At 59.1% G+C, this 44599-nt stretch carries 49 protein-coding genes and 1 other RNA gene (1 of these 50 running past the window's edge); 38 read left to right on the top strand and 12 right to left on the bottom strand.

Going from position 1 to position 44599, the window contains the following annotated elements:
• Positions 1-101 precede the first annotated feature (101 nt).
• Entirely contained in the window at positions 102-1232 is a 1131-nt protein-coding gene (gene rlmG, locus AACV31_RS04550; protein ID WP_075197368.1) for a 23S rRNA (guanine(1835)-N(2))-methyltransferase RlmG, read from the bottom strand.
• 85 nt (positions 1233-1317) lie between these two features.
• On the opposite strand from rlmG, the gene AACV31_RS04545 reads away from it, so the two are divergent.
• The 5 genes from AACV31_RS04545 to sstT all read left to right on the top strand — a co-directional run bounded on the left by AACV31_RS04545 (position 1318) and on the right by sstT (position 6405).
• Positions 1318-1830: a M48 metallopeptidase family protein gene (locus AACV31_RS04545; protein WP_165155659.1), complete on the top strand. Its 513-nt coding sequence runs from the start codon at positions 1318-1320 to the stop codon at positions 1828-1830.
• A gap of 69 nt (positions 1831-1899) precedes the next feature.
• On the top strand, positions 1900-2547 hold the full coding sequence (locus tag AACV31_RS04540) for a SanA/YdcF family protein (RefSeq protein ID WP_370458107.1): 648 nt from the start codon (positions 1900-1902) through the stop codon (positions 2545-2547).
• 83 nt (positions 2548-2630) lie between these two features.
• Positions 2631-3629: a Gfo/Idh/MocA family protein gene (locus tag AACV31_RS04535; protein WP_165155655.1), complete on the top strand. Its 999-nt coding sequence runs from the start codon at positions 2631-2633 to the stop codon at positions 3627-3629.
• 266 nt (positions 3630-3895) lie between these two features.
• A complete protein-coding gene (locus AACV31_RS04530; RefSeq protein WP_165155653.1) occupies positions 3896-4864 on the top strand; it encodes a TerC family protein in 969 nt (322 codons plus the stop codon).
• A 293-nt stretch (positions 4865-5157) separates the two neighbouring features.
• Complete coding sequence (gene sstT / locus AACV31_RS04525; RefSeq protein WP_165155651.1) at positions 5158-6405, top strand: serine/threonine transporter SstT; 1248 nt, start codon at positions 5158-5160, stop codon at positions 6403-6405.
• Positions 6406-6437: 32 nt separating this feature from the next.
• Here sstT and AACV31_RS04520 read toward each other — a convergent pair whose 3' ends face one another.
• The 3 genes from AACV31_RS04520 to uxaC all read right to left on the bottom strand — a co-directional run bounded on the left by AACV31_RS04520 (position 6438) and on the right by uxaC (position 9969).
• The gene (locus tag AACV31_RS04520; protein WP_165155649.1) at positions 6438-6980 is read right to left on the bottom strand and encodes a YgjV family protein; all 543 of its coding nucleotides are present in this window, start codon (positions 6978-6980) and stop codon (positions 6438-6440) included.
• 71 nt (positions 6981-7051) lie between these two features.
• Positions 7052-8539, bottom strand: a complete 1488-nt coding sequence (locus AACV31_RS04515) for a UxaA family hydrolase (RefSeq protein WP_012815066.1) — start codon at positions 8537-8539, stop codon at positions 7052-7054.
• A 17-nt stretch (positions 8540-8556) separates the two neighbouring features.
• Positions 8557-9969, bottom strand: a complete 1413-nt coding sequence (gene uxaC / locus AACV31_RS04510; protein ID WP_165155647.1) for a glucuronate isomerase — start codon at positions 9967-9969, stop codon at positions 8557-8559.
• A 471-nt stretch (positions 9970-10440) separates the two neighbouring features.
• Here uxaC and AACV31_RS04505 point away from each other — a divergent pair, with 471 nt between their 5' ends.
• The 16 genes from AACV31_RS04505 to AACV31_RS04430 all read left to right on the top strand — a co-directional run bounded on the left by AACV31_RS04505 (position 10441) and on the right by AACV31_RS04430 (position 24372).
• Positions 10441-11742 (top strand): MFS transporter, encoded by a 1302-nt coding sequence (locus AACV31_RS04505; protein ID WP_007766949.1) that lies wholly within the window; start codon positions 10441-10443, stop codon positions 11740-11742.
• 113 nt (positions 11743-11855) lie between these two features.
• Positions 11856-12635, top strand: coding sequence for a transcriptional regulator ExuR (exuR, locus tag AACV31_RS04500; protein WP_007766946.1), 780 nt, complete (start codon positions 11856-11858; stop codon positions 12633-12635).
• 315 nt (positions 12636-12950) lie between these two features.
• Positions 12951-13613, top strand: a complete 663-nt coding sequence (yqjA, locus tag AACV31_RS04495) for a DedA family general envelope maintenance protein YqjA (RefSeq protein ID WP_165155645.1) — start codon at positions 12951-12953, stop codon at positions 13611-13613.
• Positions 13614-13616: 3 nt separating this feature from the next.
• On the top strand, positions 13617-14000 hold the full coding sequence (mzrA, locus tag AACV31_RS04490; RefSeq protein WP_007766942.1) for an EnvZ/OmpR regulon moderator MzrA: 384 nt from the start codon (positions 13617-13619) through the stop codon (positions 13998-14000).
• A gap of 151 nt (positions 14001-14151) precedes the next feature.
• Positions 14152-14520: a DUF1090 domain-containing protein gene (locus AACV31_RS04485; RefSeq protein WP_007766940.1), complete on the top strand. Its 369-nt coding sequence runs from the start codon at positions 14152-14154 to the stop codon at positions 14518-14520.
• A 35-nt stretch (positions 14521-14555) separates the two neighbouring features.
• Positions 14556-14858 (top strand): DUF883 family protein, encoded by a 303-nt coding sequence (locus AACV31_RS04480; RefSeq protein WP_004385819.1) that lies wholly within the window; start codon positions 14556-14558, stop codon positions 14856-14858.
• Between the two features lie 2 nt (positions 14859-14860).
• The gene (locus AACV31_RS04475) at positions 14861-15259 is read left to right on the top strand and encodes a phage holin family protein (RefSeq protein ID WP_007766938.1); all 399 of its coding nucleotides are present in this window, start codon (positions 14861-14863) and stop codon (positions 15257-15259) included.
• Positions 15256-15552, top strand: a complete 297-nt coding sequence (locus AACV31_RS04470) for a YqjK-like family protein (RefSeq protein ID WP_007766935.1) — start codon at positions 15256-15258, stop codon at positions 15550-15552. The genes AACV31_RS04475 and AACV31_RS04470 overlap by 4 nt, the downstream gene beginning before the upstream one ends.
• A gap of 209 nt (positions 15553-15761) precedes the next feature.
• Positions 15762-16154 (top strand): DoxX family protein, encoded by a 393-nt coding sequence (locus tag AACV31_RS04465; protein ID WP_007766933.1) that lies wholly within the window; start codon positions 15762-15764, stop codon positions 16152-16154.
• 75 nt (positions 16155-16229) lie between these two features.
• The gene (locus AACV31_RS04460) at positions 16230-17216 is read left to right on the top strand and encodes a glutathione S-transferase family protein (RefSeq protein ID WP_105538305.1); all 987 of its coding nucleotides are present in this window, start codon (positions 16230-16232) and stop codon (positions 17214-17216) included.
• Positions 17217-17371: 155 nt separating this feature from the next.
• On the top strand, positions 17372-17737 hold the full coding sequence (locus tag AACV31_RS04455) for a DUF805 domain-containing protein (protein ID WP_007766930.1): 366 nt from the start codon (positions 17372-17374) through the stop codon (positions 17735-17737).
• A gap of 134 nt (positions 17738-17871) precedes the next feature.
• Complete coding sequence (locus tag AACV31_RS04450) at positions 17872-18795, top strand: aminoimidazole riboside kinase (protein WP_105538306.1); 924 nt, start codon at positions 17872-17874, stop codon at positions 18793-18795.
• A 166-nt stretch (positions 18796-18961) separates the two neighbouring features.
• Positions 18962-20479 (top strand): carbohydrate porin, encoded by a 1518-nt coding sequence (locus AACV31_RS04445; protein WP_165155643.1) that lies wholly within the window; start codon positions 18962-18964, stop codon positions 20477-20479.
• Between the two features lie 71 nt (positions 20480-20550).
• Positions 20551-21921: a sucrose-specific PTS transporter subunit IIBC gene (locus AACV31_RS04440; RefSeq protein ID WP_165155641.1), complete on the top strand. Its 1371-nt coding sequence runs from the start codon at positions 20551-20553 to the stop codon at positions 21919-21921.
• On the top strand, positions 21921-23330 hold the full coding sequence (locus AACV31_RS04435) for a sucrose-6-phosphate hydrolase (RefSeq protein WP_165155639.1): 1410 nt from the start codon (positions 21921-21923) through the stop codon (positions 23328-23330). Before AACV31_RS04440 ends, AACV31_RS04435 begins: the two co-directional genes overlap by 1 nt.
• Positions 23331-23358: 28 nt before the next feature.
• Complete coding sequence (locus AACV31_RS04430; RefSeq protein WP_165155784.1) at positions 23359-24372, top strand: substrate-binding domain-containing protein; 1014 nt, start codon at positions 23359-23361, stop codon at positions 24370-24372.
• On the opposite strand, the gene yhaJ is transcribed toward AACV31_RS04430, so the two are convergent.
• Complete coding sequence (gene yhaJ, locus AACV31_RS04425) at positions 24369-25268, bottom strand: DNA-binding transcriptional regulator YhaJ (protein ID WP_007766900.1); 900 nt, start codon at positions 25266-25268, stop codon at positions 24369-24371. The genes AACV31_RS04430 and yhaJ overlap by 4 nt on opposite strands.
• Before the next feature lie 102 nt (positions 25269-25370).
• On the opposite strand from yhaJ, the gene AACV31_RS04420 reads away from it, so the two are divergent.
• Both AACV31_RS04420 and AACV31_RS04415 read left to right on the top strand, forming a co-directional pair.
• Positions 25371-26072, top strand: coding sequence for a pirin family protein (locus AACV31_RS04420; RefSeq protein ID WP_007766898.1), 702 nt, complete (start codon positions 25371-25373; stop codon positions 26070-26072).
• A 35-nt stretch (positions 26073-26107) separates the two neighbouring features.
• Positions 26108-26284, top strand: coding sequence for a hypothetical protein (locus AACV31_RS04415; RefSeq protein WP_007766896.1), 177 nt, complete (start codon positions 26108-26110; stop codon positions 26282-26284).
• A gap of 414 nt (positions 26285-26698) precedes the next feature.
• Here the strand turns inward: AACV31_RS04415 and rnpB are convergent.
• Positions 26699-27075: RNase P RNA component class A (gene rnpB, locus AACV31_RS04410), an RNA gene on the bottom strand.
• Positions 27076-27268: 193 nt separating this feature from the next.
• Between rnpB and AACV31_RS04405 the strand changes: the two genes are divergently transcribed.
• The 7 genes from AACV31_RS04405 (at position 27269) to AACV31_RS04375 (ending at position 33689) form a co-directional block, all read left to right on the top strand.
• Positions 27269-28123 (top strand): tagatose bisphosphate family class II aldolase, encoded by an 855-nt coding sequence (locus AACV31_RS04405; protein WP_165155637.1) that lies wholly within the window; start codon positions 27269-27271, stop codon positions 28121-28123.
• 154 nt (positions 28124-28277) lie between these two features.
• Complete coding sequence (gene gatZ / locus AACV31_RS04400) at positions 28278-29549, top strand: tagatose-bisphosphate aldolase subunit GatZ (RefSeq protein WP_165155635.1); 1272 nt, start codon at positions 28278-28280, stop codon at positions 29547-29549.
• 13 nt (positions 29550-29562) lie between these two features.
• Positions 29563-30030 carry a PTS galactitol transporter subunit IIA gene (gene gatA, locus AACV31_RS04395; protein ID WP_165155633.1) on the top strand — a complete coding sequence of 156 codons (468 nt, stop codon included), beginning with the start codon at positions 29563-29565 and terminating at the stop codon, positions 30028-30030.
• Positions 30031-30056: 26 nt separating this feature from the next.
• Positions 30057-30341, top strand: coding sequence for a PTS galactitol transporter subunit IIB (gene gatB, locus AACV31_RS04390; protein WP_007766890.1), 285 nt, complete (start codon positions 30057-30059; stop codon positions 30339-30341).
• Positions 30342-30345: 4 nt separating this feature from the next.
• On the top strand, positions 30346-31719 hold the full coding sequence (locus tag AACV31_RS04385; RefSeq protein WP_007766884.1) for a galactitol-specific PTS transporter subunit IIC: 1374 nt from the start codon (positions 30346-30348) through the stop codon (positions 31717-31719).
• Positions 31720-31761: 42 nt separating this feature from the next.
• Entirely contained in the window at positions 31762-32805 is a 1044-nt protein-coding gene (gene gatD / locus AACV31_RS04380) for a galactitol-1-phosphate 5-dehydrogenase (protein WP_165155631.1), read from the top strand.
• A gap of 110 nt (positions 32806-32915) precedes the next feature.
• A complete protein-coding gene (locus tag AACV31_RS04375) occupies positions 32916-33689 on the top strand; it encodes a DeoR/GlpR family DNA-binding transcription regulator (protein WP_165155629.1) in 774 nt (257 codons plus the stop codon).
• Positions 33690-33749: 60 nt separating this feature from the next.
• Here AACV31_RS04375 and rsmI read toward each other — a convergent pair whose 3' ends face one another.
• Positions 33750-34610: a 16S rRNA (cytidine(1402)-2'-O)-methyltransferase gene (gene rsmI / locus AACV31_RS04370; RefSeq protein ID WP_041923119.1), complete on the bottom strand. Its 861-nt coding sequence runs from the start codon at positions 34608-34610 to the stop codon at positions 33750-33752.
• Positions 34611-34672: 62 nt separating this feature from the next.
• Here rsmI and AACV31_RS04365 point away from each other — a divergent pair, with 62 nt between their 5' ends.
• The 4 genes from AACV31_RS04365 to dolP are packed head-to-tail and all read left to right on the top strand — an operon-like array spanning position 34673 to position 38282.
• The gene (locus AACV31_RS04365; protein ID WP_165155627.1) at positions 34673-36727 is read left to right on the top strand and encodes a penicillin-binding protein activator; all 2055 of its coding nucleotides are present in this window, start codon (positions 34673-34675) and stop codon (positions 36725-36727) included.
• A complete protein-coding gene (locus AACV31_RS04360) occupies positions 36685-37080 on the top strand; it encodes a YraN family protein (RefSeq protein ID WP_012815042.1) in 396 nt (131 codons plus the stop codon). The genes AACV31_RS04365 and AACV31_RS04360 overlap by 43 nt, the downstream gene beginning before the upstream one ends.
• 26 nt (positions 37081-37106) lie before the next feature.
• On the top strand, positions 37107-37697 hold the full coding sequence (gene diaA, locus AACV31_RS04355) for a DnaA initiator-associating protein DiaA (RefSeq protein WP_004385040.1): 591 nt from the start codon (positions 37107-37109) through the stop codon (positions 37695-37697).
• 9 nt (positions 37698-37706) lie between these two features.
• Positions 37707-38282 carry a division/outer membrane stress-associated lipid-binding lipoprotein gene (gene dolP / locus AACV31_RS04350; RefSeq protein ID WP_007714902.1) on the top strand — a complete coding sequence of 192 codons (576 nt, stop codon included), beginning with the start codon at positions 37707-37709 and terminating at the stop codon, positions 38280-38282.
• Between the two features lie 241 nt (positions 38283-38523).
• Here the strand turns inward: dolP and AACV31_RS04345 are convergent, their stop codons facing one another.
• Complete coding sequence (locus AACV31_RS04345) at positions 38524-39567, bottom strand: permease (RefSeq protein WP_165155625.1); 1044 nt, start codon at positions 39565-39567, stop codon at positions 38524-38526.
• Between the two features lie 76 nt (positions 39568-39643).
• On the bottom strand, positions 39644-40294 hold the full coding sequence (locus AACV31_RS04340; RefSeq protein WP_165155623.1) for an NAD-dependent epimerase/dehydratase family protein: 651 nt from the start codon (positions 40292-40294) through the stop codon (positions 39644-39646).
• Positions 40295-40438: 144 nt separating this feature from the next.
• Between AACV31_RS04340 and AACV31_RS04335 the strand changes: the two genes are divergently transcribed.
• Positions 40439-40957, top strand: coding sequence for a type 1 glutamine amidotransferase domain-containing protein (locus AACV31_RS04335; RefSeq protein ID WP_146376589.1), 519 nt, complete (start codon positions 40439-40441; stop codon positions 40955-40957).
• Here the strand turns inward: AACV31_RS04335 and AACV31_RS04330 are convergent.
• The gene (locus AACV31_RS04330; RefSeq protein WP_007766848.1) at positions 40937-41371 is read right to left on the bottom strand and encodes a YhbP family protein; all 435 of its coding nucleotides are present in this window, start codon (positions 41369-41371) and stop codon (positions 40937-40939) included. The genes AACV31_RS04335 and AACV31_RS04330 overlap by 21 nt on opposite strands.
• A 65-nt stretch (positions 41372-41436) precedes the next feature.
• On the opposite strand from AACV31_RS04330, the gene AACV31_RS04325 reads away from it, so the two are divergent.
• Positions 41437-41724 (top strand): GIY-YIG nuclease family protein, encoded by a 288-nt coding sequence (locus AACV31_RS04325; protein ID WP_012815036.1) that lies wholly within the window; start codon positions 41437-41439, stop codon positions 41722-41724.
• A 2-nt stretch (positions 41725-41726) separates the two neighbouring features.
• Here the strand turns inward: AACV31_RS04325 and AACV31_RS04320 are convergent, their stop codons facing one another.
• The gene (locus AACV31_RS04320; protein ID WP_075197342.1) at positions 41727-42230 is read right to left on the bottom strand and encodes a GNAT family N-acetyltransferase; all 504 of its coding nucleotides are present in this window, start codon (positions 42228-42230) and stop codon (positions 41727-41729) included.
• The gene (gene ubiT / locus AACV31_RS04315; protein WP_075197341.1) at positions 42224-42748 is read right to left on the bottom strand and encodes a ubiquinone anaerobic biosynthesis accessory factor UbiT; all 525 of its coding nucleotides are present in this window, start codon (positions 42746-42748) and stop codon (positions 42224-42226) included. Before ubiT ends, AACV31_RS04320 begins: the two co-directional genes overlap by 7 nt.
• A gap of 248 nt (positions 42749-42996) precedes the next feature.
• Here ubiT and ubiU point away from each other — a divergent pair, with 248 nt between their 5' ends.
• Complete coding sequence (gene ubiU, locus AACV31_RS04310; RefSeq protein ID WP_075197340.1) at positions 42997-43992, top strand: ubiquinone anaerobic biosynthesis protein UbiU; 996 nt, start codon at positions 42997-42999, stop codon at positions 43990-43992.
• A gap of 10 nt (positions 43993-44002) precedes the next feature.
• Positions 44003-44599, top strand: partial view of a U32 family peptidase gene (locus tag AACV31_RS04305; RefSeq protein ID WP_161589595.1) — the 5' portion only. 282 nt of this gene lie beyond the right edge of the window; only the first 597 of its 879 coding nucleotides appear in the window; it begins with the start codon at positions 44003-44005; its stop codon lies off the right edge, out of view.

Here is a 44599-nt window from a genome sequence, read left to right as displayed (position 1 = left end):
ATGGCGGGTGCGCTGCGCTTACCCGCCCTACGTTCCAGGCCCATTCATATTGTGTAGGGTGGGTAAGCGCAGCGCACCCACCGTCCCACAAACCGCCCTTCTCAGCGGCTTTTGCGCAGCTTCACCGCCTTCAACACCACAAACTTATTGTTGGTCGCGACGGTCGTGCAGTTGCCGAAAATCTTCTTCAGCTTGCGGAAATAATCGAGATGACGATTGCCGACGATGCGCAGCTCGCCGCCCCACTTCAGGCAACGGCGGGCGTCCTGGAACATCTGCCAGGCGATATGATCGGTAATGGCATGTTGCTGATGGAACGGCGGGTTGCAGAGCACCGCGTGGAAGCTTTCCGGCTCAACGCCCGTCAGCGCGTTATTCACCTGAAACTCGCAGCGATCCAGCGCGTCCGGCAGATTGGTTTCAACGTTCAGACGGCTTGAAGCCACCGCCATGTAAGACTCGTCGACAAACCGCACCCGCGCCTGCGGGTTCTGCGCCAGCAGCGTCAGGCCGATCACGCCATTACCGCAGCCGAGATCCACCATCTCGCCTTCCACCGCTTCCGGCAGATGCTGCATAAAGAAGCGCGCGCCGATGTCGAGATTCGCGCGGGAAAACACGCTGGCGTGGTTATGAATCGTCCACGGCGTGCCGTCGAGCTTCCAGCTTAATGTCTCAGGCGCGTCGGCAAGCGCCGGGGCGCTGAAGGCGCAATGGATCAGGCGCGCCTTTTTCCAGGCGAGCGTCGTGGTCGTCGGCCCCAGGATTTTTTCAAACAGCGCCAGCGTCGAGGTGTGAATATCGCGCGCTTTGCCGCCCGCGATAATGCGCGTCTGCGGCGTCACCACCTGACGCAGCGCTCGCAGTTGCTGCTCCAGCAGCGCGAGCTGTTTCGGGATCTTCATCAGCACCAGCTCCGGTGCGGCGGGCAGCGGGCTCAGGCTGTCCTGCAGGGTTACCCAGGATTCGTCGATATCGTTCAGGCGTAGGTTGTGGCGCGTGGCCTGGTGGGCGATGAACGAATCGTTGACGCTGACCGGGCGAACATCCGCCAGCGCACAGGCGAGCGCGCCGAAACTGTCGTTGAAAATCAGTACCGGACCGGAGGGCTGTTCGACCTGTTGCAGCAGATATTCATCCGCCGCTTCCCAGGCCTGCAGCGGCGTCTCTTCCGGCATTGGCGGAAAACGCTGCAGCGTCAGTGTTTGATTGAGTAACTCCACCTGGCTCATCGGCCCTCCCGAATGGTAAAATCCGCGCGTTTTATCCCTTAATTACACCCCTGAGTAAACCTTTTTTTCACCCGCTGAGGCCGTGATGACCACACTGACGTATCTCCAGGGCTACCCGGAATCGCTGCTTGCTCAGGTGCGCACGCTGATTGACCAGAACCGCCTCGGCGAAGTGCTTGAGAAGCGCTATCCGCACAAGCATCTGATAACCACCGACAAAGCGCTTTATGACTATGCGCAGGGACTGAAAAACCGCTATCTGCGCAGCGCCCCGCCGCTCAATAAAGTGGCGTATGACAATAAAATCCACGTCATGAAGCACGCGCTCGGGCTGCATACCGCGATTTCCCGCGTGCAGGGCGGCAAGCTAAAGGCCAAGGCGGAGATCCGCGTCGCTACGGTGTTTCGCCAGGCGCCGGAAGATTTTCTGCGGATGATCGTGGTGCATGAGCTCGCGCATATTAAAGAAAAGGAACATAACAAAGCCTTTTATCAGCTGTGCTGCCATATGGAACCGCAGTATCATCAGCTCGAATTCGACACCCGCCTGTGGCTGACCCAGCTTGCGCTGGCGCAAAGCGGCGGGCGGACGGCTTAACCTCAGTTTGTGCAAGGACGCAACGTGAAACTTCCTACTCGCTGGAAACACGGTTTTACCCTCGCCGCCATGCTTCTCATGGCCGTTATTGCGCTGTCGGCGGTGGCCATATTCGCTGCCGACCGCGCGGTCACGCATGCCGCCTCAGGCAGGTTATATGACACGGTCGGCAACACGCCAGCCCGCAAAGTAGGACTGGTGCTGGGCGCGCGTCCTGACAACCGCTTTTTCAACCGCCGTATTGAAGCCGCCGCCGCGCTCTACCACGCCGGGAAAGTCTCGTGGCTGCTGGTGAGCGGCGATAACAGCCGTGCCGATTACGATGAGCCGACGGCGATGGCCGAAGCGCTCAACCGTCACGGCGTGCCCGCCGCCGCGATTTTTTGCGACTATGCCGGATTTTCGACCCTCGATTCCGTGGTGCGCGCCCGGCAAGTGTTTCAGGAAAACCGCATTACCATAATCTCGCAGGCGTTCCACAATCAGCGCGCTATCTACCTGGCGCAGCATTACGGCATCGACGCCATCGGGTTTAACGCCGAAGATCCGGCTTTTCGTCATACGCAATATACGCTGCTGCGCGAGCGGTTCGCCCGCGTGCGTGCGCTGCTTGATGCCCGCCTGTTGCGCCGCGAGCCGCACTTCCTCGGCCCCACCGTGGCGATAGGTCCGAAAGACGCGCCGCGCGGCTGCAATATTTACGCGGCCACACCCTAACAATCTGCGCCCGCGCGCACTGGTTTTGTCATTTTCGCGTGTTACTCTGAAAAGATATTCACTGCCGGAGAAGACACGCCCTTATGATACGTTTCGCCGTTGTTGGAACGAACTGGATCACCCGCCAGTTTGTCGATGCCGCCCACGAGACGGGCAAATTTACCCTTACCGCTATCTACTCCCGCAGCCTTGAACAGGCGCAGGCGTTCGCCAGTGATTACCCGGTGGAGCATCTCTTCACCTCGCTGGAGGCGCTGGCGCAAAGCGATGCCATCGACGCGGTCTATCTCGCCAGCCCCAATGCCCTGCACTTTTCCCAGTCCTGCCTGTTCCTGAGCCATAAAAAGCATGTGATTTGCGAAAAGCCGCTGGCCTCTAACCTGTGGGAAGTGGAAGCGGCCATCGCCTGCGCGCGCGAAAACCAGGTTGTGCTGTTTGAGGCGTTTAAAACCGCCAGCCTGCCGAATTTCATCGCGCTGCAACAGGCGCTGCCGAAAGTGGGCGCGCTTCGCAAAGTGCTGTTTAACTACTGCCAGTATTCGTCGCGCTACCCGCGTTATCTCAACGGCGAAAACCCGAATACGTTCAACCCGGCGTTTTCTAACGGCTCTATCATGGATATCGGTTTCTATACGCTCGCCAGCGCTGTCGCGCTGTGGGGCGAACCGCATGAGGTGAAAGCCACCGCCAGCCTGCTGGCAAGCGGCGTGGACGCGCACGGCGTGGTTCAGATGAACTATGGCGATTTCGACGTCACGCTGCTGCACTCCAAAGTGAGCGACTCGACGCTGCCGAGCGAAATTCAGGGCGAAGCGGGCTCGCTGGTGATTGAAAAACTCTCCGAATGCCAGCGCATCACCTTTATTCCGCGCGGCGGCAAACCGCAGGAGCTGACGCTGCCGCAGCACATCAATACGATGCTCTATGAAGCCGAAACCTTTGCGCGTCTGGTTGAGACCCACGAAGTCAATCATCCGGGTCTCGCGGTCAGCCGCACGACGGCGAAACTGCTCACTGAAATTCGCGCCCTGACGGGGGTGAAATTCCCGGCGGATGACGTGAGCGCGCCGCTCCCGGCGTAAAGCTTTGTAAAAGCGCCCCGACAAGTCATTGACCGCATAAATGCCTTGTAATAGTTTGTTACTTGCAAAGGGGAGTAACTTCATTGCCGACGGTCGTCATTACGGTGCAACGCATCCGGTCGTCGGGCAGCCAGGCTGTTATCCATGGGGGTAACGCGGCGGCTGTAAGTGAGACCTTGCCGGAAGGCGAGGTCTATGCGGTGCTCTTAAGCAAAGCGGCTGACGTCTTCTGACGTTAGCCGTTTTTGTTTTAGAGGATTTTGCTTATGAATACTGTCGGCACTCCCTTGCTGTGGGGCGGCTTCGCCGTCATCGTGGTGATTATGCTGGCTATCGACCTTCTGCTTCAGGGGCGTCGCGGCGCGCATGCTATGACCATGAAGCAGGCGGCCGTCTGGTCTGTCGTCTGGGTTTCGCTGTCCCTGCTCTTTAACGCTGCCTTCTGGTGGTATCTCACCGGCACCGCCGGGCGTGAAGTGGCGGATACCCAGGCGCTCGCCTTCCTGACCGGTTATCTCATCGAAAAAGCCCTGGCGGTGGATAACGTCTTCGTCTGGCTGATGCTCTTTAGCTACTTCGCCGTACCGCCTGCGCTCCAGCGTCGGGTGCTCATTTACGGCGTGCTGGGCGCTATCGTGCTGCGCACCATTATGATTTTCGCCGGCAGCTGGCTTATTACGCAGTTCGAATGGCTGCTCTATGTGTTCGGCGCGTTCCTGCTCTTTACCGGCGTGAAAATGGCGCTGGCGAAAGAAGATGAAGGCGGGATCGGCGACAAACCGCTGGTGCGCTGGCTGCGCGGACATCTGCGCATGACGGACAACATTGAGAACGAGCACTTTTTCGTGCGTAAAAACGGCCTGCTCTACGCCACACCGCTGCTGCTGGTGCTGATCATGGTGGAGCTGAGCGACGTGATTTTCGCGGTAGACAGCATCCCGGCGATTTTCGCGGTCACCACCGACCCGTTTATCGTGCTGACCTCTAACCTGTTCGCGATCCTCGGCCTGCGCGCCATGTACTTCCTGCTGGCGGGCGTGGCGGAGCGCTTCTCGATGCTGAAATATGGTCTGTCGATTATCCTGGTGTTTATCGGCATCAAGATGCTGATTGTCGATTTCTACCACATCCCGATCGCGATTTCGCTCGGCGTGGTGGGCAGCATTCTTGCCACAACGCTTGTGATTAACGCCTGGGTTAACCATCGCAACGACAGGAAAAAGTTGGCGGAATAAAGTTTTGCCGCCATGCCTTTGACGCCGCCCGCGCTCCTGCGGGCGGCGTTTTTTTATGGGTTGTCTATCGCCCGCGCTTTTGCAACGCGCCCGATGACGGATTTGCTGATTTTGTCACAATAACGTTAATGGATAGTTAAAAAACGGGAGCAATTCAGAAAATCCAGCACTATCCCCTTCCTCCCTGTAGCCAAATCCTTATACTCATCTGTGCAAACTTTTGTTACATCCTGATGCAACGTGGCAAAGAACACGGCGCGGGATGCAACCACATCACTTCTGAAGGAAATAGTATGACTACGCAATCTCAGGGCGGCGGCCTGCTGCACCGCCTGGCACAGGGCAGTCTGGTAAAACAGATTCTGGTGGGACTGGTGCTCGGTATTCTGCTGGCCTGGCTTTCCAAACCCGCGGCTATCGCGGTCGGTCTGCTCGGCACGCTGTTCGTCGGCGCGCTGAAAGCCGTGGCGCCGGTACTGGTGCTGATGCTGGTAATGGCGTCAATCGCCAACCATAAACACGGGCAGAAAACCAATATTCGCCCTATCCTCTGGCTCTATCTGCTGGGTACGTTTTCCGCGGCGCTGACTGCCGTGCTGTTCAGCTTTCTCTTCCCTTCCACGCTGCATCTGGTCTCCGGCGCGACGGATATCACGCCGCCGACCGGCATTGTCGGCGTGCTGCGCGATCTGCTGCTCAGCATGGTCGCGAACCCGATGGATGCGCTGCTGAAAGGCAACTATATCGGCATTCTGGTCTGGGCCGTGGGCCTTGGCTTCGCGCTGCGTCACGGCAATGAAACCACCAAAAATCTGGTGAATGATATGTCGGATGCCGTCACCTTTATGGTGAAACTGGTGATCCGCTTCGCGCCCATCGGTATTTTCGGCCTGGTCGCGTCCACGCTTGCCACCACCGGTTTCGATACCCTGTGGGGCTACGCGCAACTGCTGGTCGTGCTGGTCGGCTGTATGTTGCTGGTGGCGCTGGTCATTAACCCGCTGATTGTTTTTGCGAAAATCCGCCGTAACCCCTATCCGCTGGTGTTCGCCTGCCTGCGCGAAAGCGGCGTGACCGCGTTCTTTACCCGCAGCTCGGCGGCGAATATTCCGGTCAACATGGCGCTGTGCGAGAAGCTGAATCTGGATCGCGATACCTATTCCGTGTCGATCCCGCTGGGCGCGACCATCAACATGGCGGGCGCGGCGATTACGATTACGGTGCTGACGCTTGCGGCGGTGCATACGCTGGGTATTGCGGTGGATGTGCCGACCGCGCTGCTGCTGAGCGTGGTGGCGTCGCTGTGCGCCTGCGGCGCATCGGGCGTGGCGGGCGGTTCGCTGCTGCTGATCCCGCTGGCGTGCAACATGTTCGGCATTCCGAACGATATCGCCATGCAGGTGGTCGCGGTGGGCTTTATCATCGGCGTGTTGCAGGATTCCTGCGAAACCGCGCTGAACTCCTCCACCGACGTGCTCTTTACCGCGGCCGCGTGCCAGGCGGAAGATGCGCGCCTCGCAAGTCACGCGCTGCGTAACTGATGACATACCGGCGGTCTGCGGGCCGCCGGGTTTTACCGCTTCTGCACTATCTCTTTTTCGACCTTAAACGGATCGATCCCCCGCTTTTGCATCTGCCAGAACCGAATAATGTTAAGCCCGTTGATGATGAGAAAGCTGCCTTCAATCAGCGTGCCGCCGATCGAACCAATCCAGAAATTATGCGTGACCCAGCAGGCGGTGGAGCACCACATCACGCAGCGGGTGGTCAGCCCGGTACAGCGAAACAGCGCCCAGGTGCTGGCGACAGTGCCGATAATCGGTAACAGTTCGATGGGGTGATGCAGCTTCACCAGGCCTAGCGTCAGCGTGAGCACGATAAACAGCGTCATGATCCACAGGCTACGGGTGCGTAGCGAAATCACCGTGCGCAGCGCGTTCAGCTCCGCGCTCATCCCCGCAGGCGTCGCGCCCATCAGGAAAAAATGCGCCCCAATAACGGCGCTGTAGAGCGCCAGTTGCAGCTTGAAGCGCCGTTCGTCGCGGTTAAAAAAGGTCGTGATGCCAATCAGAAAGGCGATGACCCCAACGCCCTGGGCAAGCCAATACGCGGTCATAAAGCGTCCCTCTCAAAAAGAAACGGCGCTTCATAAATGAAACGCCGTCTGATGATTACGTCGTCCGGGGCCTACAGCGTCACGCCGCTCTTAAAGATAGCCAGTTCGCGGAAGTCGTTTTTCTCGTTGCAGGTCTGTTTGCCCGAGGCGATATCGACAATGCTGTCGACAAACTTTTCCAGCAGCTGCGGCATCGCGGTGCCGTGCAGCAACTGACCGGCGTCGAAGTCTATCCAGTGCGGTTTTTTCGCCGCCAGCTCGCTGTTGGTGGCGATTTTTACCGTCGGCACGAAACCGCCGTAGGGCGTGCCGCGCCCGGTGCTGAACAGCACCATATGACAGCCCGCGCCCGCCAGCGCGCTGGTCGCCACGGCGTCGTTGCCCGGCGCGCTTAGCAGGTTAAGGCCCGGCGTATGCAGCCGCTCGCCGTAGCGCAGTACATCCACCACCTGGCTTGCGCCGGCCTTCTGGGTGCAGCCGAGCGATTTCTCTTCAAGCGTCGTGATGCCGCCCGCTTTGTTGCCCGGCGATGGGTTTTCGTAAATCGGCTGGTTATGCGCGATGAAGTACTGTTTGAAGTCGTTCACCATGGTGACGGTTTTCTCAAACGTCGCTTCGTCGCGGCAGTGGCTCATCAGAATGCGCTCCGCGCCGAACATCTCCGGCACTTCGGTCAGTACTGTGGTGCCGCCGTTGGCGATCACGTAATCCGAGAAACGGCCAAGCATCGGGTTCGCGGTAATGCCCGAAAGCCCGTCCGAACCGCCGCACTCCAGCCCGAATTTCAGCTCGCTGAGTTTGCCCGGCTCGCGCTTGTCGTGACGCATTACGTCATAAAGCGCATGCAGGTGCTCAAGCCCCGCTTCCACTTCATCATCCTGGTGCTGGCAAACCATAAAATGCACGCGCGTCGGATCGAAATCGCCCAGCGTTTCGCGAAACGCGTCCACCTGGTTGTTCTCACAGCCCAGACCAATCACCAGCACCGCGCCGGCGTTCGGGTGGCGCACCATGTTTTGCAGCATGGTGCGGGTGTTGATGTGATCGTCGCCCAGTTGCGAACAGCCGTAGGTGTGGCTGAAGAGAAACACGCCGTCGGTACCCTCGGCGTCGTGCGTCTCTTTCAGGAAACGGTTCTGGATCTGGCGCGCGATCCCGTTGACGCAGCCGACGGTCGGCAGGATCCACAGCTCATTGCGGATCCCCACCTCGCCGCTGGCGCGACGGTAGATCTGCACCTCGCGATCGCCCATCTGATCGCCCGTGTAAGGCGCTTCGGGTTGATAGCTGTACTCATCCAGATCGCTGAGATTGGTGCGGGTATTATGGGAGTGAATATGTTCGCCCGGCGCGATATCCGCCAGCGCATGGCCAATCGGCAGGCCATATTTTACAACGTTCTCTCCCTGTGCGATGGGCAGCAGCGCGAACTTATGGCCGCGCGTCACCGGCTGCAACAGCATGACGGATAACCCGTCAATGGCGATAACCGAGCCTTCGGGCAGATCCGCCAGCGCTACCGCAACGTTATCCTGCGAATGGATCCTGATGTATTGCATATCAACCTCAAAGGGCCTTAGTTGAGTTCAATGGCGAAGTAGTCGCGGGCGTTGTTGAAGCAGATGTTTTTCACCATCTCGCCCAACAGGTCGATATCCGCCGGCGCCTCGCCTGCTTCCACCCAGCGGCCAATCATCTGGCACAGAATGCGGCGGAAGTATTCATGACGGGTATAGGAGAGGAAGCTGCGGCTGTCGGTCAGCATGCCCACGAAGCGGCTCAGCAGGCCGAGCTGCGCGAGCTGGGTCATCTGACGCTCCATGCCATCTTTCTGATCGTTAAACCACCAGCCGGAGCCGAACTGCATCTTGCCTGGCATCCCTTCGCCCTGGAAGTTGCCGATCATGGTGCCCAGCACTTCGTTATCACGCGGGTTCAGGCAGTAGAGAATGGTTTTCGGCAGCAGATTCTCTTCGTTCTGTTTGCTCAGGAGTTTTGACAGCTCTTCGGCGAGCGGACGGTCGTTGATGGAGTCAAAGCCGACATCCGGCCCCAGCAGTTTGAACTGACGCTGGTTGTTATTACGCAGCGCGCCGATGTGGTACTGCTGCACCCAGCCGCGGCGGGCATATTCCGCGCCAAGCCAGACCAGCACCGCAGTTTTGAACTGCGCCACTTCGTGCTCGCTGAGCGTCCCGCCCGCCAGACGGCGCGCCAGGATGCTGTCGAGTTCGCTTTCGCTGGCGTCGGCAAACAGCACCACGTCCAGCGCGTGGTCAGACACTTTACAGCCGTGGGCCGCGAAGTGATCCAGACGTTTCGCCAGCGCGGTTTGCAGATCGCTGAAGCGGCGGATATCGGTATCGGAGACTTCCGCGAGCTTCGCCATGTAATCGGTGAAGGTCGCCTGTTCAATGTTAAATGCTTTGTCCGGGCGCCAGCTCGGCAGCACTTTAACGCTGAAGCTGCTGTCTTTGGCGACGGTCGCGTGATGCTCCAGCGAGTCGATCGGATCGTCCGTGGTGCCGACCATTTTCACGTTCATCTGCTGCATGATGCCGCGGGCGCTGAACGCGTCCTGAGCCAGCAGATCGTTGCACTGGTTCCAGATCTCGTCGGCGGTTTTCGGCGACAGCAGCTTACCGGTGATGCCAAACGGACGGCGCAGTTCCAGATGCGTCCAGTGATACAGCGGATTGCCGATGGTGTGCGGCACGGTGGCGGCCCATGCGTCAAATTTTTCGCGATCGCTCGCATCGCCGGTACACAGGCGTTCCGGCACGCCGTTGGTACGCATCGCGCGCCATTTGTAGTGGTCGCCTTTCAGCCAGATGTCATACAGGTTTTTAAAACGGTAATTTTCGGCAATCTGCTGCGGCGGAAGGTGGCAGTGATAGTCGAAAATCGGCTGTTCTTTAGCGTAGTCATGGTACAGACGACGGGCGAATTCGGTGTCGAGCAGGAAATCTTCGGTCATGAACGGGGTCATTTTATGCTTCCTCTGAGCCAGTATTTCAGATGCGTTAGCATGATGCTGACAAAGTTATCACACCAATTTCTAGTGACCGAAGCTATTTTCGTGAGTCAGATCAATAAAAGCACACAAATAATCACCCCTCTCCAAAGTAAACACCGCCCCAGCCCGCGCCACGTCTGGCTTTGCGCCACGCCTGACGTAACCTTACAAAGAAAGATGCTTTTGTGATGGCTCTCAACTTTTAAAGCTGTATGACAAGTTATCGTTCTGCCGTCGCAACATATAAACCCACGGAATGTTTTAAGGGGTGAGATTCACTCCATTAGCCGGAACGGATACCGGCCTGGCTCCATAAATACTGTATGGCAAGGCGTGGGCGGCACCGATAACACTTCCGGCGCGCCTCCCGTTACTGAATGAGTACCGCGTAAGCCTGGCAACCTGCCGGCCTGCGCGGCGAACGATTAAACGATGAGGTTTCCAATGCGTAAAATTAAAGGGTTACGATGGTACATGATTGCGCTGGTGACGCTGGGCACCGTGCTGGGCTATCTGACCCGTAACACCGTGGCGGCCGCAGCGCCTACCCTGATGGAAGAGCTGCATATCTCCACGCAGCAATACTCTTATATTATCGCGGCCTATTCCGCGGCTTATACCATCATGCAGCCGGTAGCAGGCTATGTGCTGGATATTCTCGGCACGAAAGTCGGCTACGCCTTCTTCGCCGTGACCTGGGCGGTGTTCTGCGGCGCAACCGCGCTGGCAGGCAGCTGGGGCGGTCTGGCGCTGGCGCGTGGCGCGGTAGGTGCTGCAGAAGCGGCGATGATCCCGGCGGGCCTGAAAGCCAGCTCCGAGTGGTTTCCGGCGAAAGAGCGTTCTATCGCGGTGGGCTATTTCAACGTGGGCTCGTCTATTGGTGCCATGATTGCCCCGCCGCTGGTGGTATGGGCTATCGTGATGCATAGCTGGGAACTGGCGTTCATTATTTCCGGTGTGCTGAGCTTCGCCTGGGCCATGGCCTGGCTGATTTTCTACAAACACCCGCGTGACCAGAAAAAACTGACCGAAGAAGAACGTGACTACATCATTGGCGGTCAGGAAGCGCAGCATCAGACCAACAACGGTAAAAAAATGTCGCCGTGGCAGATTGTCCGCACCCGTCAGTTCTGGGGCATCGCGCTGCCGCGCTTCCTGGCGGAACCGGCATGGGGCACGTTCAACGCCTGGATCCCGCTGTTTATGTTCAAAGTGTACGGCTTTAACCTGAAAGAGATCGCGATGTTCGCCTGGATGCCGATGCTGTTTGCGGATCTCGGCTGTATCGTCGGCGGCTATCTGCCTCCGCTGTTCCAGCGCTGGTTCGGTGTGAACCTGATCGTCTCCCGTAAAATGGTGGTGACGATGGGCGCGGTGCTGATGATTGGCCCAGGCATGATCGGCCTGTTCACCAGCCCGTATGTGGCGATTGCCCTGCTGTGCATCGGCGGGTTCGCGCATCAGTCGCTCTCCGGCGCGCTGATTACGCTCTCCTCTGACGTGTTTGGGCGTAATGAAGTGGCGACCGCCAACGGCCTGACCGGTATGGCCGCGTGGACCGCGAGCACGCTGTTTGCGCTGGTGGTCGGCGCGCTGGCCGATACCATTGGCTTCAGCCCGCTGTTCGCCGTACTGGCCGTGTTCGACCTAATGGGCGCGCTGGTTATCTGGACGGTGCTGAAAAACAAACCGGCCAGTGAGCTGGAACGAGAGACGCGAAGTGGCGCTCCCGTCACACAACACTGATCAATCCTCTGGAAAGCCGCCTGCGGGCGGCTTTTTCATGGGCGTCGAGTGGAGGGCAAACCCGAAAAGTGGTATAACAAATCTAAGCAGTATCGTGTTCACTGGAGTCGCACATGGAAATCGCAGAACCGCGTCGTCTGTATCAACAACTGGCCGCCGAGCTTAAGCAACGCATTGAAGAAGGCGTTTATCAGGTAGGTGAGAAACTCCCTGCCGAGCGATTTATCGCCGACGAAAAAAACGTCAGCCGCACGGTCGTGCGCGAAGCCATCATCATGCTGGAAGTCGAAGGCTATGTTGAAGTACGCAAAGGCTCGGGCATTCATGTGATCGCCAACCAGGGGAAATATCGCGCCCCGGCGCCTGAGCAGGAGTATGAATTCGCCAGCTATGGCCCGTTCGAGCTGTTGCAGGCCCGCCAGCTCATTGAAAGTAATATCGCCGAGTTCGCCGCCACCCAGGTCACCAAACAAGACATCATTAAGCTGATGGAGATCCAGGAAAAAGCGCGTAACGAGAAGTTCTTCCGCGATTCCGAATGGGATCTTCAGTTTCACGTTCAGGTAGCGCTCGCCACGCAGAATACCGCCCTTGCCGCCATCGTTGAAAAAATGTGGACTCAGCGCGTTCACAACCCGTACTGGAAAAAACTGCACGAACATATCGATTTACGCACGGTCGATAACTGGTGCGACGATCACGATAACATTCTTAAAGCCCTGATTCGTAAAGACCCGCACGGCGCGAAGCTCGCCATGTGGCAGCATCTGGAGAACACTAAACAGATGCTCTTTAACGAAACCAGCGACGACTTTGAATTCAACGCCGACCGCTACCTTTTTGCCGAAAATCCAGTGGTCCACCTCGACGCGGCGGCAAACAGCGAAAAGTAATCCTCTTCTTACCGCGAGGGTAAGCAAACCATATATAGTGTCAGCCTGTGTAAATACCCTCGCCAGCCTTACGCCCGGAAAGCAAAATCATTCCTCAACAAAGCACGATTTCTGTGACGCATCAGGCAGAGCTTTGTTACAATTAGACGCATTTCCTGGTGAAAAGTTAGCGCTTGCTTACTTCACTCATCGCACATGGAGCCGTGCCGGCGCCAGGAACGCACAGAGCGCTGTTGACGTCCTTCATACCTCAGAAATGTCGCAATGCTATCTGTTCTACCCCATTGGCTTTAACCGATGTGCCAGGATCACTGAATGGAACTTTTGACACAATTACTCACCGCGCTCTGGAGCCAGGACTTCGAAACGCTGGCCAACCCCGGCATGATCGGCATGCTCTACTTTGTGCTGTTTATGATCCTGTTTCTGGAAAACGGTCTGCTGCCCGCCGCGTTTCTGCCGGGCGACAGCCTGCTGGTGCTGGTGGGCGTGCTGATTGCCAAAGGCCCGCTGGGGTATCCGCAAACGGTGCTGCTGTTAACCGCCGCCGCCAGCCTCGGCTGCTGGGTGAGCTATATCCAGGGGCGCTGGCTCGGCAATACGCGCATCGTACAGAACTGGCTTTCACATCTGCCCGCGCATTATCACCAGCGGGCGCATCACCTGTTTCATAAACACGGGCTGTCAGCGCTGCTGCTCGGCCGTTTTATCGCCTTTGTCCGCACGCTGCTGCCGACTATTGCCGGGCTCTCTGGTCTCAATAACGCCCGTTTCCAGTTCTTTAACTGGATGAGCGGCCTGCTGTGGGTGGTTATCCTCACCTCTCTTGGCTATCTGCTCGGCAAAACGCCGGTGTTCCTTAAATATGAAGACGCCCTGATGTCCTGCCTGATGCTGTTGCCGGTCGTGTTGCTGGTTATCGGCCTGGTCGGATCGCTGGTGGTGTTATGGAAGAAAAAACATGGAAACCGGAGCTAAAGGATGGCCTTCACACGCGCGCTTTCTCGTCGTCTTACGCTAACGCTTGCGGCAGGCGCGCTAATGGCCGCGGTGCTGCTTAGCTGGGCCGCGCTGCAAAAACATGAAACCACGCTTGAGATCCGCGCGGTGTCGCAGGGTGCGACGATCCCGGACGGCTTTTCCGTCTGGCACCATCTGGACGCCAACGGCATCCGCTTTAAAAGCATTACGCCGCAGGATGACATTCTGCTGATTAAATTCGACAACAGCGATCAGAGCGAAGCCGCGCGCAAAGTGCTCTATCGCTCCCTGCCGCGCGGTTTTGTTATCGCCCAGCAGGAAGAAAAAAGCCTCACTCCCGCCTGGCTCTCTCGCCTGCGTCACGATATTCAGCGCCTGGGTTAACCCTTCCAGGAATCTGAATCTTTTCACGGACTTTGGGGTTTGCGCCATTACTTACTATGCTTGAGTAAGCGCAACCCATTGTTCTGTCCGCGCAACACATCGGAATCGCGTTTGGCCGCAAGCCTTACGCAACACAATGGAAGGTTTAATCATGAATTACCGCATAGTACTGGCCTTAGCCCTTTTTTCCTGGAATGCCGCAGCGCTTGCCGCCTCCCCCTGCGAAGAAAAAGCGCAGGAAATTGAAAAGGAGATCCGCTACGCCGAACAGCACCAGAACCAGGGACGCATCGACGGGCTGAAAAAAGCGCTAAGTCAGGTACGCGCCAACTGCCGCGACGGCGATGTTATCGCCGAGCACCGGCAGAAAGTGGCGCAGAAACAGGCGGAAGTGGCTGAACGCCGCGCCGAATTGCATGAAGCGTCGCAAAAAGGCGATGCGGATAAAATTGCCAAACGTCGCCACAAGCTCGCTGAAGCCGAGCAAGAGCTTAAGGCGTTGAAAGCTCAAGATTACTGAGCTTATGGATAACCCTCACTTATCAGGAGAGCATTATGTCAAAAGAAAATACCGACCACCTGCGCGCTGAGTTGAAATCGCTTGCCGATACGCTGGAAGAGGTGCTGACCGCCTCCGGGGACAAATCGAAGGAAGAGATGAGCAAACTGCGCAATAAAGCAGAGCGTGCGCTGAAAGACACCCGTTATCACTTAACCGAAACCGGTGACGTGATCGCCAAACAGACCCGCGAAGCGGCGGCGCGTGCGGAAGATTACGTGCGTGAAAATCCGTGGACCGGCGTGGGTATCGGTGCGGCCATCGGCGTCGTACTGGGCGTGCTCCTGACGCGGCGCTGATTATGACGGAGCCTCGTCACGCGCAAGGGCCGGGTAAAAGCGTTCTCGGCATCGGACAACGTATCGTCACCGTGCTTGTGGAGATGGTGGAAACCCGTTTACGGCTCGCCGTGGTGGAGCTGGAAGAGGAGAAAGCGAATCTCTTTCAGCTGCTGCTGATGACTGGCCTGACGATGCTGTTTGCCGCCTTTGGACTGATGAGTCTGATGGTGCTGCTTATCTGGGCAGTGGATCCGCAGTATCGCCTTAACGTCATGATAGGCACGACCGTCGCGCTGTTTGTGCTGGCGCTGATTGGCGGCATCTGGACGCTTAAGAAATCGCGCCAGTCGACGCTTCTGCGCCACACGCGTCATGAGCTCGCTAACGACCGCCAGTTGCTGGAGGACGATAAGTCATGAGCATGAGCAAAGCCGAGCGCGAAAAGCGCAAAGCGCTGCTGCTCAGTCAAATCCAGCAGCAGCGGCTGGATATGGCCGCGGGTCGTCGCGAATGGCTTGCCGTCACCGGCTCTTACGATCGTAGCTGGAACACGCTGCTCAGCCTGCGCTCCTGGGCGCTGGTCGGCAGTAGTGCGATGGCTATCTGGAGCATCAGGAATCCTAACTTCCTGCTGCGCTGGGCCAAGCGCGGTTTCGCCGCGTGGAGCACCTGGCGGTTGATTAAAACCACCATGAAACATCCGCTCCCCTGACACTGACGCCTCTCCCCGGAGAGGCGTTTTTTTATCCCCCTCTTTCTTCATTATTTTTGAATAAGTTTGCCAGTTTTCCTTGCTTACATTCCCATCACGCCCGCCCTATGATGCTTTCCATCAACGGCGGAACGCGGATAAACCCGCGCAAAGCAAACCTTTAATGATAATTAACCTTTCGTGATGAAGCGGGTTTCCTGGAGAGTAAAATGAAAAAATTCGAAGATGCTGGCGTACTGGTGGCACGTATTCTGATGCCGATTCTGTTTATCGTCTCCGGCTGGGGCAAAATTACCGGTTATGCGGGGACCCAGCAGTATATGGAAGCGATGGGCGTGCCGGGCTTTATTCTGCCGCTGGTGGTCCTGCTTGAGTTTGGCGGCGGCCTGGCTATCGTCTTCGGGTTCCTGACCCGCACCACGGCGCTGATCACCGCTGTCTTTACGCTGCTGACGGCGTTCCTGTTCCACAGCAACTTCGCGGAAGGCGTTAACTCGATTATGTTTATGAAGAACTTTTCTATCGCAGGCGGCTATCTTCTGCTGGCGCTGATGGGTCCTGGCGCCTACAGCCTGGATCGCCTGCTGAAAAAGAACTGGTAACTGACTTCACGGCAGGCGGCCCTCACCGCCTGCCTTTTTGCCATACTGAGGGGATACCTCTGACAGGAGAGCATCATGGGACAACTGATCGACGGCGTCTGGCACGACACCTGGTATGACACGAAATCCACCGGCGGCCGCTTTAAACGCACCTCGGCGGCGTATCGCAACTGGGTGACCCCTGACGGCGAACCGGGCCCGACGGGCGAAGGCGGCTTTGCGGCGCAAAAAGACCGTTACCATCTCTATGTCTCGCTCGCCTGCCCCTGGGCGCATCGCACGCTCATCCTGCGCGCGCTGAAAGGCCTGGAGTCGTTTATCTCCGTTTCGGTCGTGCATCCGCTGATGCTGGAAAACGGCTGGACCTTCGATGATGATTTCCCGGCGGCGACCGGCGACACGCTCTACCAGCACGATTTTCTCTATCAGCTCTACCTCCAGGCCGATCCGCACTACTCCGGTCGCGTCACCGTCCCGGTGCTGTGGGATAAAGAGCGCCAGACCATCGTCAGCAACGAATCCGCCGATATCATTCGCATGCTCAACAGCGCTTTCGACGCGGTGGGCGCCCGCGCGGGCGATTACTATCCTCAGGCGCTGCGTGCGGAAATCGACGAACTGAACGGCTGGATCTACGACACGGTGAACAACGGCGTCTATAAAGCGGGTTTTGCCACCAGCCAGCAGGCCTATGACGAAGCGGTGGAGCAGGTTTTCGCCTCGCTGTCGCGGCTTGAGCAGATCCTCGGCCAGCAGCGTTATCTCGCAGGCGACCAGCTCACCGAGGCCGATATTCGTCTGTGGACGACGCTGGTGCGTTTCGACCCGGTCTACGTCACGCACTTTAAATGCGATAAACATCGCATCAGCGATTACCTGAACCTGCATGGCTTCCTGCGCGAGATTTACCAGATGCCGGGCATCGCAGACACCGTGGATTTCGGGCATATCCGCCACCACTATTTTTGCAGCCACAAAACCATTAACCCGACCGGTATTATCTCCATCGGCCCCTGGCAGGATCTCGATGAGCCGCACGGGCGCGACGAGCGTTTCCGCTAATCCGCTTCGCCCTAAGCCTCTTCTGAAAAATGCGCCGTTCCGACGGCGCTCACACTTTGCGTTTTCCCCCAGGCCGTTTCCCCTGCCGACAGCTAGCATTTAGTTAAGCGATCGCTTTAAAAACAAGTGATTGATGGCAAGGGAGGCGAGAACAGATGTACTGGTACATTAAAGCGTTTAAAAATTACCTCGGTTTTACCGGCAGGTCGCGTCGTAAAGAGTACTGGATGTTCACCCTGGTAAATCTCATCCTCGCGGGCGTGATGGTGGCGCTCGATACAATGCTCGGGCTGCGCATTATCGGTGAACAAGGGCTGCTCACGCTCATTTACGGGCTTGTGGTACTGCTGCCCGCGCTGGCGGTACAGTTCCGCCGTCTGCATGACACCGATCGTACCGCCCGGTGGCTGTTTGTCCTGTTGATTCCGGTTATCGGCTGGCTGATGATCCTCGCGTTCAACACGCAGGAAGGCACCCACGGCGAAAACCGCTTCGGCCCCGATCCGAAACATCATCACTGATCCTCTGGCCGCGTTCCGGCGCGGCACGTTTCAGCCCTCCTTTCACTTTGCAGCACCATAAGCGCACAAAGTCTGTTGATTAGCTAAACCGGTTTAACTATTGTTTAGCGCAGGATGAATCGAAGGAGATACGCATGTCAGCAAAAGTATGGGCCCTTGGGGATGCCGTGGTGGATCTGCTGCCCGACGGCCATGGCCGGTTACTGCAATGCCCGGGCGGCGCGCCTGCCAACGTGGCGGTCGGCGTGGCGCGACTCGGCGGCGCGAGCGGGTTTATCGGCCGGGTCGGGCGCGATCCGTTCGGGGCGTTTATGACGCAGACGCTGAAAGATGAAAACGTCGATACCCGCGCCATGCATCAGGACCCGGCGCACCGCACCTCGACGGTCGTGGTGGCGCTGGATGACCGCGGCGAACGCTCGTTTACCTTCATGGTGCGCCCGTCCGCCGATCTGTTTCTCACCGCCGACGACTTACCGCCGTTCGGCGCAGGCGAGTGGCTGCATGTCTGCTCGATTGCGCTCTGCGCCCAGCCCTCGCGGGATACCGCCTTTGAGGCGATGGCGCGAATCAAGCGCGCGGGCGGTTTTGTCAGCTTCGACCCAAATATTCGTGAAGATCTCTGGCCGGATACCGCACAGCTGCGGCAGTGCGTGGAACGCGCGCTGGCGCAGGCGGATGTGGTGAAACTCTCGCTGGAAGAGCTGGCGTTTATTGCCGGAAGCGATGATAAAGAGCACGCCCTGGCGCTGGCGCGCCGCCACGCGATCCCGCTGCTGCTGATCACCCGTGGCGCAGAAGGCGTCGATGCCTGCTTTAACGACGCGCTGCATCACTACCCGGCGGTGCCGGTCGAGTGCGTCGATACTACCGGCGCGGGCGACGCTTTCGTTGCCGGGCTGCTCTGGAGCCTTGCGGCGCATGGCCTGCCGGAGGAGGCCGCACAGCTTGCGCCTGTACTCGCCGCAGCCCAGGCGTGCGGCGCGCTGGCCACCACCGCCAAAGGCGCGATGACCGCGCTGCCCCGCCTTGACGATCTTCAACCGTACCTCGCCTGATCCTGTGAGCCGCCGCCGCGGCTCGTTTTGCGAACCGCATCACAATCACTAAACCGGTTTAGCTAATTTAATTGCCAGTAAAAATAAGGCGTGATTATGATTGCCGCCTAAACCGGTTTAGCAAGTCTGCATAATGATGATAACGCCTTCTCAGGGATGCCATACCATGATTAAAAAAAGTACGCTTGCCCTTACCCTTGGCTTAATGGCCGGCGCTCCCGCCGCCTTTGCCGACAGCAATATGACCAGCATTGAGGCGCGCCTCGCGGCGCTGGAACAGCGTCTTCAGGCCGCGGAACAGCGCGCCAGCGCGGCGGAAACCCGTGCTGAAGCCGCCGAACGCCAGGCGCAGGCGCTTGCCGCGCAGCAAAAAGCGCAGCCGCCGGTTCAGCCCGTCGCCGCGCAATCCGCGCCGCAACCCGCCGCGCAAACGGCCGACAATAGCGGATTTGAATTCCACGGCTACGCCCGCTCGGGCCTGCTGATGAACGATTCCGCCGCCAAAACGCAGGGCGGCCCGTCCTTCACGCCTGCGGGTGAAACCGGCGGCCACGTCGGGCGTCTGGGCAATGAGCCAGACACTTACCTTGAGATGAATCTTGAGCACAAACAGACGCTGGCGAACGGCGCCACCACGCGCTTTAAAGTGATGGTGGCTGACGGTCAGCGCAGCTATAACGACTGGACCGCCTCCACCAGCGATCTTAACGTGCGCCAGGCGTTTACCGAACTAGGCCACCTGCCGACGTTCACCGGCGCGTTTAAAGATTCCACCGTCTGGGCCGGTAAACGCTTCGATCGTGATAACTTCGATATCCACTGGATTGACTCCGACGTGGTCTTCCTCGCCGGTACGGGTGCGGGTATCTACGACATGCGCTGGAGCGATAACGCCCGCAGCAACTTCTCGCTGTATGGCCGCACCTTCGGCGATATTGAAAACAGCGAAAACACCGCGCAGAACTATATCCTGACGCTCAACAACTACGTCGGGCCGGTACAGCTGATGGTGAGCGGGATGCGCGCCAAAGATAACGAAGACCGCGTGGATATCGACGGTAACCGCGTGAAGAAAGACGCGGCGGAAGATGGCGTGCATGCGCTGCTCGGCCTGCATAACGACAGCTTCTACGGCCTGCGTGAAGGCTCCTCGAAAACCGCGCTGCTGTATGGTCACGGTCTTGGCGCGGAAGTGAAATCCATCGGCTCCGATGGCGCGTTACTGCCGCAGGCGGATACCTGGCGTCTGGCGACCTACGGCATGACCCCGCTCGACGGCGGCTGGCATATCGCGCCTGCGGTGCTGGCGCAAAGCAGTAAAGATCGCTACGTCAAAGGCGACAGCTACCAGTGGGCGACCGCCAACCTGCGAGTGATCCAGGAGATTAACCAGAACTTTGAGCTGCAATATGAAGGCAGCTACCAGTACATGGATCTGCGCCCGGAAGGCTACAACGCCCGCAACGCGGTCAGCGGCAACTTCTATAAGCTGACCTTCGCGCCGACGCTGAAAGCAGGCGACGTGGGCGAATTCCTCAAGCGTCCGGAGCTGCGTCTCTTCGCCACCTGGATGGACTGGGATCATCGCCTGGACAACTACGCCAGTAGTGATGCCTTCGGCAGCAGCGGCTTTACCGCCGGCGGCGAATGGAACTTCGGCGTACAGATGGAAACCTGGTTCTGATAATAACGGCCCCTGCCACGCGGGGGCCTGCGTATTACTGACAACACAAAAACCACGAGACTGAGGTTGTTATGGATTTTGAACAGATTGCCCGCTCGCTTCTGCCGCTGCTCGGCGGCAAAGAGAATATCGCCAGCGCCGCCCACTGCGCCACGCGCCTGCGGCTGGTGCTGGTGGATGACGCCAAAGCCGACACCGCCGCCATCGGCAATGTCGAGGGCGTGAAAGGCTGTTTTCGCAACGCAGGCCAGCTGCAAATTATCTTCGGCACCGGCGTGGTGAATAAAGTCTATGCCGCGTTTATCGCCGCCGCCGGGATCAGCGAATCGAGCAAATCGGAAGCCGCAAGCGTGGCGGCCCGCAAACTGAACCCGTTCCAGCGCATCGCCCGTCTGCTCTCTAATATCTTTGTGCCGATCATTCCGGCGATTGTGGCGTCCGGCCTGCTGATGGGCCTGCTCGGCATGGTGAAAACCTACGGCTGGGTAAGCCCGGATAACGCGCTCTATATCATGCTGGATATGTGCAGTTCGGCGGCGTTTATCATTCTGCCTATCCTGATCGGCTTTACCGCCGCGCGGGAATTTGGCGGCAACCCGTATCTGGGCGCGACGCTTGGCGGCATTCTCACCCACCCGGCGCTCACCAACGCCTGGGGCGTCGCGGCGGGCTTCCACACCATGAACTTCTTCGGGATTGAGGTCGCGATGATTGGCTACCAGGGCACCGTTTTTCCGGTCCTGCTGGCGGTGTGGTTCATGAGTATTCTTGAAAAACAGCTGCGCCGGATTATCCCGGACGCGCTGGATCTCATCCTGACGCCCTTCTTTACCGTGATTATTTCCGGCTTCGTGGCGCTGCTGGTGATTGGCCCGGCGGGCCGCGCGCTCGGCGACGGCATCTCGCTGGTGTTAAGCACGCTGATTGCCCACGCAGGCTGGCTCGCGGGGCTGCTGTTCGGCGGGCTCTATTCGGTGATTGTGATTACCGGCGTGCATCACAGCTTCCATGCGATTGAAGCGGGGCTGCTCGGCAACCCGTCCATTGGCGTTAACTTCCTGCTGCCTATCTGGGCGATGTCTAACGTGGCGCAGGGCGGCGCGTGTCTGGCGGTGTGGTTCAAAACCAAAGACGCCAAAGTGAAGGCGATTACGCTGCCGTCGGGGTTTTCGGCGCTGCTCGGCATTACCGAAGCGGCCATTTTCGGGGTCAACCTGCGCTTCGTGAAACCGTTTATCTCCGGGCTTATCGGCGGCGCGGCGGGCGGCGCGTGGGTGGTCTCGACGCATGTCGGCATGACGGCGGTCGGTCTGACCGGTATTCCGGGCATAGCGATTGTTCAGGCCAGCTCGCTGCTTAACTACGCCATCGGTATGCTTATCGCCTTCTGCATCGCCTTTGCGGTCTCTTACCTGTGGAAATACAAAACGGACGCTGAATAATGACCACCCGCACGCTGCTGCCAGCTATTTTACAGGCCGTGATGAAAGGCCAGCCGGTCGCGCTTGGCGATCGCTACTACCCGCGCTGGCATCTGGCGCCGGTCACGGGCCTGATGAACGATCCGAACGGTTTTATCCATTTTCAGGGGCGTTACCACCTGTTTTATCAGTGGAACGCGCTGGGTTGCCAGCATCAGCATAAGTGCTGGGGACACTGGAGCTCGGCGGATCTGACGCACTGGCGACACGAGCCGCTGGCGCTGATGCCGGATGAAGAGTATGACCGCAGCGGCTGTTATTCAGGCAGCGCGGTGGATGACAACGGACGTCTGACGCTCTGCTATACCGGCAACGTGAAATTTGACGACGGCAGCCGCACCGCCTGGCAATGTCTGGCGGTGCAGAACGCCGACGGCGGTTTCGACAAGCTCGGCCCGGTGATGCCGCTGCCCGGCGGCTATACCGGCCACGTGCGCGACCCGAAAGTCTGGCGTCACGGCGAGCACTGGTACATGGTGCTGGGCGCGCAGGATCTGGCATTGCAGGGCAAAGTATTGCTGCTGCGCTCCGACAACCTGTGGAACTGGGAAAATCTGGGCGAGCTCGCCGGCAGCACGCTCGGCGGGCTCGGCGAGGCGGGTTATATGTGGGAGTGCCCGGATCTCTTCATGCTGGACGGCAAAGCGATTCTGATCTGCTGTCCGCAGGGCGTTACGCGCGAAGAAAAACGCTATCTCAACACCTACCCGAGCGCGTACCTGTGCGGCGATCTGGACTACGACAAGCCGGAATTTCGTCACGGCCCGCTGGTAGAGCTGGACGCCGGTTTTGAGTTTTACGCGCCGCAAACCACGCTGGCCGACGATGGCCGCCGGTTACTCATCGGCTGGATGGGCGTGCCGGACGGCGAAGAGATGTTGCAGCCAACGGTGGCGCAGGGCTGGATCCACCAGATGACCTGCCCGCGCGAACTGACGCTGCGCGACGGCAAACTCTGCCAGCAGCCGGCGCGCGAGCTCGCTGTCCTGCGCGGCGAGGAGCAGCGCCTGGAGGGCGTGGCCGCCACGCTCCCCTCGCTCGCGGCGGAAAGCCTGGAACTGATTTTGGAAGCGCAGGGCGAGGTGACGCTCGATTTCGCCGATACCCTGCGCCTGGAATGGTCGCGCGACGGCCTGCGTCTGGCGCGCCGGAGCCTGGCCTGCGGCGAGTGGATGCATCGTTACTGGCAGGGCGACGCCCGTCGGCTGCACATTTTGTGCGACTGCTCCAGCGTCGAGATTTTCATTAATGACGGCGAAGGCGTGATGAGCAGCCGCTATTTTCCGGCGGCCGACGCGACGCTTGGCTTTGAGGGCGACGCGCAACTCCGGCTACGCTACTGGTCGTTACGCGCCTGCATGGTAGAATGAGGGTTTGACCACTCACCGAACCGAAGCCGTGCGAAAAACCAAACGCGTTACCATCAGTGATATCGCCGCCCTGGCGGGGGTTTCCAAAGCCACCGCCAGCCTGGTGCTCAATGGACGAGGCAAAGAGCTGCGCGTGGCGCAGGAGACGCGCGAGCGCGTTCTGGCTATCGCCCAACAGCATCACTATCAGCCGAGCATCCACGCCCGCCTGCTGCGCGACAACCGCAGCCATACGCTGGGCCTGGTGGTGCCGGAGATAACCAACTACGGTTTCGCGGTGTTTTCTTACGAGCTGGAGACCCTGTGCCGCGAGGCGGGGCTCCAGTTGCTTATCTCCTGTACCGATGAAAATCCGGGCCAGGAGACCGTGGTGGTCAATAACCTGGTGTCGCGCCAGGTCGACGGGCTTATCGTCGCCTCCAGCATGTTGAGCGACAGCGATTATGTGAAGCTCAGCGAGCAGCTCCCGGTGGTGCTGTTCGACCGCCATATGAACGACACGCAGTTGCCGCTGGTCATCACCGATTCCATTACGCCGACCGCCGAGCTGGTGGCGCGCATCGCCCGCCAGCATCCGGATGAGTTCTATTTTCTTGGCGGCCAGCCGCGTCTGTCGCCGACCCGCGACCGCCTGGACGGTTTTAAGCAGGGGCTGGCACGGGCAGGCGTTGAGCTACGCCCGGAGTGGATCATTCACGGCAATTATCATCCGAGCAGCGGCTATGAGATGTTCGCCGCCCTGTGCGCCCGTCTGGGACGCCCACCAAAGGCGCTGTTTACCGCCGCCTGCGGCCTGCTGGAAGGGGTGCTGCGCTACATGAGCCAGCATCGTCTGCTGGAAAGCGATATCCATCTGGCGAGCTTTGACGATCACTATCTGTATGATTCGCTGTCGGTACGCATCGATACCGTGCAGCAGGATTGCCGTCAGCTGGCGCTGGATTGCTTTGAGATGATCACCCAACTGGTGGATGACAAGGAACCGACGCCGCTGCAGCGCTACCTTCCGGCCACGCTGCAATGGCGTCATCCGGCGGATTAACGCTTCACGTTAAAGAGTTTGGGGATTTCGCGCAGGCACCAGGCTTTCGCCTCGCCCATGCTGTCGCGCCGCCAGGCCATGATGATGTCCACTTCGCTGGTGGACTCCGGGCTGACGACGCGCAGCCGTCCTTCGGCGATGTCCTTTTCCACCAGCGGGTACGGCATCGTCGCCACGCCAAGCCCGGCGAGCAGCGCCTGGCGCTTATCTTCGATGGACGTCACCGTCAGCCTCGGCTGTTTATCGAGTAATTGCACCGTTAATACCGGGCGTTCGCGCGCGGTATCCGCCACCGCCACGCCGCGATACTTCACGCGCGTCACCTCTGACAGCGGCTCCGGCTCGTCGTGAATCGGGTGATCCGGCGCGGCCACATAGACATTCAACAGCGTATATAGCTTGCGGGAGTTAATTTCCGATGACGAGCGAAAGTGCATGTCCGGCGCGATGACAATATCGGCGCGCCCCTGCTCCAGCCGCTCCCACGCGCCCGCCAGCACTTCGGTAATGAAAGAGAGCTGCGTGTTGGCTTTGGCGGCGAGTTTATCCACCAGCGGGAACAAACACGGCGTGGGCACCAGCGCCTCGGCGACGATAGTCAGATGGGTTTCCCAGCCGCGCGCCAGCGCCTCGGCATCCGTGGTGAGCTTATCGGCCGCCTCAAGCAGCACGCGCCCGCGCTCCAGCAGCATGCGCCCGACATTCGTGAACTTGGTGCGGTGCCCGGAGCGGTCAAACAGCACCACGTCCAGCTCCTCTTCCAGCTTCTGCATGGTATAGCTCAGCGCAGACGGCACGCGCCCCAGCTCGTCGGCCGCGGCGGCGAAACTGCCGCGCCGGTCGATAGCGTCCATCACGCGCAGCGCCTCAAGCGTCAATGCCCTTTCTTTAGCCATCAGGTTCTCATTCAGGAAATTTGAATATACCCAGCAGATTAACTGGCTAACAATGCAGCGTCCACACCCTTAACATAAAAGCCTGTCAAGAGAGGTAAAATTATGATTATTACGAGAACAGCCAAACAGTGTGGGCAAGCTGACTATGGATGGCTGCAGGCTCGCTATACCTTTTCCTTTGGCCACTATTTCGATCCGAAACTGCTGGGCTACGCCTCGCTGCGCGTACTGAACCAGGAAGTGCTGGCGCCCGGCGCCGCGTTCCAGCCGCGTACCTACCCGAAAGTCGATATCCTCAACCTGATCCTCGACGGCGAAGCGGAATACCGCGACAGCGAAGGCAACCACCTGCGCGCGAAAGCGGGCGAGGCGCTGCTACTCTCCACCCAGCCGGGCGTAAGCTACAGCGAACTTAACCTGAGTAAAGACCATTCGCTGACGCGGATGCAGCTCTGGCTCGACGCCTGCCCGGAGCGCGAAAACCGGACGGTGCAGAAAATCGCGGTCGGCCCGCAGGCGCGCCAGCTTCTCGCCTCGCCGGACGGCGCGGAAGGCAGCCTGCAACTGCGCCAGCAGGTGTGGCTGTGGCACATCGCGCTGAATGAAGGGGAATCGGTGAGTATGCCCCTGAACGGGCCGCGCGCCTATTTACAGTCGATCCACGGTACGGTCCATGTAAAGACCGAAACGGAAGACAAAGAAGCATTAACCTGCGGAGACGGCGCCTTTATTCGTGATGAGGCTAACATAACCCTTATTGCGGATTCGCCGCTGCGCGCTTTACTGGTAGATTTGCCGGTGTAACAGAAGATGCAGAAAGCTGCATCAGGAGTCATAAAATGAGTACTATCACACAGCAAAAGAAAGTCACGAAGTTGACTGTAACACCCGCCCCGCAGGAAGCGCATACACGCGCCGGAGCGCAACCAGACTTTACCTACGATTGCATGCTCAGCGAGCTGGAAGCCATTATCGCTGAAGCCGAAGTACGCCTGGCCGAGGAAGAAGCCGCCTGACGTACGCTCCCCGGGCGGGCCAGATGGCTCGCCTGTCTCTGAGTCTGATATTCCCTTCCACGTTTACCTTTTCACGCTCCCTGCGGATACCAAACGTTAAGCCGCACTATTTTCACAGAACGCCTCGTGGACAATCATTCATCTTTGCCCCGCCCCAAAAGCAAAAACCCCGCCGAAGCGGGGTTTTCTAAAGTGTGAAGCTGACCGGTAAGCCGGGTTCTTTTCATAGAGAGCGTCGTGGACAGTCATTCATCTTTGCCCCGCCCCAAAAGCAAAAACCCCGCCGAAGCGGGGTTTTCTAAAGTGTGAAGCTGACCGGTAAGCCGCATTCTTTTCACAGAGAGCGTCGTGGACAGTCATTCATCTTGCCCTGCCCCATAAAGCAAAAACCCCGCCGAAGCGGGGTTTTCTAAAGTGTGAAGCTGACCGGTAAGCCGGGTTCTGTCGTGGACAGTCATTCATCTAGGCCAGCAATCGCTCACTGGCTCAAGCAGCCTACCCGGGTTCAGTACGGGCCGTACCTTATGAACCCCTATTTGGCCTTGCTCCGGGTGGAGTTTACCGTGCCGCGAACTGTTGCCAGCCGCGCGGTGCGCTCTTACCGCACCCTTTCACCCTTACCTGATCCCACTTGCGTGGGCCATCGGCGGTTTGCTCTCTGTTGCACTGGTCGTAGGCTTGCGCCTCCCAGGCGTTACCTGGCACCCTGCCCTATGGAGCCCGGACTTTCCTCCCCTCCGCCCGTCTCCCCGAAAGGACGACGACGAAGCGGCGACTGTCTGGTCAGCTTCGGCGCGGAGTATAGAGGGTTTATGCGCATCTGTCACGCATAGCACACATTCTTAGAACGTCTCTCGCAACTTTTCCTTCGAACACTTTCGATACCCTTCGAAAACTCCCTTTTGCGATCGAAATCACAACCGAAACTTTCGATAATATATACATTCCTTTCAATCAAAACATTCCGAAAGAAAGGAGTAATCAATGTTTATTATTTCCAGTAACAACCAGCTCCTTAAAGCGCAACGCGAAGGCTATGCGGTGCCGGCTTTTAATATTCATAACCTTGAAACGCTGCAAGTGGTGGTAGAAACGGCCAGCGACATGCGCGCGCCGCTGATTGTCGCAGGTACGCCGGGCACCTTCGCCAGCGCCGGGACGGACAACCTGCTCGCGCTCGCCGCCGGTATGGCGCGCCACTATAACCATCCGCTGGCGGTTCACCTCGACCACCATGAAACGCTGCCGGATATCCAGAATAAAATCATGGCGGGCGCGCGATCCGCCATGATTGACGGCTCCCATCTCCCCTTTGAGGAAAACGTGGCGCTGGTTAAAAGCGTAACAGCGTTTTGTCATCGCTATGACGCCAGTGTCGAAGCAGAGCTGGGGCGGCTCGGCGGCCAGGAAGACGACAAGGTCGTCGGGGATAACGACGCGCTGTACACCGACCCGGCGCAGGCTCGCGCTTTCGTCGAGCAGACCGGTATCGACGCCCTTGCCGTCGCAATAGGTACCGCACACGGTTTTTATCACGCCGAGCCGAGGCTCGATTTTGCAAGACTCGCCGCCATCCGGGCTGCGGTTGAGGTTCCGCTGGTGCTGCATGGCGCCTCCGGGTTATCCGCTGCCGATATACAGAAAGCCATCTCGCTTGGCATTTGCAAAGTTAACATTGCAACCGAGCTAAAAGTGGCCTTTTCCACCGGGCTTAAACGCTATTTTCACGACCATCCCGACGCCTGCGATCCCCGCCATTATATGCAGCCCGCGAAAGCCGCCATGAAAGAGGTCGTGCGTCAGGTCATTCATCGTTGCGGCTGCGAAGGCAAGCTTTGAGACAGCGCGCAGGCGGTTCAGGGCTGACCATTCCCTCCTGCCTTAAGCGCTTTCTGACAATTTTCGAAAATTTTACGAGGCCGCTCGCGAAAGCGAAATGAGCCCTTTGTTAGTCAAACAACAGTTTATGAAATTAAATGAAAATGGAGGGAATATGCAGGATTTGATAGCCCGACACAAAGCCGGAGAGCCTATTGGAATATGCTCCGTCTGCTCCGCCCACCCGCTGGTGATAGAAGCGGCGCTGCGTTTCGATCTTCACACCGACAGAAAGGTGTTGATTGAAGCCACCTCAAACCAGGTCAATCAGTCTGGCGGCTACACCGGTATGCAGCCCCATCAGTTTCGCGATTTCGTCTGGCAGATAGCAGACCGGATCGGCTTCCCCCACCAGCGCATTATTCTGGGCGGCGATCACCTTGGCCCCAACTGCTGGCAAAACGAGAGCGCGGAAGCGGCAATGGAAAAAGCCGTCGCGCTGGTCGCCGCGTATGTGGCGGCGGGCTTTAGCAAAATTCATCTTGATGCCTCAATGTCCTGCGAAGGCGATCCCGTACCGCTTGCACCGCATACGGTGGCCGAGCGGGCAGCCCGGCTTTGCGAGGCGGCGGAGCGCGCCGCCACCGCGGAGCAACGGCAACGGCTGACCTATGTCATCGGGACGGAAGTGCCCGTGCCGGGTGGCGAGGCCACGACGATTGGCAGCGTACACGTCACGCGCGTGGAAGATGCCTCGCTGACGCTTGAAACCCACCGCGAGGCGTTTTACCGGCTGGGGCTGGAGGAGGCATTTGAACGCGTCATCGCGATGGTGGTGCAGCCCGGCGTGGAGTTCGACCATACCCAGATCATTCACTATCAGCCACAGCACGCGCAGGCGCTTTCCGCATGGATTAACCAGACGCCGCTGGTGTACGAGGCCCACTCAACGGATTACCAGTCACGCCAGGCGTACCGGGCGCTGGTCCATGACCATTTCGCCATTCTGAAAGTGGGGCCTGCGCTGACCTTCGCGCTGCGCGAAGCCCTCTTTGGGCTGGCCTGGATGGAAGAGGCGCTGATCCCGCCGGAACGCCGCAGCCACGTGCGGGACGTCATTGACGAAGTGATGCTGAACGAGCCGGCGTACTGGAAAAAGTATTACCGCCCCACCTGGAGCCAGGCGATGGTCGATATTCACTTCAGCCTCTCCGATCGCATCCGCTACTACTGGCCGCACCCGCGCATCAGCCAGAGCGTGGGCAAGCTTATCGCCAATCTGGAAGAGATATCGCTCCCTCCCGGCCTTATCAGCCAGTTTCTGCCGGGGCAGTTTGAGAGCGTGAACGACGGGACGCTGAAAGCCACGCCGTACGACCTGATTATCGACAAAATCCAGGACGTGCTGCGCGCCTACCGTTACGGCTGCGCCCCTGACGCCGACTAACAAAGAGGAACCCATGAGCCAATTATTCGTACGTACCGGCATCGCTTTTTCCGGCTGTCAGCATGCGCTGGCGCACATTGGCGAAACCATGCTGGCCAAAGGGGTGGTGCGTGACACCTACCCCGCCGCGCTGCTGGAGCGGGAGGCGGCCTTCCCGACGGGCATTGCGCTTGAGCGGCATGCGGTCGCTATCCCGCACTGCGAGGCGATACATGCCGTGTCGCCAGCCATTTACCTGATCCGCCCGGATTCCCCGGTGTACTTCCAGCGCGCCGACGATGACGGCGAGGTAGCCGTCTCTCTCATTATCGCGCTGATAGTCGACAACCCGGCGGCGCAACTGACGCTGCTGCGCCGTTTATTCGGCAAGTTGCAAGACCCTGACGTGCTGGACGCGCTGCTGCAGGCGCCCGACGCGGAGCTGGCCACGCGGTTTGAACAGACCATCCTTGAGCCTGAACCCTGCGCCCGGGCTTCATAATCTACTGATAATAAAAGGAGTACCCTATGAAACGAAAAATCATCGTGGCCTGCGGCGGCGCGGTCGCCACATCGACCATGGCGGCAGAAGAGATTAAAGAGCTGTGCGAAGCGCACCATATTGAACTGGATCTGGTGCAGTGCAGGGTGAACGAGATTGAAACCTATATGGATGGCGCCGATCTTATCTGCACCACGGCAAAAGTCGAACGCACGTTTGGCGATATTCCGGTGGTGCACGGCATGCCCTTCGTCTCTGGCGTCGGCATTGAGGCGCTCCAGCAAAAAATCCTGACAATCCTGATGGGGTGACGCCATGTTTAGCGAAATCATGCGTTACATACTCGACCTCGGCCCCACGGTCATGCTGCCGGTGGTCATTATCATCTTCTCAAAGCTGCTCGGCATGAAAGCGGGCGAATGCTTCCGGTCTGGCCTGCATATTGGCATCGGGTTTGTGGGTATCGGGCTCGTCATCGGCCTGATGCTGGATTCGATTGGCCCGGCGGCGAAGGCGATGGCGGAACATTTCGAAATAAACCTTCATGTGGTGGACGTGGGCTGGCCGGGATCTTCACCCATGACGTGGGCGTCGCAAATCGCGCTGGTGGCAATCCCCATCGCGATTATCGTCAACATCGCCATGCTGGTGACCCGCATGACGCGCGTGGTGAATGTCGATATCTGGAATATCTGGCATATGACGTTTACCGGCGCCATGTTGCATCTCGCCACGGGCTCTTACTGGATTGGCATTGTGGGCGTGGCGGCCCATGCCGCTTTTGTCTACAAGCTTGGCGACTGGTTTGCCAAAGATACCCGCGACTATTTTGGTCTGGAAGGCATGGCAATCCCTCACGGTACGTCCGCCTATCTCGGCCCCATCGCGGTACTGGTAGATACCCTTATTGATAAAATTCCGGGGCTTAATCGCATCCATTTCAGCGCCGACGACGTGCAGAAGCGGTTCGGCCCTTTTGGCGAGCCGGTCACCGTGGGCTTTGTCATGGGGCTCGTCATCGGTCTGCTGGCAGGTTATGACGTCAAAGGCGTACTGCAACTGGCGGTAAAAACCGCGGCGGTAATGCTCCTGATGCCGCGCGTCATTAAACCGATTATGGATGGCCTGACGCCTATCGCGAAGCAGGCGCGTAAGCGGCTGCAGGCGAAATTCGGCAGCCAGGAGTTCCTGATTGGTCTCGATCCGGCCCTGCTGCTGGGCCACACCTCGGTGGTGTCCGCCAGCCTGATTTTTATTCCTTTAACCATTCTGATTGCGGTTGTCGTGCCGGGCAATCAGGTGCTGCCGTTTGGCGATCTGGCCACCATCGGGTTCTTTGTGGCAATGGCGGTCGCGGTGCACCAGGGGAACCTTTTCCGCACCCTGATCTCCGGCGTCATCATCATGAGCATGACGCTCTGGATAGCGACACAGACTATCGGCCTGCATACCCAGCTTGCCGCCAATGCGGGCGCGCTTAAAGCGGGTGGGCTGGTGGCTTCGATGGATCAGGGCGGCTCGCCGGTGACCTGGCTGCTGATCCAGCTCTGCACCTGGCAGAACGTGACGGGGTTTGTCGTTATCGGCGTCATTTATCTTACTGGCGTGCTGCTTACCTGGCGTCGCGCGCGGGCGTTCGTCGCGGTGGAAAAAGCCGCCGTCAACGAGGCAGGCCCGAGCGTTTCATGACCATGGGGGAGCGCCGCTCCCCCTGCAATTTCTGGAGGAACAATGAAATCAGTGGTAATTCATGCTGAGGGCAGCGTACGCGTTGAAGAACGCCCTGTGCCCACTATCAATGCGGACGACGACGTCCTGGTGAAAGTCGTTTGTTCGGGTTTATGCGGCTCCGATATCCCCCGCATTTTCGCCCACGGCGCGCACTACTATCCCATTACGCTGGGCCATGAGTTTAGCGGCTATGTGGAGCGCTGCGGCAGCGCGGTAAGCGATCTTTCACCCGGCGATGCGGTGGCCTGCGTGCCGCTACAGCCCTGTTTTGTCTGTGAAGAATGCGCGCGCGGTTACTTTTCCCTGTGCCGACACTACCAGTTTGTCGGCTCCCGCAGCGAAGGTGGCCACGCCGAGTATATTGTGGTCAGGCGCGCCAGCCTCTTTCTATTACCGCCAGAGATGTCGGTTGAAGATGGCGCGTTTCTCGAACCTGTTACCGTCGGGCTACATGCTTTTCACCAGGCCCAGGGGTGTGAAGGCAAAAACGTCGTGATCGTCGGCGCCGGCACTATCGGTCTGCTGGCGATGCAGTGCGCACAGGCGCTGGGCGCGAATAGCGTGACGGCCATTGATATTAATCCCGAAAAGCTCCGACTGGCGCACGCGCTCGGCGCCGATCGCGTGCTGAACAGCCGTGAAATGTCCGCGCAGGCCATTTCCGCCGCGCTGGAGGCGCAGCGCTTCGATCAACTGGTGCTGGAAACCGCGGGCACGCCGCAGACGGTATCACTGGCCATCGACATCGCCGGGCCGCGCGCGCAGGTCGCGCTGGTGGGAACGCTGCATCATGACCTTACGCTCTGCGCCGCGGTTTTTGGCAAAATTTTGCGTAATGAACTGACGCTGCTCGGCAGCTGGATGAACTATTCGGCGCCCTGGCCGGGTGAAGAGTGGCGAACCGCCGCGCGGCTGCTTGCCGAAAAGCGGCTGTCGCTTGAGCCACTGATTGCGCATCAGGGCGATGAGGAAAGCTTCGTCAGCGCCGTCCGGGCGCTGAACGGCGCGCCGATGCAGGGCAAAATTCTGCTGCGCTTCGCCTGACACAATGAGCCAGCAACCTGAGCTGGCTCACATTTGCTTTCGAAATACGGCGTTCATCTTTCACATTGCTTCATTTACACTGGCAGGAGTCAATTATCAGGCAAACCGATATGAACTCTTTTGAGCGAAGGAACAAAATTCTCGATCTGGTGAATACGCAAGGTAGCGTGATGGTACTGGATCTTTCGAACGCTTTTGACATTTCTGAGGTCACCATCCGCGCCGACCTGCGCTTTCTGGAAGAAAAAGGGCTGGTGACGCGCTTTCACGGCGGCGCCGGGAAGCCCGGCAGCAACCTTGCGGAAAGCGACAATCAGGAGGTGAAGCTGGAAGAACGCTACCAGCTGGCGAGCGATCCTAAAAAACGCATCGCCCAGGCCGCCGCCGCGATGATCAACGAAGGAATGACGCTCATTCTCGATAGCGGCAGCACGACCCTGCTCATTGCGCACGAGCTGGCCAGGATGGCGAATATTACGGTCATCACCAACAGCCTGCCCGCCGCCTGCGCGCTCGCGAATAATAAAGATATTACGCTGGTGGTTTGCGGCGGCACGGTGCGGCATAAAACGCTTTCCATGCATGGCACGATTGCGGAGCACTCATTGCAGGGCATCAGCGCCGACCTGATGTTTGTCGGCGCCGACGGCATTGACGCCACTAACGGCATTACCACCTTTAACGAAGGCTATTCTGTCAGCGGCGCGATGGCGGCGGCGGCCCATAAGGTTATCGCCGTCCTGGACGCGACCAAATTTAACCGTCGCGGATTTAACCAGGTGTTGCCGATGGCCGAGCTAGACTGTGTCATCACTGACGAAGGCATCAGCGAAAAAGACAAAACGTCGCTTAAGAAAACGGGCGTTGAACTGAAAATCGTGTGATTCAGGGCGTTTATGGCCGTCGCGCTGACAGTCGCGACGGCGAACGGGCGCAAAGCAGGTTTACGCCTGCTGCTCCAGCGCGTACTTATAGAGCGCATTCTTCTTTACGCCGTGGATTTCCGCCGCCAGCGCCGCGGCTTTTTTCAGCGGCAGCTCGGCCTGCAGCAGCGCGAGCGTGCGCAGCGCGTCAGGCGGCAGCGCGTCTTCCTGCGCTTTATGCCCCTCGACGATGAGCACCATCTCACCCTTGCGGCGGTTTTCATCCTCTTTCACCCAGGCGAGCAGCTCGCCCACCGGCGCGCCGTTAATGGTTTCCCAGGTTTTGGTCAGTTCGCGCGCCAGCACCACGTAACGGGACTCGCCCCAGACGGCGACCATATCTTCCAGGCTTTCCAGCAGACGATGGGTGGACTCATAAAAAATCAGCGTGCGCGGCTCCTGCTCCAGCGCCTTCAGCGTGTCGCGACGGCCTTTGGATTTCGCTGGTAAAAAGCCTTCATAGCAGAAGCGGTCAGAGGGCAAGCCCGCGGCGGAAAGCGCAGCGATAGCGGCACACGGCCCCGGCAGCGGCACCACGCGCAGTCCGGCTTCACGGCAGGCGCGCACCAGATGATAGCCCGGGTCGTTAATCAAGGGCGTCCCGGCGTCGGACACCAGCGCGATGTTCTGCCCCTCGCGCAGTTTGGCTATCAGGGTTTCCGCTTTTTGCTGTTCGTTATGGTCGTGCAGCGCAAAAAGCCGGGCGCTGATAGCAAAATGTTGCAGCAACAGACCAGTATGACGGGTATCCTCAGCGGCGATAAGATCGACGGACTGCAATACTGTCAGGGCGCGTTGCGTGATGTCGCCGAGATTGCCGATAGGCGTCGGGACGATATAGAGCTGGCCCTGAGAATTCTGCGCCGAATCGTTTTGTTTCATTGTTTCGTCCGTATTGCCGATTTAAAATTGAACATTCACCAGAAAAACCCACTGGATACAGTATGGTACCTTCTAAATTTTCCGGCTCTAAAGCCGCGCGTTGTCTGCCTGTCCTGCTGGCAGCCCTGTTTTTCGCAGGCTGCGGCACGCAGACGCCTGATCAAAGCACTGCGCATATGCAGGGCGAAGCCAAAGCGGATTCCGGCTTTTATCTGCACCAGATGGAACAAAGCCGTGATGATAGCAAGACCAACTGGCAATTACTCGCCATACGTGCACTGCTCGGCGAAGGTAAACGCGAGCGCGCCATCACGCTCTACGGCGAGCTGCCGCAGAACCTGACGGACGCCCAGCGTCGCGAAGCGTCGCTGCTGGAAGCGCAAATCAAAGTGGCGCAGCAGGATTATCAGGGCGCCATCGCGTTGCTGGATAAAATCAGCCCGGCGGATCTGAACGACGAGCAGAAAGCCCGCTACTGGCAGGCCAAAATCGACGCCAGCCAGGGCCGTCCGTCGCTGGAACTGCTACGTGCGCTGATCGCGCAGGAGCCGCTGTTGCAGGGCCCGTCGAAACAGAAAAACATCGACGCCACCTGGCAGGCGCTGTCGCAGATGTCTGCGGATCAAGCGAAGGCGCTGGTCATCAACGCCGATGAAAACACGCTTCAGGGCTGGCTCGATCTTCAGCGCGTCTGGTTCGATAACCGCAACGATCCGAAAATGCTCCAGGCGGGCGTGAAGGACTGGCAGACGCGCTACCCGCAAAATCCGGGCGCGAAAATGCTGCCGACGCAGCTCGCTAATCTGCAAAACTACAAGCCTGCCTCTGCCGATAAAATCGCGCTGCTGCTGCCGCTGAACGGCCAGGCGGCGGTATTTGGCCGCGCCATCCAGCAAGGTTTTGAAGCCGCGAAAAACGCGGGCACCAGCCCGGTCGCCGTTCAGTCGCCAACGCCTGCGCAGGCGGAGAGCGCCGCACAGCCTGCGAATAGCGCCCAGACACCGCCGACCGACGGCGTGGCAAGCCCTGCCGCCGCCCCGGTCGACGATCTGGCCGCGCAGCCTGACGCCCAGGAAAGCGCGCAGCCAACACAGCAACCGGTTGATGCACAGCCTGTCGCTGCCGCGCCCGCGAACCCTGCCGCGGAAATTAAAGTGTATGACACCAGCTCGCAGTCCATCACGCAGATCCTGGCCCAGGCGCAGCAGGATGGCGCAAGCCTGGTCGTCGGCCCGCTCCTGAAAGAGAGCGTGGACGGCGTGCTGAAAAGCGGCACACCGCTGAACGTGCTGGCGCTTAACCAGCCGGAGACGGTGCAGAATCGCCCGAATGTCTGCTATTTCGCGCTGTCGCCGGAAGATGAAGCCGCCGACGCCGCCGCCCATATCTGGCAGGAAGGCAAACGCGCGCCGCTACTGCTGGTGCCTTACAGCGCGCTGGGCGATCGCGTCACTAAAGCCTTCGCCGACCGCTGGGCGCAGCTTGGCGGCGGTACGGTGCTGCAGCAGAAATTCGGCTCCGTCAACGAGCTGAAAATGAATATCAACGGCGGCACCGGCATCGCGCTGACCGGCTCGCCTGTCGCCGCCAGCCTGCCGCAACAGCAGCCTGTGACCATAGGCGGCCTCTCCATTCCGGCGCCGCCGACCGACGCGCAAATCACCGCAGGCAGCAGCGGCAACGTGGATGCCGTCTATATCGTCGCCACGCCGTCTGAGATTGCCCTGATTAAGCCGATGATCGCCATGCGCGCGGGCAGCCACAGCGGAGCGACGCTGTATGCCAGTTCGCGCAGCGCTCAGGGCGGCTCGGGCCCGGATTTCCGCCTCGAAATGGAAGGTCTGGAGTTCAGCGATATCCCGATGCTCACCGGCAGCAACCCAGCGCTGCAGCAGCAGGCGCTTTCCGCGGTGAATAACGACTACTCGCTGGCGCGTCTGTATGCGATGGGCGTGGATGCCTGGTCGCTGGCGAACCATTTCTCTCAGATGCGTCAGGTGCCCGGCTTCCAGCTGAGCGGCAACACCGGCGCGCTTAGCGCGACACAGAACTGCGTCATTAACAGGAAGTTAACGTGGCTCAAATACCAGCAGGGACAGTTGGTTCCGGCCAACTGAGTCGCAAAGAGACCGGCGCCGTCTGGGAAGCCCGGGCGCGCGCTTTTCTTGAGCGTAAAGGATTACGCTTTATCGCCGCCAACGTGCATGAGCGTGGCGGCGAAATCGATCTCATCATGGACGATCGTGGCGTGACGGTATTCGTCGAGGTACGCTACCGCCGCGCCAGTCTGTATGGCGGCGCGGCCGCCAGCGTCACCCGCAGCAAACAGCAAAAATTGTTACATGCCGCCCGGTTGTGGCTAGCGCGCCACAATGGGAGCTTTGATACTGTGGATTGCCGGTTCGATGTGTTAGCCTTCACCGGCAATGAAATCGAGTGGATTGCGAACGCCTTTTCGCTCCACGCCTGAAATGACGTAACGCTCAAAGGATAATCGTGCTAGAAAGAATCAAAGTCTGCTTTACGGAAAGCATTCAAACCCAGATTGCGGCGGCGGAAGCACTCCCGGATGCGATTTCACGTGCGGCCATGACCCTGGTTCAGTCTCTCCTTAACGGCAACAAAATCCTCTGCTGCGGTAACGGCACGTCCGGCGCCAACGCGCAGCATTTCGCAGCCAGCATGATCAATCGTTATGAAACCGAACGGCCCGGTTTACCTGCCATTGCACTAAATACCGATAATGTGGTCTTAACCGCGATAACCAACGACAGGCTGCATGACGAAGTGTATGCCAAACAGGTGCGCGCGCTGGGCCACGCCGGAGATGTGCTGCTGGCGATCTCCACCCGTGGTAACAGCCGCGATATCGTGAAAGCCGTTGAAGCGGCCGTCACCCGCGATATGACTATCGTGGCGCTGACTGGCTACGACGGCGGCGAGCTGGCAGGTCTGCTCGGCCCGCAGGATGTGGAGATCCGTATTCCTTCCCATCGCAGCGCGCGCATTCACGAGATGCATATGCTGACAGTCAACTGCCTGTGCGATCTTATCGATAACACATTGTTTCCACACCAGGATGATTAAGGAGTGCTCATGAAGGCCATTAAACCCCTTGCGGTGGTGATGACCGCGCTAGTGCTACAGGGCTGCGTCGCGGCCGCCGTCGTCGGAACCGCGGCTGTCGGCACCAAAGCCGCCACCGATCCGCGCAGTGTGGGTACTCAGGTTGATGACGGGACGCTGGAGCTGCGCGTCAATACCGCGCTTGGCAAAGATGAACAGCTGAAGAAAGAAGCGCGTATTAACGTGACGGCTTATCAGGGCAAAGTGTTGCTGACGGGCCAGTCGCCGAACCCGGAACTGGCGTCCCGCGCGAAACAAATCGCGATGGGCGTGGAAGGCGCGACGGAAGTGTTTAACGAGATCCGCAACGGTCAACCGATTGGGCTGGGCACCGCGTCGTCGGACACCTGGATCACCACCAAAGTGCGCTCTCAGCTGCTTGGCAGCGATCAGGTGAAATCGTCTAACGTGAAGGTAACGACCGAGAACGGCGAAGTGTTCCTGCTGGGTCTGGTGACCGACCGCGAAGGCCGCGCGGCAGCGGATACCGCAAGCCGGGTGAGCGGCGTGAAACACGTCACCACCGCGTTTACCTACATTAAATAATCCCCTCACCCCAGCCCTCTTCCCGCCGGGGAGAGGGTTTCTGCGACATCCTTACACTTATGACGATGGCGGGTGCGCTTCGCTTACCCGCCCTACAACACCGCAACGCCGGTTCTCCGGCGGGTGCGCTTTGCTTACCCGCCCTACAGAATGGATAAGGCTCGCTTACCCGCCCTACGGTAAAGGGAATACTTTTGGCTTTTGTAGGGTGGGTAAGCGAAGCGCACCCACCTTTCCAGTATCAGAAAACCAGCGCCAGCGCGCCTGTCACCGCACCCGCCAGCATCACCATCCCGCCGGTCAGCCATAACGCTTTCGCAGGGAAAGCCTTACGCAACATGATGAGCGAAGGCAGGCTTACCGCAGGCAGCGTCACCAGCAGCGCCAGCCCCGGCGCGACGCCCATACCCGCTACCATCATGGTCTGCACAATCGGAATTTCCGCCGCGGTCGGGATAACGAACAGGCAACCGGCAATCGCCATCGCCAGCACCCAGAACAGCGTATTGCCCACCGCGCCGTCGGCGTGCGGGAACAGCCAGACGCGCGCGGCGCCCAGCGCCAGCACCGCCAGCAGATACACCGGGATCGTATTCCAGAACAGCGTCCAGAGCGCCTGAAACCAGCGCGCCATAAAGCTGCCCTGCGGAGCCTCTGCGGGCAGCGCCGCCTCTGGCAGCGCAGGCGCTGGCGTGTCGGCCACAAACCGCTGCACCAGCGACGCGATGCCGATAACCATCACCAGGCCCACCACCACGCGGATAAGCGTAAACTCCCAGCCCAGCACAAAGCCCATAAACACCAGCGTCGCCGGGTTCAGCAACGGGTTGCCGAGCCAGAACGCCAGCGCGCCGCCCATCGACACCGACTGACGGCGCATCCCGGCGGCCACAGGCGCGGCGCAGCAGGTGCACATCATGCCCGGCAGTGAAAACAGCGTGCCGAGCAGCGTGCCGCGAAAACGCGGCTGACCCAGCGTGCGCACCAGCCAGTCGCGCGGGATCAACACCTGAATCAGCGAGCCCAGCAGCACGCCGAGCACGGCGGCTTTCCAGACGGCGAGAAAATAGATGGCGGCGTAATCGATCGCCGCGCGCAACGGGTTATCCTGCGCGTTAGCGAGAATGGAATGACCAATGCTGTGGGTTTGCGCCGCGGTAAAAGCTTTGCCGTAATAAGGCTGCCATTTGACGTACCACAGACCAATAAACAGGACGAGAAAAAATAGCGCGGGTTTCCACCATGCGGGGGATTTCGGCGCCAGAGATGAAGACTGACCAGCCATAACATTCCTCTGGAAAACAGGGGGTAAATTTTTGCCGGTCAATAGTACGCCCGCCGGACGCGTTTTGAAACGCTGTTCAGCGCGCCGTTTGCGCCGCTATTTCACGCAATTGCGCCGAATCGAGCACCGCGACGTCTTCTTTTGCGGGCGACAGCGACGCATTTATCAGCGCCTGCGCCACGGTTTGCGCCTCAATGGCTTTCCATTTCCCCGGCAGCAGACGAAACAGCGGGGCCATGAAAGATTCCCCGGCGCGGCGTTTTTCGCGATCGCCTATGAGCAGCGACGGACGCGCCAGCGTCAGCCGCGGCCAGCCCTGCGCCTTCAGCGCTGTTTCCATCTCCCCTTTTACGCGGTTGTAGAAAAACGGCGAATTCGGGTTCGCGCCGAGCGCGCTGACCACCAGCATATGCTTTGCGCCAAGCCGCAGCCCGGCGAGCGACGTGTCCACCACCAGCGTGTAGTCGGCAAGAATAAACGCCTCTTTGCTGCCCGCCTCGCGCCGCGTAGTGCCGAGACAACAAAAGACGATATCCAGCGGCGCGCTAAGCTGCGTCAGCACATCGGAGAGCTGCGGGTCGCACGGGTTTTCCACTTTATGCATCGGCACGCGCAACGGACGACGGGTTGGCGCGATGATCGACGACACGCGCGGTTCGTCGACCAGCATCCGTAGCAGATGGCCGCCCACCAGCCCGCTGGCGCCGGTTATCAGTACTCGACTCATGATCGCTCCTTTGCAGAATCTTCTGCCTTGCAATGTCAGCGCCCTGAACCAGGCTTAATAGTCTGTGTGGTTTAAGTATTTACCATTTCTGGCAAAAGCCATTACTGCACATCACCGTTCTGCAAAGACACCAAGGGAGGCGTAATGAGCAAGAAGATTGCAGTCTTAATCACTGATGAGTTCGAAGATTCGGAATTCACATCCCCGGCGGCCGAGTATCGCAAGGCCGGACATGAAGTGATCACCATTGAGAAAGAAGCCGGTAAAACCGTCACTGGTAAGCAAGGCGAGGCGAAAGTCACTATTGATAAGGCCATCGATGAGGTGAGCCCGGCTGATTTCGACGCCCTGCTGTTGCCTGGCGGTCATTCACCCGACAGCCTGCGCGGCGACGATCGTTTCGTCACCTTTACCCGCGACTTTGTGAATACTGGTAAACCGGTCTTCGCTATCTGCCACGGGCCGCAGCTGTTAATTAGCGCCGATGTGATCCGCGGGCGTAAGCTGACCGCCGTCAAGCCTATCGTGATTGACGTGAAAAACGCCGGGGCGGAGTTCTACGATCAGGAAGTGGTCATCGATAAAGACCAACTGGTGACCAGCCGCACGCCGGAAGATTTACCGGCATTTAACCGTGAGGCGCTACGCCTGCTCGGCGCGTAACCAGACGAGTTTTTTACCAAACCCCAGGGTGTTGTCAGTAAATTTGATCTCATCAAGACGGATCTCCCACAGCGGGGAGGACATCACCCTGGCCACCGGAAAGCGACGGTTGTAGCGCTCGCGCAAGGCCTCGCTTTCCGGCTCTTCCACCAGCCTTAACTCTCCTGCAAACTGCACGCCGCGGATAAGCGCCACGGTTTTGGTCTGCCCGTTGACCGTGCCTGCGACAGACGCCAGCTTGCCTGCCATTTGGCCGTGGCGGCTTTGGGTATCGCTTAACAGATAAAACGCTACCCGCTCGCGGTCATAGATATAAAACGCGTTCGCGCACCAGAGCGCGTCTTCGCGGCCGACGCAGTAAGTGACGACATGCTGCTTAGCGAGCCATTTGCTGATGGCGTCGAGAGCGTCCATTGGTTCTCCTGTCAGGGATAATCATGGTAAGGTGCGGCCAGTGATGACTGCCGCCGATACGTATTATGGAAGAATGGTTTCTTTATCTGATCCGCTGCCCCGATAACCGCCTTTATACCGGCATCACCACCGATGTCGCGCGCCGCTTCGCCCAGCATCAGCGCGGCAAAGGCGCCAAAGCGCTGCGCGGCAAAGGCGAGCTGACGCTGGTCTTCAGCGCGCCCGCGGGCAATCGCTCCGAGGCGCTGCGCGCCGAATACCGCATCAAGCAGCTGACGAAACGGCAGAAAGAGCAACTGGTCGCGGGAGAGCTGGCGTTTGAGGCGATGACAACCGCACCGCAAACGCCCTGAGATCAGAAACGATTAAAATGCTCGTGGTAATCCACGGGGCCGTGCACGCCGTTCAGGGCGTCATCGGCGAGGCGGTGCACCTGGAACGCCGCCTCGGCGCCAGGCCAGCGGCAGTGGAGGTCATAGCGGGCGGCTGGCTCAAAGCCCAGACGGTTGTAAAACTCCGGCGAGCCCAGCGTGACGACCGCCGAGTAGCCAAACTCATTGAGCGAATCGAGCCCTTCATACACGAGCTGACGACCAATCCCCTGCGCGCGCCAGGCCTCGTCGACCGCCAGCGGCGCAAGCCCCAGCCACTGGCGCTCTTCGCCCGCCACGGTAACGGGGCTGAATGCGACGTAACCCACCACCTGCCCTTCATCATCCGTTGCGACCAGCCCCAGCGTCAGCAGTCCGTCTTCACGGAGCGCGTGCACCAGCTCCGCCTCGTCGGCGCGACCGAACGCACGGCGAAGTAACGCGTCGATGCCCGGCGCATCAATGGGGATTTCTACACGAATCAGCATGGTTCACCTATGGAAGTTGCTTTGGTTAGCGGCGAGACGCGAAGCCCCGCTTCAACGAAGTCCGCCAGTTGCAGCAACATCACGCGCAGCGGTTTCGGCATCGCGTCGAGCTCAATGGCGTCCATCAGATTCTTCACATATAACCCTAATTCAGTATCGCCTTCAATCACCAGACGACGCTGGAAGAAAAGCGTATCGGGATCCTGCTTGCGCGCGGCGATCATTAACAGGTCGGCGGCGTCCGCGCGGAACATAACGTCGGCCTCGGCCTGTTCGCGCACAATGAGCTTGTCGTTTTCGACCGACGTGAACCAGCGCAGGCCGATATCGCGCACTTCGATGCCGAGCCAGCGGCCTTCAAGAAACGCCAGCTCCTCATCCGCCAGCGCCTGACGGAATTGCCAGCCGAGCAGTTGCTCCAGCGCCTGACGCTTGAGCGCAAACGGCGCGATCGCGACCGGCGCTTTCAGAAGCGAAGGGCCAAGATGTACCAGACAGGAACGCAGATTATTCAACACGGGCTTTTCTCCTTGCCAGATCACAGTGGCCGTTATTGTGCCATATCAGTCCGTTGAGATAGCGGCTCAAATCAAGCTTTGCGCCTTCGCAGGTACCCCTTTATAGATGCCATCAATACGACATTAGCTGCCTTAAATCAAAAATTGTCGCGGGCGGGTTAACTAAAATCGCCGTTCGTTAACAATTTCGCTGCCTTTATGCAGCGCGCCAGGCCCCACGCGGCCTGCTTTTATTTTCAGGACACGCTATGGAGTTGCTTTGCCCCGCCGGTAATCTGCCGGCTCTGAAGGCGGCCATCGATAATGGCGCGGATGCGGTCTATATCGGTCTGAAAGACGATACCAACGCCCGCCACTTCGCTGGTCTCAACTTTACCGAGAAAAAATTACAGGAAGCGGTCAGCTATGTGCATCAGCGTGGCCGCAAACTGCACATCGCCATCAACACCTTCGCCCACCCTGACGGCTATGAACGCTGGGAGCGCGCAGTGGATATGGCCGCCCAGCTCGGCGCCGATGCGCTGATCTTAGCGGACCTCGCGATGCTGGAGTACGCCGCCGCCCGTTATCCGCACGTCGAGCGCCATGTGTCAGTCCAGGCGTCCGCCACCAATGAAGCCGCTATCCGCTTTTATCAGCGCCATTTTGACGTGGCCCGCGTGGTGCTGCCGCGCGTGCTGTCCATTCATCAGGTAAAACAGTTAGCCCGCGTCACGCCCGTGCCGCTGGAAGTGTTCGCCTTCGGCAGCCTGTGCATTATGGCGGAAGGCCGCTGCTATCTCTCTTCGTACCTGACCGGCGAATCGCCCAATACCGTGGGCGCCTGTTCGCCCGCGCGTTTCGTGCGCTGGCAACAGACGGAACAGGGGCTGGAGTCGCGCCTGAACGACGTGTTGATTGACCGTTACCAGGAAGGCGAAAACGCCGGTTATCCGACGCTCTGCAAAGGCCGCTATCTGGTGGACGGCCAGCGTTATCACGCGCTCGAAGAGCCCACCAGCCTGAATACGCTGGAGCTGCTGCCGGAGCTGCTGGCGGCCAATATCGCCTCGGTGAAAATCGAAGGGCGCCAGCGCAGCCCGGCTTATGTCAGCCAGGTGGCGAAAGTCTGGCGTCAGGCTATCGACCGCTGCAAAGCCGACCCGCAGCGCTTTGCGCCACAACCGGCCTGGATGGACGCGCTCGGCGCGATGGCCGAAGGCACCCAGACGACGCTTGGTGCGTACCATCGCAAATGGCAGTAAGGAGAGCAGGATGAAATATGCATTAGGGCCGGTGCTGTACTACTGGCCGAAAGCGACGCTGGAGAGCTTTTACGAGGCTGCGGCCCAAAGCTCCGCCGACGTGATTTACCTCGGCGAAGCGGTGTGCAGTAAACGTCGCGATACCAAAGCCGCCGACTGGCTGGCGCTTGCCAGAACACTCGCCGCCAGCGGCAAGCAGGTGGTGCTCTCAACGCTTGCGCTGGTGCAGGCGCCGTCGGAGCTGACCGAGCTGAAGCGCTATATCGATAACGGCGAGTTTCTGATTGAGGCCAACGACTTCGGCGCCGTGGGGCTGGCCGCCGAGCGCAAGCTGCCGTTCGTCGCGGGCCATGCGCTTAACTGCTACAACGCCGTCACGCTGCGCCTGCTGCTGAAAGACGGCATGACGCGCTGGTGTATGCCGGTGGAGCTGTCGCGCGACTGGCTGGTGAATCTGCTCGATCAATGCGATGCGCTGGGTATTCGCAACAAGTTCGATGTGGAAGTGCTGAGCTACGGCCATCTGCCGCTCGCTTACTCCGCCCGCTGCTTTACCGCCCGCTCGGAAGACAGGCCGAAAGATGAGTGCGAAACCTGCTGCATCAAG

The organism is Cronobacter sp. EKM101R, assembly GCF_963888145.1.
Lineage (GTDB): Bacteria > Pseudomonadota > Gammaproteobacteria > Enterobacterales > Enterobacteriaceae > Cronobacter > Cronobacter turicensis.
Note: the sequence above shows the minus strand (reverse complement) of the source record. Positions and strands in the feature narration are given on the sequence as shown.

Bases quoted from the DNA above. Each gene is read 5' to 3' on its own strand.
- mzrA (WP_007766942.1), top strand. From the start codon at position 13,617: ATGGCCTTCACACGCGCGCTTTCTCGTCGTCTTACGCTAACGCTTGCG.
- AACV31_RS04475 (WP_007766938.1), top strand. From the start codon at position 14,861: ATGACGGAGCCTCGTCACGCGCAAGGGCCGGGTAAAAGCGTTCTCGGC.
- gatZ (WP_165155635.1), top strand. From the start codon at position 28,278: ATGCAGGATTTGATAGCCCGACACAAAGCCGGAGAGCCTATTGGAATA.
- AACV31_RS04535 (WP_165155655.1), top strand. From the start codon at position 2,631: ATGATACGTTTCGCCGTTGTTGGAACGAACTGGATCACCCGCCAGTTT.
- AACV31_RS04365 (WP_165155627.1), top strand. From the start codon at position 34,673: ATGGTACCTTCTAAATTTTCCGGCTCTAAAGCCGCGCGTTGTCTGCCT.
- gatB (WP_007766890.1), top strand. From the start codon at position 30,057: ATGAAACGAAAAATCATCGTGGCCTGCGGCGGCGCGGTCGCCACATCG.
- AACV31_RS04435 (WP_165155639.1), top strand. From the start codon at position 21,921: ATGACCACCCGCACGCTGCTGCCAGCTATTTTACAGGCCGTGATGAAA.
- AACV31_RS04415 (WP_007766896.1), top strand. From the start codon at position 26,108: ATGAGTACTATCACACAGCAAAAGAAAGTCACGAAGTTGACTGTAACA.
- AACV31_RS04340 (WP_165155623.1), bottom strand. From the start codon at position 40,294: ATGAGTCGAGTACTGATAACCGGCGCCAGCGGGCTGGTGGGCGGCCAT.
- sstT (WP_165155651.1), top strand. From the start codon at position 5,158: ATGACTACGCAATCTCAGGGCGGCGGCCTGCTGCACCGCCTGGCACAG.
- AACV31_RS04455 (WP_007766930.1), top strand. From the start codon at position 17,372: ATGTACTGGTACATTAAAGCGTTTAAAAATTACCTCGGTTTTACCGGC.
- AACV31_RS04345 (WP_165155625.1), bottom strand. From the start codon at position 39,567: ATGGCTGGTCAGTCTTCATCTCTGGCGCCGAAATCCCCCGCATGGTGG.
- AACV31_RS04470 (WP_007766935.1), top strand. From the start codon at position 15,256: ATGAGCATGAGCAAAGCCGAGCGCGAAAAGCGCAAAGCGCTGCTGCTC.
- ubiU (WP_075197340.1), top strand. From the start codon at position 42,997: ATGGAGTTGCTTTGCCCCGCCGGTAATCTGCCGGCTCTGAAGGCGGCC.
- gatA (WP_165155633.1), top strand. From the start codon at position 29,563: ATGAGCCAATTATTCGTACGTACCGGCATCGCTTTTTCCGGCTGTCAG.
- AACV31_RS04530 (WP_165155653.1), top strand. From the start codon at position 3,896: ATGAATACTGTCGGCACTCCCTTGCTGTGGGGCGGCTTCGCCGTCATC.
- AACV31_RS04320 (WP_075197342.1), bottom strand. From the start codon at position 42,230: ATGCTGATTCGTGTAGAAATCCCCATTGATGCGCCGGGCATCGACGCG.
- AACV31_RS04385 (WP_007766884.1), top strand. From the start codon at position 30,346: ATGTTTAGCGAAATCATGCGTTACATACTCGACCTCGGCCCCACGGTC.
- rlmG (WP_075197368.1), bottom strand. From the start codon at position 1,232: ATGAGCCAGGTGGAGTTACTCAATCAAACACTGACGCTGCAGCGTTTT.
- AACV31_RS04330 (WP_007766848.1), bottom strand. From the start codon at position 41,371: ATGGACGCTCTCGACGCCATCAGCAAATGGCTCGCTAAGCAGCATGTC.
- yqjA (WP_165155645.1), top strand. From the start codon at position 12,951: ATGGAACTTTTGACACAATTACTCACCGCGCTCTGGAGCCAGGACTTC.
- uxaC (WP_165155647.1), bottom strand. From the start codon at position 9,969: ATGACCCCGTTCATGACCGAAGATTTCCTGCTCGACACCGAATTCGCC.
- AACV31_RS04465 (WP_007766933.1), top strand. From the start codon at position 15,762: ATGAAAAAATTCGAAGATGCTGGCGTACTGGTGGCACGTATTCTGATG.
- AACV31_RS04480 (WP_004385819.1), top strand. From the start codon at position 14,556: ATGTCAAAAGAAAATACCGACCACCTGCGCGCTGAGTTGAAATCGCTT.
- dolP (WP_007714902.1), top strand. From the start codon at position 37,707: ATGAAGGCCATTAAACCCCTTGCGGTGGTGATGACCGCGCTAGTGCTA.
- yhaJ (WP_007766900.1), bottom strand. From the start codon at position 25,268: ATGGCTAAAGAAAGGGCATTGACGCTTGAGGCGCTGCGCGTGATGGAC.
- AACV31_RS04440 (WP_165155641.1), top strand. From the start codon at position 20,551: ATGGATTTTGAACAGATTGCCCGCTCGCTTCTGCCGCTGCTCGGCGGC.
- AACV31_RS04515 (WP_012815066.1), bottom strand. From the start codon at position 8,539: ATGCAATACATCAGGATCCATTCGCAGGATAACGTTGCGGTAGCGCTG.
- AACV31_RS04420 (WP_007766898.1), top strand. From the start codon at position 25,371: ATGATTATTACGAGAACAGCCAAACAGTGTGGGCAAGCTGACTATGGA.
- AACV31_RS04375 (WP_165155629.1), top strand. From the start codon at position 32,916: ATGAACTCTTTTGAGCGAAGGAACAAAATTCTCGATCTGGTGAATACG.
- rsmI (WP_041923119.1), bottom strand. From the start codon at position 34,610: ATGAAACAAAACGATTCGGCGCAGAATTCTCAGGGCCAGCTCTATATC.
- gatD (WP_165155631.1), top strand. From the start codon at position 31,762: ATGAAATCAGTGGTAATTCATGCTGAGGGCAGCGTACGCGTTGAAGAA.
- AACV31_RS04505 (WP_007766949.1), top strand. From the start codon at position 10,441: ATGCGTAAAATTAAAGGGTTACGATGGTACATGATTGCGCTGGTGACG.
- AACV31_RS04325 (WP_012815036.1), top strand. From the start codon at position 41,437: ATGGAAGAATGGTTTCTTTATCTGATCCGCTGCCCCGATAACCGCCTT.
- AACV31_RS04460 (WP_105538305.1), top strand. From the start codon at position 16,230: ATGGGACAACTGATCGACGGCGTCTGGCACGACACCTGGTATGACACG.
- AACV31_RS04405 (WP_165155637.1), top strand. From the start codon at position 27,269: ATGTTTATTATTTCCAGTAACAACCAGCTCCTTAAAGCGCAACGCGAA.
- exuR (WP_007766946.1), top strand. From the start codon at position 11,856: ATGGAAATCGCAGAACCGCGTCGTCTGTATCAACAACTGGCCGCCGAG.
- AACV31_RS04540 (WP_370458107.1), top strand. From the start codon at position 1,900: ATGCTTCTCATGGCCGTTATTGCGCTGTCGGCGGTGGCCATATTCGCT.
- AACV31_RS04450 (WP_105538306.1), top strand. From the start codon at position 17,872: ATGTCAGCAAAAGTATGGGCCCTTGGGGATGCCGTGGTGGATCTGCTG.
- AACV31_RS04545 (WP_165155659.1), top strand. From the start codon at position 1,318: ATGACCACACTGACGTATCTCCAGGGCTACCCGGAATCGCTGCTTGCT.
- AACV31_RS04520 (WP_165155649.1), bottom strand. From the start codon at position 6,980: ATGACCGCGTATTGGCTTGCCCAGGGCGTTGGGGTCATCGCCTTTCTG.
- AACV31_RS04335 (WP_146376589.1), top strand. From the start codon at position 40,439: ATGAGCAAGAAGATTGCAGTCTTAATCACTGATGAGTTCGAAGATTCG.
- AACV31_RS04445 (WP_165155643.1), top strand. From the start codon at position 18,962: ATGATTAAAAAAAGTACGCTTGCCCTTACCCTTGGCTTAATGGCCGGC.
- AACV31_RS04485 (WP_007766940.1), top strand. From the start codon at position 14,152: ATGAATTACCGCATAGTACTGGCCTTAGCCCTTTTTTCCTGGAATGCC.